Here is a 57,671-nt window from a genome sequence, read left to right as displayed (position 1 = left end):
GCCCTGCAGCCATCTCGCTCAGCGTGCTGACCATCTGCTTCTGGCTCTCCGTCAGGTCGCTGATGTTCGTGTGCGGATACATCACCGCCACGATTGCCCGCGCAGCCAGCTCCCCGCCCGCGGCACCCGCCGCGCCCGCTGAGGCGCTGTTGCCGGACATCTGCGCCAGCACCGCACCCGCCACCGCGTGCGCCATGGTGTTGGCCAGCAGGTTGGTATTTTCCGTGCCGTCAGCATTGTAAGTTGTCGTGGCTTTTTTAATCGCGTTAGCGATGTACGGCGACATTGCGCCGCCCGCTGCGGCCCCGAGGTTACTGGCGCTCAGCCCGCCCAGCGCGCCTGCCACGGCGGTCGCCACCATCGACCAGGTGCCGCCCGTGCCCCACTGCTCCGCCACCGCTTTATAACCAGGATCGCTCTGCACGCGCGCATTGAGCTCATCCTGAGGAAGGCTGGCATAGTCAGGATGCGCTTTCAGCAGGCGGTCAGCGGTCTCTTTCGCCGCCGTATCCAGTTGCCAGGTTTTCACGTCGTTGACGACCCTTCCTGCCAGCTCCTGTACGCCCTGCGCAAACGCCATCCGGTTGTCGACTTTCTCCCTGTCGAAAATTTTGTCGATGCGGCCGTTGGCGTTTTCGGTGTCGTGGCTCAGCCCCGCAACGTCCTGAGCCTGGTGCTGAGCGTCGCGTACCGTAATCGTGCCATCCGCCACCGCTGAATGCGTGGTGCCGGAGGCGCTGCCGCTCATGTTCACCAGAGTCGGCAGCGCGCCGCCGCCGAACTGCTGGCCCGCAGCAGCATGGCCGTCATATCCGCCGCTGATGCCCACAGATGCGCTGCTGGCGCTGTAAGAGGCGTGATTATCAATGCTGTCCCAGCCCAGCGTGCCGGTGGACAGGCGGTTATTTGCCGCATCCGCCGTGGAGGCTATTACCGCGCCGTTCAGCTGCGTATGGTTGCCGGTATAGATGTCATAACCACCGTCGCCCGCAAACAGCCCGCTCTGGTCGCCGACGCTGGCATATTCGCTGTTCACCTTGCTCGTGCTGACGCTCAGCCCCGCCGAGCCGTTCATCGTGCCCCAGGTGAAGCTGAAGCCGCCGCTGGCGCTCTGCTGTTTGCTGTGGTAGTTATCGGTGTCCTGCAGGCTGGTCAGCGTGAGGTTGTTGCCCGCGTTAACGCTGATGCTGTCACCCAGCGCCTGCGCGCCGGAGAGCAGCGTGTCGTTGCCGCTGCTGAGCGTCAGGGTATCTTTCGCATTGACGCGGCTGTTGACCCAGGTCGTACTGTTGCCGTTCTCCGCGCCGCTGGCCACATACCCGCTGGCCTGCACGCCGATGCCGGTTTCCTTGCCAATGGCGACGTGAACTCCGGCGCTCCAGCCGGAGGATTTGTTGCTGCTCTGCTGTTCGGAATTGTTGCTGGCGGCAACCAGATTAAGGTCGTGCGCGGCGGCCAGCGTGACGTTATTCCCGGTGATACCGCTGCCTGCCAGCGTCAGATCGCCGCTGGTGCCGTTCGCGCCGGTGGCGACCACTGCTACGCTACCGCCCCCGCTGAGCGAACTGCCGCTGACGGTATTGCTGCTGTATGCCGATGAGGATTTGCTTTTGCTGGCGCCGACGCTGAGTGCGATTTTTATACCGGCCTCATCCAAATTACCTTTAGCCAGCGCCGTGGCGGACTGCCTGGCCGCACCTGACATCGCCCAGCCGCTTTCCAGCATTTTCACCGCGCCCAGCGCCTTCAGACGATCGTCGCCCGCCTGGCTGGCCCCTTTCGCCTGCGAACCCAGGCTCAGCAGCGCATCGGTAATCGGGCTGGTAAGCTGAAGCGTCAGACCGCTCTGCTTCTGCTCATAACGCTGACGGCGGGTCAGCGTGTCGTTGCCCGGATCAATAGTAACCGATCCGCCCACCAGGCTGATATCCTGCTTTGCAATCACGTCTGAACCAGCCACATGCGCATCATGTCCGGCAAGCAGAGTGACATTTCCCCCGGTGCTGCCTATCGTGCTGGCGCTCTGACTCTGAGTGGTGCCATCCTGCTTCAGCTGCTGTTTTGAAGAGGCGCTGCCAAAGGTGACGCCAATGCCGCCGCCGCTGAACATGCCGCTCTTTTTGGTTTCACTCAGACGGTAGCTGGTCTGGTTTTCCGTTGCCGCCGCGATGGTAAGGTCATTGCCCGCTTTCAGGCCAACATCGCTTTCGCCAACCACAGAGGAACCTTTTACCGTCAGGTCATTGCCCGCGATGATCGAAACGCGATCGCCGCTCAGCTGTGAGGCTTTTTCGACGGTTGAGCTATCTTCTTTAATAGTGTGGGTGGTCTTCTTGCTGAACAGACCCTTTTTGGTTTTTGTTTCTTCCCGATAGGCATAATCACTTTCTGTCGCCGCAGTGATATTCACATCGTGTCCGGCCTGAGCTGAAAGATCCTTTTTGGCAGTGATGGTGCTGGCTTCGCTGTTAAGATCATGGCCGGCAATCAGTTGAGTATTTCCACCGCTGACAATTTCCGTGCCCTGCTGGCGTACAGCATCGTTGATTTCCACTTTCTTACCGGCTTTATAGCTGTTGCCGGAGCGGGTTTCTGCGGCCAGCAGATTAAGATCGCGTCCTGCCTGTAGAGCTATATCATTTTCCGCTGCCATGCCTGCTGCATCGCTGTTCAGATCGCGACCTGCTTTCAGTAGCAAATCGTTGCCGCTGGTTAACGTGGTGCGGTCCAGTCCGCTCGCATGCGATTCACTTTTGCCCTTCTGGCTGTTCTGAGTCGTGGACGCACTGTTCAGGTTGATATCATTACCTGCACCAAGCGTGGCGTTACCCCCTGCGCTGACGGCACTGGCCGTAACGTCCAGGTCATTGCCCGCCTGCATGGCGAGATTGCCGCCTGCGGAAATCTGGCTGCCTTGCGTAGTGGTTGTGAGCGTGGCGGTTGCCTCTTTCTTTTGCCAGCCGTTTTTGAAGCCCGACTGGGCGCCGCCTTCCACCTGCTGGTTGCCAGCAATGGCAATATCATGCCAGGCATCCATCAGCAGGTTATTTCCGGCGCTTAGCGTGGCGGCGGTAACGTTAATATCATTGCCTGCTTTCAGGCTCAGCGAATCTGAAGCGGTGATGGCAGCAGTTGCTCCGTTCAACGTTTCGCTGAATGAGAGATTCATGCCCTTGCTGTTGTGGGCATCAAGCTGCCACTGTTGAGAAGTCGTCAGGTTATTGATATCTCCGTTAACGCTTTCCAGCGCCACGGTTTTCCCGCTAATCGTTGAGCTGACGTTATTGATATCATTCAGCGCGCTCAGCTGCAGGTCGCCGCCCGCCTGGATAAGACCCGCACTGAGATTACTGAGGGAGTTCTGGCTGTCGACCTTCAGCGCATTCTGAGCACTTATCGTACTGCCGTTATTGATGACGTTGCCGCCATTGAGCGTAACGTTATTACCGGCAATCACGCTGCCCTCATGCAGATCGGCATCTTTCGCCGAGAGGTAAACCTTTGGCACCATCACCATCTCGCCGTTTACCGTGGCCGCCTCCCACCAGATAATGCTCTTATCCAGTGAGGCAACCTGATCGGCACTGAGTGACACGCCAAACTGCAGCCCCAACGATTTTTGCGTGGCTGCAGCGTTATCCATCAGATAACGCATCTGATTTAAATCTGACCCAAGACCGTTGATATAGCGATTGCCCGTTTCGCTAAGTACAGCATTACTGACATAGCGCGTATCGAAGGCGGCATCGCCCAGAAAACGGTAGTCATACTCTGGCTTCAGGCTGAGGCGATCGAGCAGATAAGATGAGCCGAGAAAGGCATTTTCATCGGTATAGAGCGTGCGGGTTTCCTGCGGGGCAGCAGCAGGATGGATGCCCAGCAGGGCATTGAGATCGCCGAACAGGTTGGGGTCCAGATTACCCAGGCCGTCAAGCTTGGGGTTTACGGCGATAAGATAAGGACTTTTACTGTCTGTGGTTGCTACAAAGTAGCCATTCGTACCAGAGGGCAAAGGGTAGGCGCTGAGATCAACGGGGCTTGCCTGAGGAGTCTGCAACCCGGACGCACCCTGACTGTTGGCGCGAATATCGGCGAGCGAGGTATTTTCCCCCAGATCCGCACTCTCTTTTCCTGTTAATGAATGGCCGGTCAGCGCTGTTTGTGGCGATGCTGCGGCTTCCAGTCCAGCGGCGCTGTTTACCTGGCGCAAAGCATCCTGCAATTGGTCGTGCCACTGCGGTGTGTTGACAGCAGCATAATCTGAAGCAGATAACTGCTGGCGCTGAAGCGCGCCCGACTGGCTGACTGATTTCAGGCCGTTTACCGTTGGCGCGGCAAGGGTATTGCCGTTCCATCCGGCATTGGCCGTGGTGTTGCTGTTGCTGATATCACCGCTGAAGCTGGCGCTTACATTGCCGCCCGCCTGAATCACGGCGCGGTAGAGTTCACCAGGAGTAAAGGTATTTTCATGGCCAACAAGCGTGTAAGTAAATTCGCTACCCTTTGTGGCGTTACGCGTTCTCTCTTCACCAATAGTACCTGTGGCTAAGGCACCCTGATATTGATAAACCAGAACATCGTTCTGTGTGCCAGCCTGCCAGGATTGGTTGTTTAACTGGTTACCGGAAAGCGTAATATTGCCTTTTGCGAGAACGTCACTGGCCTGGTTCTCCAGACTCCCCGCCTGGACTGTCATGTTACGTCCGGATGAGATACGACCGGCCCCGCCGTTACTGACAACGTCTACCGTGGAACTTGAAAGCGCAAATCTCTGAGTAGCGGCTTCTTCTGTGGGGGCGTAATAATCCTTAACTGTTGTATGGCTCGAACATCCGCCATCGGCTCCAGCACAACCACCACCACTCTCAGTCGTCTTTCTCACCGTGTAATAACCATAATCCCCTACAGCCAGATCCCAGATGGTGATTTTCATCGTGGTATCGCCCACGCCAGCGCGGGCCGGTGCGGAAGTACTGCTTTCCGTAACGTGTAAACCGTCACGGGTATTTAACAAATGCCCGGTATTAACCGTAATATCACCCTGCTGCGTCTCAATGGTGCCGGAAGTATTAACCACCTCACCATTCGCGTTGCCCGCCGCGTCCCGCTGAAGCGTAAGGTTGTTGCCAGCGAGAATATCGCCCCGCTTATTCTGAATACTGTTTGCATAAAGGAAGAGATTATTCGCCGCATAGAGCAGCGCTGTGTTCACCAGGCTGCCTGGAGTGCTAATCGTCAGGCTTCCACGCGTGCCCGTAAAGCCATTAAGCGTGACGTCACTGCGGCTGGTCAGCGTCAGGTTGCCGCCGCCCTGCAGGCTGCCATTGCCATTCATGATGATGCCGCTGCCGCTCAGGTTGCTGTCACCACTGCCGCTGGTCAGCTGGCCATTGTTGGTCAGCAAGCCACTCGCGCTAACCGTCAGCGCCTGCCCCTGCATGGTGCCCTGGTTTTCCAGCGCGCCATTGCTGCTGACGCTCAGACGGTTGCCGGCAGCAAGTATTCCTTTAGCGGTAAAGGCGTTAATGATTTTCAGCGTTGCATCGCCCAGGGCCACGACCTGGCCGAGCTGATCGAATCCGTTACTGTTTACTATCAGCGTGCCGCCGCTAAAGAGTTTACCGGCTGCCTGCTGGTTAACTTGTGACGCTGTCACGTTTAGCTGCTGCGTTCCCAGCAACGTGCCGTTGTTGGTGAGCTGCTGATAATTGACTGCAAGATTTGCCCCCTGCGCGCTTCCCTGATTGTTAAGGGTAGAGCCGCTGAGGGTGGCCTGTTGATCTGCCAACAGCGTGCCACTGTTTGCCGCGTTTGCCGCATTCAAAATGAGCCGCGTCGCCTGGAACCAGCCGCTGTTTGTCAGCTGTGGCGTGTTGAGCGTCAGCTCGCCGCCAGAGAGCAGCTTACCGCTATTACTGGCAAGGCCGGTGGCTTTAATGGTGCTGGTCGCGCCGCTCTGAATCAGCCCGTAGTTATAGAGTTCCGGCGTGGTTAACGTCAGCGCTTTCTGGCTGACAAGCGTGCCGGAGGCATTATTGGTCATGCGCCCGCTGAGCGTCATAAGCAGGTTATTATCCCCCTGCATACGACCGCTGTTATTCACCGCTCCGCTGGTCAGGGTCACTTCCTGGCCCTGAACGTTGCCGGAGTTGGTCACCGAGGCGGCCTCAAGCGTAAGCTTCCCTGCCGAAAGCAGCGTTTTATTCTGCTGCTGCGTAAACCCGCCATCAAGTTTTACCGTCAGGGAGTCAACACCGCTAATGTCACCGTTATTATTGAGTGCGGAACCCGTCAGCTTCAGCGATTTCGCAATCCACTGCCCCTGATTGGTCAGCGCCAGCGCCTGGAGCGCTGCCGCGCCATTGGCGGTGATTTTACTGCCTGCGTTCGAAGTGAGTTTATCAGTGAGGTTCAGTTGCAGTCCGTCGGCACTCTGAATTGAGCCGTTGTTGATCAGTTGCCCGGCTTCCAGCAGGATCTGCTGTCCCTGCCAGCTGCCGTTATTGGTTACCGTGCCACCCTTAACTGTCAGCGTGCCCTGGGTCAGCATCGTTCCTGCGCTGCTGTTTACCAGCTCACGCGCCGGAGCAGCCAGGGCCATTCTGATCATACTTCCTGCCATCTGCGGCAGTGCGGCCAGCGTCAGCGCCTGTAACCCAATCAGGCTGCCCTGATTGATCACATTTGCCTGGCTCAGCGTCACTGTTTTTCCCTGTATGGCTCCGCTGTTGGTTAACTTACCTCCAGTCAGCGTCATCGCCTGACTGCTGAGCAGCGAGCCGCTGTTGGTCAGAGTCTGAGCGCCGATCAGCACCTCGCCCTGACTTAACAGATCGCCGGTATTACGCAGCTCTCCGCTCACGCTGGCCGTAAGCTCACCGCTGCCCAAAACAGATCCCTGCTGCTGCCAGCTATCCGCAGTGATTTCCGCCCTCTCTCCCTGTAGCGTACCGGAAGTGGTGAGTTGTCCGGCATTAAGCGTTAATGCGCCGCCAGAGAGCGCCTTACCCGCTGTGCCGACAGTGAGGCTCTCCGCCTGCACCGCCAGCGAGTCACTCCCCTGCCACAACCCGCTGTTGTTCAGCGTACCGCCCTGCAACGTCAGGCCGCTGGCCATGATTTTACCGCTGTTCAGCAAGGTTGGGGCAGAAAGGTCAGCCGCTCCCTGACTCAGCAGAGTCCCGTTGTTGTTCAGTTCACTGCTGGCGCCGCCATTCAGGGAACGGATGCCGGTGATTGCGCCCCGGTTAGCCAGAGTGGTCAGTTCAAAACCAAGGCGGTCGCCCTGCCAGCTGCCGTCATTGCTGGCGCTGCCGCCGGTCACGGTCAGCTCCCCTCCGCTCAGGAGTTGTCCGCCCAACTGATTACTGAGCTGCTGGAAGTGGGCTGTCAGTGACTCATCGCCCTGGAGCAGGCCACTATTTATTAACTCGTCACCGCTTACCTTAAGCTGGTTTGCCGCAACGGTGCCGCGGTTATTCACTTTGCGCGCGTTGATATCCACCTGCTGCTGCGCCAGGAGTTGTGCGTCAGAGCCGTTGGTAAGCGTGTCACTAAGATGGGTAAGGATAGTGTCAGCCTGCACCCGTCCGTTGTTGGTGAACTGACTGCCGGTGATATTCAGCGCATCATTAACCTGTAGCAGCCCGTCATTATTTATCTGCTCCAGCATCAGGTTTAAGGTGCCGCCGCCAAGCAGTTTTCCATCAGCCTGGTTAGTGAGAGAAGTGGTGTTCAGCGTCAGCTCGCTGTTGCCCTGTAAAAGGCCGCCATTGGTTAACAGCGGTGCGCTCAGGTTCAGACGATCGGCCGCAAGGGTGCCCTGATTAAGAATTTCGCTGGCCTGCAGCGTCAGCCCCTGCTCGCTCAGCAGGCTGCCGCTGTTACCGACACTCCCGCTAACCTGCGCCTTAAGTTGTGAAGCGGCGCGTGTACTGCCATCGTTCTGCCAGTTTTGAGCAGTCAACGTTAGCCGATCGGCCTGTAGGGTTCCCAGATTAGTCAGCGTTGTGCCGTTAAGGGTCAGCGCACCAGCGCTGAGTAACTGACCTGTGGCCTGATTACGCAAATTTTTGCCGTCAAGCGCCAGCGAGTCGTTACCCTGGATCAGGCCACTGTTGATTAAATCGCCCTGCAGCGTTAGCACCTGCGCAATCAGCCAGCCCTGGTTATCAGTGGTGTCGCTCTGTAGCTGAATGCCCTGCTGGCCGAGGATCTTGCCCGAGTTAGTCAGGCTGTTTGCGCTTAAATCCGCCTCTTTTTCACTCAGCGCGTTACCGCTGTTTTGCCAGCTCTCTGACTTCAGCGTCAGCTGCTGCCCCTGTAATAACCCCTGATTGTTCAGCGTTTTCGCCTGCAACGCCAGTTGCCCGCCACTGAGCAAAGTCCCGGCATTAGTCACATTCTCGCCGCTGACGAGAACTGCCCCGCTGCCCTGAAGCAGACCGCTATTGTTCACGCCGGCAGCGGTAATCTCCAGCGCGCTGGCCACTACCTGCCCATTATTCGTGAGCTGTTGCAGATTCAGTTGCATGCCCGTATCAGAGAGCAGCAGGCCATCCTGCTGATTAATCAGGCTGCTGTTACTGGCAGTGAGGCTGGCGGCGCTGATTTCACCGGAGTTAACCAGACTATTTCCGCTGAAGGCGAGCGCAGCGTCACTGGTTATCAAGCCGCTGTTATGCAGATCGGGCAGATTAAGGGCAAAATCATGGGCAGAAGTGAGGATGCCCTGGCTCTGGTTTGTGAGCTGATTGCTGCTGATTGTCAGCAGGCCGTTCCCCTGAATCAGTCCATTGTTCTCAATCTGAGTGCTGTTCAGCGTCAACTCCGGAGCTGAGAGCGTGCCCTGGTTTACCAGCTTGTTGCTGGCTGTCACCAGCGACTCTTTCGCGGTTATTGCGCCGCCCGCCCGGTTATCCAGCGAATCAGCGGTGATTTTCGTACTGCCCTGGCTGCTCAGCGTACCGCTTTGTTGTAAAAGATCGGTGTTGATTTCAGTGAGTGCGCCCCCCAGCATTTCACCACTGTTAGCCAGCGTGTGGGTGGTTACGCTCAGGCTGTCGCCTACCAGTTGGCCCTTATTGATCACGGCATCAGCATTAATATGCTGAGCCGCTTTTGCTACCAGCGCACCGCTGTTCTGCGCCTGCTGCGCCTTTAATAAAAGGCCTTTGCCAGCCGTAAGCTGACCGGCGTTATCAATCTGTTTTTGCGCTGTCAGCTGGATATCGCCCGCGGCATTACCGGCACTGGTTTTATCAACCAGCAGATCGCCGCCGTTGAGCTGGATATTTTTCCCCGCAGTCAGCTTACCGTTGCTCACAGCCAGCTTACCGTTACCCGTCAGGCTGATAGTCTCATCACTGACCACTGTGCCTGCCGCCAGCGTGATATCCTGCGCGGCATTCAGCGCTACCTGACCGGTAGCTTTATTATCCCCATTAAGGACGATGCTCTGCCCGCTGACCTCAAGCGCACCGCTACTGAGGCTTTTGTTCAGCGTGATTTTTCCGCTGGCATCAAGAGAAATATCGCCCTGACGCGCATTCAGATCGCCAAGGTTTACCCCAACACCCTTTTCGCTGGAGACTAACCGGATACGGTTGGCATACATTCCCCCAAGCGCGCCAGTATCTACCGCAACACGTGGCGCCGCGCCTTCTCCCGCAATGGCTTGAGAAGTGCCGTCTACCGCTACACGGTTAGCCCCGGCGATCACCTTTAAATCACGGGCATGGATAGCGGCATTGACCTCGGTTGCCCTGGAGATAATTGACAACGCATCCGACTGACTGGCGTCAATTCCCTGCCCTTCAACCGTTATCGTCCCCCTGGTTACTTCCAGCGACTGCAAATTGCCTTTTGCGTCGAGCTGCGGCTTACCAGTGGTTAAGGTTACGTTGGGTGTGTTGATAAAACCGCAGCCGTTACAGGTTATTCCATAAGGGTTAGCAACGATAACGTTGGCACCTTTCCCCGCCACTTCGGTATATCCCTGAAGCTGTGAACGACTGCCGCCGGTGACTTCGTTGATAATCCCTTTTGCTTCCTGCCCCGCCTTCAGGTTGGCGTTGTTTTGAATCAATCCCCCGAGCTGCGTTTTCGTCAGCTGACCGGTGGCATTATTCAAAATTACCCCTTCTTTGCCGACGTTATACTCTTTGAACTGATTATGGGAAATGCCGGCTCCGTTTGGCGTAGCGATATTGATAACCGGTACCCCATTCGCTGCTTTATCCAGTTTGGTTCCGGCTGTAACGGGCGTCATGGTAGCGGAAAGCGCCGGCAACAGCGGCTGCCAGGCAATCAGCGCACAGACCAGATAGCTCAGCAGACGTTGGGAAGTGCGCAGTGGATGAAGTCGATTTTCCATAATCATTGCCTTTTAAAAGAGCAGAGAAATGCGGTAATAAGCGGAGAGACGATCGGGCCCAAGCCAGTCGGGATATTTCACCGGCAGGCCTAAGGTGAGTTGTGTGGCGAAGTAACTGTTACCTGAGGTGAGGCCTACGGCACTACCCCATAAAGTGCCCGAAGATTCACGATCGTAGCGGTCGCTCTCCAGCCATCCGCCATCGAGCGCCAGCAAACCATTAATCTGACCCAGCAGAGGCAGCGTGAATAACGCGTAATTAAGCTCATTACGTAAATAGCCGCCGTTATCGCCGGAGAGGTACTGTTCTTTAAAACCCCGAACCGAGCTTTCGCCGCCAATGGTCAGGCGTTCGCTGCCATACAGCCGGTCGGGTGACCACTGACCATAGGCGCTGCTCAGCCACCAGAGGTTCTGGGTGAGCGGGCGCTGGAAGCTGCTGCTCAGGCTCCATTTGCGGAAATCAGCTTTGGGCAGATCGTCGCTTTTACCACTATCGCTCTCCGCATCCAGCCAGGAGACGCCATGGCTGAACATCGGGTTAAAAGTGGCAACGCCTCCGGCCATTTTCTGCGTATGGTTAAGGCCGAACTGGAGGCTGGTCAGTTTACGGCTGCTGCTCTCAAGAAGCGTATCGTTCAGCCAGTTGCGGCTGATTCGGTGATCTATTCCGACTACTAACGCCGTTTTACTCTGGCCGTTACGAAAGGCGACCCAGGAAGCGGTGGCACGATGGATCTGACTGTCGCCATGAGAGAGCCAGCTAAAATTGTTATTCTCAAAGCGGTTGCGATAGTCGCTCCAGCTATAGTTGTAATTCATCAGCCAGTAGCCATAAGGCACACTGACTCCTGATTGCAGATTGCGTGCATTGCGGGAAGAGGAGAAGGCGCTGCTGCGTCCGCCGCTGATAAACCACTGGTCGACAATCCCCAGCAGATTGTTAGCGGTTAAAGAAGCGGCCACCTGTCCCACGCCGGTGCTTTTCTGACCACTATTATCAAAAGAAAGGGCAGCCGTCAGGGGGAATTCCGGCGTCGCTGTGAGATTAACAATTGAAAATCCAGGGGTATCACCCGGCAGGATTTCAATCTGAACCGGCGTGGTACGGAGACGGTTAATTTGCTCCATCCCCTGCTCTATATCACGCAGGTTAAGGATACCGCCTTCAAGTCGTGGGAAAGCCATTTTCAACTGAGTTGAAGAACCTTTATCCAGCCGTATTTGCTGTAAGCGTCCTTCCAGTACGGAGAGCGTTAAAATGCCGCTGTTTATATCCTGTTCAGGAATAAAAGCCCGGCTGGTAATGTACCCGCGGGAGAGATACCAGTCAGATATATCGCGTGTTAATTTTTCAATCTGAGCAATATTTACACACTGGCCCAGCAAGGGCGCAGTGACTCTTTTTTTCTCTGTTGCTGAAAGTAACGAGGCGTTATTAATAACGATCTTTTTGATAAGGAAACAGGGACCCGCACTCTGGTCATGGGTAACCTTATCTGAGATTTCTGGCTGCACACTGCGCTGCAGTTCGTCGCGCTGAAGCTGATTGCTCTGTAACATATTCTGCTGCTGTATTTGCAGCTGATCGCGATCGGCCGGGCTAAGCGGCGCTGCACCGGCAGCCGTTATATACACGGCAAAAAGCCACGACCACTGTTTCCCTACACGGTAATTAATCATCATGATAAGCGCGCTAATCTGTAAATAATCCGTAAGGATCTTATGTGAAAGTGTTATCAATAAACAATCATAAAACATCCATTAAATAAGAAAAAATGATATATATTCTGTAATTTAGCTTAAGTGATTCGATTATCTGCGGCTAATGCAAATGCTCTTTAATTCACGCGAATTTAAGTGAAACAAATTAAAAAAGTGTGCTTAATTTCAGCTGATATATCGCCGTTTAAAAAGTAGGGTGAGAGGGTTCCGTGAACGGTTCTCTTAATGTATCCACTGCAAACATTGTTGAATACCATAATGACCATTCCCCCCGGACTTTGGCGGCCATCAGCGAGTTCTGGCAGTAAAGAAGCGGAACAGAATAAACAGAAACAGGCGCAGCAGAAGATAACAAGTAGCATGCAGGATTAATTAAAAGCGTTTCGGTCGGGATGGATGAGGATAAATGATGTGAAAAAGGGAGCCGATCTTCAGCACAATGAGCTCCCCTGCACGTCAAAATGCTATTTGATATCCATCGCTGCTTTCAGGGTATAGAACAGGTCGGTCTGGTCGGTCAGGCCTACGACATTGGCGGCGTGAGGGCCGTAAGCCGCAACGCGAAGCTGTGTACCCGTATGCTCCTGCGATTCTCCCTCTGAGTTGCCGTAGCTGATGGTCATCAGGCCGCCCTCTCGGGTGTTCAGCGTTTGGGTCAGACCCGGCGCTTTGCTGTCGTTAGCGATAATCTGACTGGAGTGCGCGTGGTCTGCGGTCACAATTACCAGCGTGTTTCCCTCTTTACGGGCAAATTCCAGCGCCTTCTGCACCGCCTCATCCAGATCGACCGTTTCTCCGATCTGTCCGCATGGGTTGGCTGCGTGATCCTGTTTATCAATTGAAGCTCCTTCTACCTGCAGGAAGAAGCCGTGCTCATTTTTGCTCAGCAGCTCAATCGCCTTATCGGTCATCTGTGCCAGCGTTGGCGTGGAAGCGGGACGCTCATTATTCACTTCACAGGTCACCGGTTTGCCCTCAACGTTGCCGTGATAAGTGGCTTTTGGCCCTTTCCAGCGCACAGGCATATTCCCCTGCGCAAACAGGCCCAATACCGGTTTCTGCTGGCTGGCTTCAGTCACCCCGGTCATGCCCTCCAGGTCATTCACCCACTGATAACCGCGCAGCTTGGCCTGCTCTTCCAGGGTTTTTCCCTGCCATTCACCCGCTTTTGCCGTTTCGCTGAACGTTTTGCCGCCACCGCCCAGCGTAACGTCTGCTCTGGTATTCAGCAGCTGCTCGGCGATGGAGCCTTTCCCCCCTTTCTCAAGCGCATTGGCGGCACAAAGCTCACTGGTCTTTTCTGGTCCGTAGCACTTGCGCGAGGTGACGTGGGCGATTTGCGCGGCTGGCGTGGCGTCTTCAAGCTCTGCTGTTGAAACGTTGCCGGTGCCTTTTCCTGCTGCTTTCGCCATTTCCATCAGGGTTGGGTGATCCTTGCCGTTAACGTCCACGCCAATCGCGCCGTTGTAAGACTTCACGCCGGTGCTCCAGGCGGTAGCCGAAGCGGCAGAGTCGGTAACGTAGTCAGGCTTGTGCGTCTTCTTATCCAGCGAGTAGTGCGTGTACTGGCCCGTTAACGGCAGCGCATCAATCCCCTTAAAGAAACCGCCTGCCCCTTCGGCATAGTTACGTGCCGCAGTGATTTCTGAATCTCCCATGCCATCCCCAATCAGCAGGATAACGTTTTTAGCCGTGTTGCTGTTCAGAGAAGCTTTTAACGCTTCAGTCTGGTCACCTGTAAGGCGGCGTGCCCCACCAGGCTGCGTGATATCACCCTGCGCGGCGCGGCTGTAGGCCGCAACATCTGCCCAGGCGGTGGAGGAGATAACCGTAGCGATAAGAGAGAGAGTGAACAGACTTTTATATTTCATTAACTCGATGCTCCATGATGAAGTTTTGCCAAAGATTTCAGGGAGCCAGTTTGCGACACAACCATGATAGTTTTGTGTCAGAGGCATTTCTGTATGATGACAAGGGCTTGCCGCACGCTTTTCTGCCAGCACCGCCTTTAAGCCGATAGAATAAAAGAAAAATATGCTTGACCGGGCGCCTTCTACTCCCTATAGTAGCGCCCCGTCGCCCCCTGGGACGGCGCAGTAAAACAATACGGTGAGGTGTCCGAGTGGCTGAAGGAGCACGCCTGGAAAGTGTGTATACGGCAACGTATCGAGGGTTCGAACCCCTCTCTCACCGCCATATTTAAAGAGAAAGTCTGAGCGAAAGTTCAGACTTTTTTTTTGCATGCTACACCGGAGAGAGGGGTGAGAAGCCTCGACAGGGTTCGACAAAACGGCAGGAGAGCCGTTTTGCACAGCTCTGCTGCCTGAAAGGCGAGGCACATGGAGGTGCCTCGTGATCCCCCTCTCTCACCGCCATATTTAAAGAGAAAGTCTGAGCGAAAGTTCAGACTTTATTTAAAGAGAAAGTCTGAGCGAAAGTTCAGGCTTTATTTAAAGAGAAAGTCTGAGCGAAAGTAGAGACTTGCATAAAAAAAGCCCGGATTTTCATCCGGGCCTGGTCAGTTTTTTTACGGTTAGCCGTAAGCAAGCAGCGTTCGCTGGCAGAGCTGTGAACGGACGCAATCTTCTTTACCGAAACGCACCACGCTTACCATGTCATCATCCTCAAAACGCGCCAGGGCATCGCTGAGGCCTGACTGAACATGCGATGGCAAATCACACTGGGTGATATCGCCATTGACAATCACGGTGACGTTTTCCCCAAGGCGAGTCAGGAACATCTTCATCTGGGCGGCGGTGACGTTTTGCGCCTCATCAAGGATCACCACGGCATTTTCAAAGGTTCGTCCACGCATATAAGCGAAGGGAGCAATCTCCACCTTGCCGATTTCGGGACGCAGACAGTACTGCATAAAGGAAGAACCGAGACGTTTAACCAGAACGTCATACACTGGCCGGAAATAAGGGGCGAACTTCTCGGAGATATCTCCGGGCAGGAAGCCCAGATCCTCATCCGCCTGAAGCACCGGACGCGTAACAATAATCCTGTCAACATCCTTATGAATCAGGGCTTCAGCCGCTTTCGCTGCGCTGATCCAGGTTTTACCGCAGCCCGCTTCGCCCGTGGCGAAGATCAGCTGTTTGCTCTCTATGGCTTTGAGATAGTGCGCCTGAGCTTCATTTCGGGCTTCAATGGGCGTGTAGTCGCGCGAATCACGCGCCATCCCTATTGAATCCAGCCCACCCATCTGCACCAGCGAGGTGACCGATTCTTCTTCACGCTGACGATGACTGCGTGAATCGCTACGAAGCACACGTTTTGCTTCACGACGAGCTTTGATCACTGCTTTCTGTCTTCCCATAGTGACACCTTACAGTTGGTTTCATTTCCCGCATCTGAAATCGATGCGATTACGTGAACGCTTTAGAGGTTTCGGTGGCTTCCTTTTAAGCCTTGTCTGGCCAGAGATTAGGCGCATAGCCTGGCATAAGCGCAGCTGTGCACCGGTCGGGATTTATCGTAAGTTGGCCGTTAGAATAGAAAACTGAGAAAGTTGTTGGGGAAGAATCGCCCTCGCATAAAGCAGCGAAACTTTTTTTGTCGTACTGATGTCCGTTAAAGGACTTTACCATTCGCGATCTCCGTAGTGAATCTGACAACACTTCTTTCTACCGCTGTTAATAAAGTGCTACAAACCTCAGTTCGAAAGCAACATCTATTTTACGTCAAGCGTAGCAATCTCAGAATTTATTGCCAGCAGGTGGCGGAAAATTAAAAATTTTTTAAGCCTGTTCAGCGGGTTAGGAATTTTTTAATCATTAATCTGATTCGGAAAAGCGTGAGGAGAGCAGGGAACACAGGCAGGCGGCTATATTGATTAAAAAATAACCTTCCACCTCAGGGAGAGGCAGAAGGCGCAGACGTTAACGATCAGGCTTCAAGTAAAGACTGGCCGAGATAATGCTTATCGTCAGGAACGCCGGGCAAAACAAAGAAATAGCCTCCGCCAACCGGCTTAATGTATTCCTCAAGCGCCTCACCGTTCAGTCTTTTTTGCACGCTGAGAAAACCTTTTTCTAAATCATGCTGATAACAGATAAATAACAGGCCCATTTCAAGCTGACCGGCATTAGAGACGCCCAGCGAATAACTATAGCCACGCCGCAACATTAAATTGCTCTGCGTTTCCAATGTTCGCGGATTGGCCAGACGAATATGCGCATCCAGCGGCGTGACGTTGCCGTCGGGGTCGCTGGCATAATCAGGCACATCATGCTCATTTTGCATGCCTAACGGCGCGCCGCTCTTTTTTACCCGGCCAAAAATGGTCTCCTGTTCCCGTAACGGCGTCCGGTCCCAGAACTCAACATGGAACTGAATGATTCTGGCGGCCTGATAGCTGCCTCCCACGGCCCACGCGGGTTCCCCCTGCCCTTGCGTCACCCACAAAATAGAGTCCATCAGGGGTTGATTGGTCGTGTCCGGATTCGCCGTTCCGTCCTTAAAGCCTAACAGGTTGATCGGCGTCTCTTTCCCCTTACTGCGCGCAGCATGGTCCGAGATAAAACCCTCACGACGCCAGCGCACGCTGAGTAAATCTGGGGAATGTTTGATGATATCCCGCAGAGCATGGATCACCGTGTCGTTGGTATTGGCGCAGATTTGCAGCAGCAGGTCGCCATGACAGAGCCTGGCATCTAACGAATCGTTAGGGAAGCGGGTCATTGCCTGCAGTTTGTGCGGCTTATGCGGCTGAAGGCCATAGCGCTCATCAAACAGCGAATGGCCCACAGAGACCGTTATCGTCAGGTTATCGGGGTAGATCTCCTCCCCAAGAATGCCGGAATCCATTGGCGGTAAACGAGGATTGCTGACCAGTGGCGCTTTACCGCCCTGAGTAAGGAAGGCAATACGATCGTTCAACAGCCTGAATAAACGCACCAAATCCGCTTTATCCGTTGCCAGCACGTCAAAGGCCACAATCATCATCGCGGCCTGTTGCGGAGTGGTAATGCCTGCCTGATGCAGGCCATAAAACGGTTGGGCCTCCTGCCGGGCAGTTGGCGATAACGCCCCCGGCGAGAAGGATTTGTCGTCGGGGGCGGCATGAGCCGGACAGCCGCCAGTCACTGCAAGGGCACCGCTGAGGATGCCCATGCCTTTTAATAAACGACGGCGCGACGGCATGGCCGCGTCGTCAACAGGTTGCCTTGCCATCTACAGTTAATCCAGTCCCAGTGTTCCACGTAGTTTAGAAAGATCTTCAGCCAGCGTTGTGATCGGGCCTTTCATCGCGTTGCGGTCAGCATCAGTCAGCAAGTCGTAGGATTTATAACCCTCTTTAGTGCGGTATTTTGCCAAGATACTGTCTACTTTTTTGAAGTTGGCATCGATCTTCGCCAGCAACGGCGCATCGGCCTTCTGCAACATCGGACGCAGCAGCTCCACAATTTTCTGTGCACCATCAACGTTTGCCTGGAAATCCCACAGATCGGTACGGCTGTAACGATCTTCTTCACCCGAGATTTTGCTTGAGGCCACTTCTTCAATCAGACCGGCAGCGCCGCCTACCACTTTACCCGGCGGGAAGGCGAGTCCGGCGATGCGTTTTTGCAGATCCAGCACGTCAGTGTTCAGCTGCGCTGCATAGGTTTCCATGCCTTTGGTGCTGTTATCGCCCCAAAGCGCTTTCTCAAGCCGGTGGAATCCGGTGAATTTAGGATCTTCCGCTTTCTTCTCGTAATCATCTTCACGGGCATCAATGCTGCCGTCCAGATCTGAGAACAGCTCAGCGATCGGTTCAATACGCTCGTAGTGGCGGCGGGTTGGCGCATAGAGCGCTTTCGCTTTCTCAATGTCCCCTGCCTTTACCGCATCAGTAAACGCTTTAGTGCTGGCGACCAGCTCCGCGACTTCCTGAGTAACATACGCTTTATAGTCAGCGACAGGTCCGGCTAACTGCATGATATCTGGCTTACCGTCCGACGGGGCACTGGCACCTTTCACAATCAGCTTGCCTTTCGGGTTGCTCAGCAGGCCGCAGGTAAGGTCATATTCCCCCGCTTCCAGATTAGCGGTCAGTTTCTGCGTGAAGCCAGGCGCGATATTTTCACGCTCTTCCACCACCATCACGCCTTTCAGAATTTCCCATTCCAGCCCTTTCTGGCTGTTGTTCTGAATAATAAACTGAGTTTTACCGGCATTAACGGTGACCGTCATCGGGTCACACTGACGGTCATTAACGCTGATTTTAACCTGAGGAATATCTGCAGCCATTGCCGTGGCTGAGCCAGTCAGCAGGGTAACGAGCGCGGCCAGCGCATGCCGGCGAAAACGAAGAGTCATAAGTAAATATCCCTGTAAAAGTTAACGTGCCCGTAGTCAGGCACGGACAAAAGCTTAACGCGTGGTGTGGAATGCAGCAGCCTGAGAACGCACCGGCATATAGAACAGCAGCAGTGCGGGAACCAAATAGATAAACCAGACCGCGACTTCGCTGACGCTTGGCGACTCCTGATAGCCCAGCATGCTTTCCAGCAGCGTGCCGATCAGCGTACTGGTTGAGAGCGTGTTACTGAGATCAAAGGCGATCGACTGGAAATGATTCCACAATCCCGCCTCATGAAAAGCACGGATAGCGCCCCCCGCCAGACCAGCGGCCACCAGCAGAATAAACAGGCTGGTCCACTTAAAGAAGGTAGCCAGATTCAGGCGCACGCCGCCCCAGTAGATCAGCATCCCCAAAACCACGGCAGTAGCCAGGCCAAGAATGGCCCCAATCGGCGGCGCGATCCCCACATCCTGCTGGAAAGCGGCCAGCAGAAAGAAGACCGACTCCAGCCCTTCACGCGCTACGGCCAGGAACACCATCATAATCAGCGCCCAGCCGCTGCTTTTCCCCTTCTGCAATGCATTGTCTACCGCCTCTTCCAGCTGAGCCTTGACGTTACGGGAGACCTTACGCATCCAGAACACCATATAAGTCAGGATGAACACGGCAATAACCGCCACGATCCCTTCAAACAGCTCCTGCTCTTTTTGCGGAAATTCACCGGTGGTTTCGTTGATAAAATAGCCCACGCCCAGGCACAGGGTAGCGGCAACAAACACGCCAACCCACATGGCGCCAAACCACTCACTGCGCTGGGTCCGCTTCAGGTAACTGGCAATCAGGCTGACTATCAGCGCGGCTTCCAGCCCTTCACGTAACATGATGAGAAACGGGACGAACATCTTCAGGACCTCAAAGAATTAAGCCATTCAGCCAGGGTAAAGAAACGTAAATCAAAACGATATCGATTATCATTATCGGCAAGAAAAACACAAGAGCAGGCGCGACTATTTTCACATTCTGCGAGCAGGGCTGTGCTGGTTGGGTGAATAAAAAAGCGCGGTTCAGTTAGGGCCAGAAAACGGTTGGGTCTGTGCCAGGCAAAATGCGTCGTCAGAAGGATAAAAAGCCGAGAATAAAAATTTTCAGCGGTGCCAGGTTGCGGCGGCGCGCGGCAGGAAATTTACTTGCGCCAGAAATGGCGGCGCGCGGCAGAAAATTCACTTGCGCCAGAAATGGCGGCGCGTGGCAAAAATTTACTTGCGCCAGAAATGGCGGCGCGCGGCAGAAATTTCATCAACAGGCTGGGCCGCATCAGCTCCCAGCAAACAGTGATCGGGCGGCAGAGCGTCGCCCGATCAACTCGCGATTAATCTGCGTTATATTCCGCTTCAGCCGCATCGAAACGCTGTTGCGCAGCAGCAGAAGGCTCACGGCCCATCAGGCTGACAATCAAAATCGCCAGGCTGGCAAACAGGAAGCCAGGGATGATTTCATACAGATCCAGCCAGCCGTACTGCTTCCAGATAAGCACGGTTGCCGCACCGACAATCATACCAATCAGTGCGCCGTTGCGGGTCATGCGTTTCCAGATCAGCGAGAACAGCACAACCGGGCCAAAAGCGGCACCAAAGCCTGCCCATGCATAGCTGACCAGACCCAGCACGCGGTTATCGGGGTTGGCTGCCAGGGCAATGGCGATGACTGCCACCAGCAGCACCATCAGACGTCCTACCCATACCAGCTCGCGCTGAGAGGCATTTTTACGCAGGAAGTTTTTATATAAATCTTCCGTCAGCGCGCTGGAACAGACCAGCAGCTGGCAGCTAAGAGTCGACATCACCGCCGCCAGAATGGCTGACAGGAGAATTCCGGCAATCCACGGATTGAACAGAATGCGGGCCAGTTCGATAAAGATACGCTCGCCGTTTTCCGAGACGCCGGAAGCCTGATCAGGATGATTCTGGAAGTATGCGATGCCAAAGAAGCCGACGCCTACCGCACCCAACAGGCAGAGGATCATCCAGGCCATACCGATACGGCGGGCAGAACGGATGGAGCGATGAGAGTCTGCCGCCATAAAGCGCGCCAGAATGTGTGGCTGCCCGAAATAGCCCAGTCCCCAACCCAGCAGAGAGATAATCGCCACGAAGTTAAGGTTTTTAAGCATATCGATATTTTCAATGCTTTTCGCCTGGATCACCTGCAGCGAGTCGCTGAGTCCACCTACGGCAAAAATCACTATCACCGGCGTCAGGATCAGCGCAAAGAACATCAGCCCGGCCTGTACGGTATCGGTCCAGCTTACTGCCAGGAAGCCACCCACAAAGGTATAGAGGATGGTTGCAGCGGCCCCGGCCCACAGCGCTGTTTCATAACTCATGCCGAAGGTGCTTTCAAACAGACGAGCGCCCGCAACGATGCCGGAGGCGCAGTAGATAGTGAAGAACACCAAAATGACCAGAGCGGAGATAACACGCAGCATTTTACTATTATCTTCAAACCGACTGGAGAAGTAGTCCGGCAAGGTCAGCGCATTATCATGGTGTTCTGTCTGCACGCGCAGGCGGCCCGCGACAATTTTCCAGTTAAGATAAGCACCGATGGTCAGGCCAATGGCGATCCAGCTTTCTGAAATCCCGGAAAGGAAGATAGCGCCCGGCAACCCCATCAGCAGCCAGCCACTCATATCGGAAGCACCGGCAGAGAGCGCAGTCACCACGCTGCCCAGGCTGCGTCCACCCAGAATATAGTCATCAAAGTTTTTCGTAGACCGGTATGCAATTAAACCTATCAGCACCATGCCGAGGATATAGACGCAAAAGGTCACCATCATTGGTGTACTTACAGTCATTCAGGTTCTCCACTTATTATTGTTAATGCGCACCGCCAGCGCTTACCGGGACGCACCGCTGGAACGTCGCGACGCCCCTGCTGGCTTAGCGCGGGGTATCCTGCCGTAAACCGCTTTTTCGCACAAACGATTTAACACAGTAGTTACAGCAATTTCACCCTTCATCACAGGTCTTGGTTTAACAGGTTGCACTGGATCACATTTCAACCGGTTGCACCAGGCGGTTACCCCGCGCAAAGCCCCATTTTTTCCTGCCTGTTTAATTCTGGCCGGATTCTTGCAGCAATATCCATGCCGCTTTTCATTACGCGGTTTTAAACTCTGCAAACCAGGTCACATTTAACACGGTTGCACAAAGTTGCAACTTAAGTGATATTGCTTGCCAACATCGACATTCTTTTTTTGCAAGGAGTTCTCAGGCATGGGCACAACCACCATGGGCGTGAAGCTGGATGAAGCCACGCGTGAGCGTATCAAACTGGCCGCAGGCCAGATTGACCGCACCCCACACTGGCTGATCAAGCAGGCTATCTTTAACTATCTTGAGCAGCTGGAAAAAGGCGATGCCCTGCCTGAATTCCCGTTACAGGCGCTGCCGCAGGAAGGGGAAGAAACCTTGCCAGAGGAGCAGCTTCAGCCATTTCTGCAGTTTGCTGAGCACATTCTTCCCCAGTCCGTTGCCCGTGCGGCGATAACCTCCGCCTGGCGCCGTCCGGAGACCGAATCGGTGCCGATGATGCTGGAGCAGGCGCGTTTACCCGCTCCACTTGCCCAGCAGACTTACCGTCTTGCCCATCAGCTGGCCAGCAAGCTCAGGCACCAGAAAGGTGCAACCGGACGCGCCGGCATGGTGCAAAGCCTGCTGCAGGAGTTCTCTCTCTCTTCGCAGGAGGGGGTGGCGCTGATGTGCCTGGCCGAAGCCTTATTGCGTATTCCGGATAAACCTACCCGCGACGCGCTGATCCGCGACAAAATCAGCAACGGTAACTGGCAGTCTCACCTGGGACGCAGCCCTTCCCTGTTTGTAAACGCCGCGACCTGGGGCCTGCTGTTTACCGGCCGCCTGGTTTCCACCCATAACGAAGCGAACCTTTCCCGTTCGCTGAACCGCATTATCGGTAAAAGCGGCGAACCGCTGATCCGCAAAGGCGTTGATATGGCGATGCGCCTGATGGGGGAACAGTTTGTTACCGGTGAAACAATCTCTGAAGCGCTGGCGAATGCCCGTAAGCTGGAAGAGAAAGGTTTCCGCTACTCTTATGACATGCTGGGTGAAGCCGCGCTGACCGCACAGGATGCGAAAGCCTACCTGCTCTCTTATCAGCAGGCGATCCACGCTATCGGTAAAGCCTCTAACGGACGCGGTATTTATGAAGGTCCGGGCATCTCCATTAAACTCTCTGCCCTGCATCCACGTTACAGTCGCGCGCAATATGAACGCGTGATGAACGAGCTTTATCCGATCCTGAAATCGTTAACGCTGCTTGCGCGCTCTTACGACATCGGCATCAATATTGATGCGGAAGAGGCGGACCGTCTGGAACTGTCGCTGGATCTGCTGGAGAAACTCTGCTTTGAGCCGGAGCTGGAAGGCTGGAACGGCATCGGCTTTGTGATTCAGGCTTATATGAAGCGCTGCCCGGCAGTGATTGATGCGCTGGTGGATCTGGCACAGCGTAGCCGCCGCCGCCTGATGATCCGCCTGGTGAAGGGGGCCTACTGGGACAGCGAAATCAAACGCGCTCAGATGGAAGGTCTGGAAGGCTACCCGGTTTATACCCGTAAGGTCTATACCGATATCTCTTATCTGGCCTGCGCGCGCAAACTTCTTGCGGTGCCCAATCTGATTTATCCGCAGTTCGCCACCCATAACGCCCACACGCTGGCCGCTATCTATCAGCTGGCGGGTAATAACTACTATCCAGGCCAGTATGAGTTCCAGTGTCTTCACGGCATGGGTGAACCGCTGTATGAGCAGGTCGTAGGTAAAGTGGCTGACGGTAAATTAAACCGCCCATGCCGTATTTACGCGCCGGTGGGGACGCATGAAACGCTGCTGGCTTACCTGGTTCGTCGTCTGCTGGAAAACGGCGCGAATACCTCATTCGTGAACCGTATTGCCGATAACACCCTGGCGATTGAAGATCTGGTGGCCGATCCGGTGGAAGAAGTGGAGAAAATGGCGCGCGTTGAAGGGGCCGTTGGCTTACCGCATCCTAAAATTCCTCTGCCGCGCGAGCTTTATGGCAAAAAACGTCAGAACTCTGCGGGATTGGATCTGGCTAACGAACATCGTCTGGCCTCTCTCTCCAGCGCCCTGTTGAACAGTGCCATTCAGCCCTGGCAGGCTGGCCCGATGATTGACGGTAAGCCGGAAGCCGGTGAAGCACTGCCGGTGATCAACCCGGCTGAGCCGACAGATATTGTGGGCTATGTTCGCCACGCCACGGAAGCCGATGTCTCAACCGCGCTTGATGCCGCCGTCAGTGCCGGCCCCATCTGGTTCGCCACTCCGCCAGAAGAGCGCGCCGCCATTCTGGACCGCGCCGCCGTACTGATGGAGGGACAGATGCAGCGGCTGCTGGGCATTCTGGTTCGCGAAGCGGGTAAAACCTTCAGCAATGCGATCTCTGAAGTGCGTGAAGCGGTTGATTTCCTGCATTACTACGCGGGCCAGGTACGCGATGACTTTGATAACGAAACGCACCGCCCGCTTGGCCCGGTGGTCTGTATCAGTCCGTGGAACTTCCCGCTGGCCATCTTTACCGGCCAGATTGCCGCCGCGCTGGCCGCAGGCAACAGCGTGCTGGCTAAACCAGCCGAGCAGACGCCGCTGATCGCCGCCGAAGCGGTAGCGCTTCTTCACGAAGCTGGCGTGCCGGTTGGCGCGTTGCAGCTGTTGCCGGGCCTGGGTGAAACTGTTGGCGCGCAGCTGACTGGCGATCCGCGCGTGCGTGGCGTGATGTTCACTGGTTCTACCGCTGTCGCCACCCTTTTGCAGCGTAACCTTGCCGGTCGTCTTGATCCCCAGGGTCGTCCTACCCCGCTGATTGCCGAAACCGGCGGGATGAACGCAATGATCGTTGACTCTTCGGCACTGACCGAGCAGGTGGTGATTGATATTGTCGCCTCGGCGTTTGACAGCGCCGGGCAGCGCTGCTCTGCCCTGCGTCTGCTCTGCGTACAGGAAGATGTGGCTGACCACACGCTGAAAATGCTGCGTGGCGCAATGGCTGAATGTCGTATGGGCAACCCTGAGCGTCTCTCAACGGATATTGGCCCGGTTATCGATGCGGAAGCCAAAGAGAATATCGAACGTCATATCCAGGCGATGCGCACTAAAGGCATGACCGTTTACCAGGCAGCCTGGACCAACCCGGAAGAGAGTAAAGAGTGGCAAAGCGGCACCTTTATTCAGCCGACGCTGATTGAGCTGGGCAGCGTCAGCGACCTCGATAAAGAGATCTTTGGTCCGGTGCTGCACGTGGTGCGCTACAAGCGTAACACCCTGCCGCAGGTTATTGAGCAGATCAACGCCTCCGGCTATGGCCTGACATTGGGCGTGCATACCCGCATCGACGAAACCATTCTTCAGGTTACTAACAATGCACGTGTAGGTAACCTCTACGTCAACCGTAATATGGTCGGCGCGGTGGTGGGCGTGCAGCCGTTTGGTGGCGAAGGTCTCTCTGGCACCGGCCCGAAAGCGGGCGGACCGCTCTATCTCTACCGTCTGCTGTCACATCGTCCGGATGGCGCGCTGCGCGTGACGCTGGATCGTCAGGATGGCGTGCAGCCGGTTGATGCCGCGCTGCGCCCAGGGCTGCTGGCACCACATCAGGCGTTAACGGAATGGGTGAGAAACAAGCCGGAGCTGGCGGCACTCTGCGCACGCTTTGCCGAGCTGGGCCAGGGCGGCACCGTCCGTCTGTTACCAGGTCCAACGGGCGAACGCAACACCTTTGCCCTGCTGCCAAGAGAACGCGTGCTCTGCCTGGCGGATAACGAAGAAGATGCGCTGGTTCAGCTTGCTGCGGTTACCGCCGTAGGCAGTGAAGCGGTCTGGCAGGCTGATGAGTTGCATCGCACCCTGCTGAGGAAACTGCCTGCTGAGGTGCAGCAGCGTATTCATTTGAGTCCGCAGCCTCTGGCCAATGCTGAAGCGTTTGACGCGGTGATTTATCATGGCGATGCCGATCAGCTTCGTGAAGTATGCGAGACGGTGGCGACACGCGAAGGCGCGATTGTCTCGGTACAGGGCTTTGCCCGTGGCGAAACCAACCTGCTGCTGGAACGTCTGCTGATTGAACGTTCGCTCAGCGTGAACACTGCGGCGGCAGGCGGTAACGCCAGCCTGATGACCATCGGCTAATCACTCTGTAGCGATAAAAAACGGGGCGAAATTCGCCCCGTTTTTATTACCGCCAACTCAAGGTTGCACGTTCAGTTTCATGCGCAGCAGCTTAGGATAGATAAACAGATTTTTCCCCACGCCACGGTTCAGCAACGTCCAGATCCCTACCGAGCAGCCTGCACAGAGCGCCACCATCGCAATCGGGAAGCCCACCGCCCAGAGCAGGGAAAAGGCTTTGCTGGCAAACAGATTGTGGCTGACGGCGAACAGAATGGCTGACATCCCGAAGAACTCAATAAAGATGCGATGCAGCACATAGATCTGCAGCGTGTTTTTGCCGATCCAGTTCAGCCAGCGCATGCTGAAGTAGTGGTTCAACGTTCTGAAGAGCGCAATGCAGCAGAGAATGGCGATCACACACAGGAACAGGCTTTCATGCATTCCCATCATTACATGCACAACGGTCAACGCACCCAGTATCGCCCAGGGCACCAGATTACTACGATGCCATTCACTCCACCGCATCATGGTGCTGCTGTAGAAGGCGCCAAACAGGAAGAAGAGGAAGTACTGTGACAGACTCTCCGGCCCCCACCCTGGGATAGCCTTGACCACTGCTGCATAGTTCAGCGCTATCGCCACCAGCAGCATCAGGCCTTTCTGCTTGTGGAACAGCTTGGCAAACAGGAAGAACAGGCCCAGGGCATAGAGATACCAGGAAGAGCTCATTGCCAGCAGCATCAGCTTTATAAACTGCAGCGGCGTAGCAGCCCAGGCGGCATTAACGTTATCAGAGAGGTGATCCCCCATGATTTCGCCAGAGACGCCGTTAATCATCAGCCACTGGATCACTCCCCATAAAAAATAGAGATAGAAGAGATTTGTGACGCGGCTGGTGAACACCTGTTTCCAGGGGCGGTTAACGATAGCGTTGGCTGCCAGCAGACCGGACACAAAGAAAAAGGCCGGCATTCGCAGCGGAGAGAGATAGTTATTAAAAGCGACCCATAATTTCGCCGGGAAAAATCCGGCGGTTAAATGGGTTATCATTTCAGCATAGCCTGGTAGTACAACGTGATATAAAACCACTAACAAAATGCAGGTGCCTTTCAGGCTGTTCACCCAGGCGATTTCTTTCTTATTGCTATTATTCATTCTATTACTCCAGCTGTTATCGTCATATTTTATAAAAGCGTGGCAGCAACGTATCCTGGTGCTGAGGGTAACTTTATTATTATGTGGTACAGGTAGATCGGTGGTGCATAAAAGCTCAGGGCCGATATTATCGGCCCCGAGTAAAGAGTGTCAGCTATTGGCAATATCCGGCACCGGCCGCGGTTTCCTCAGTAAACGGGGATAGAGGAACAGCGCCCGACCAGGGCCACGATTAAGCAGCGACCAGACCAGCAACGACACAACAGTGCAGGTGGTGACGGCAACCACAGGTAGCGTCAACGCCCAAATCAGTGAGAATGCAGTATTGTCAAACAGGCTGTATTTCACCGCCAGCGTCAGTACGCTCAGGCCCAGCAGTTCGATGAAAATGCGGTGCAGCACATAAATCTGCAAGGTGTTGCGGCCAATCCAGTTAAGCCAGGCCATATTAAAGCGCGTGTTCAGCGCCCGGCACAGGACAATGCCAAACACAATGGAGAGCATGCAGTAGAACGGATTTTTGTACAGGCCCAGCGCATGATGAGCCAGCCCAGCAAGCGCAAAGGCACCCAGAATTAACGCATTTCTGCGGGTCATAAAGCTCAGCTCAACCAGATAATGGCTGAAGAAGGCGCCCAGCAGGAAGTAGACGAAGTTTTGCGCCACGCTGGCTGGCCCCCAACCTGGTATCAGGCTGAACTGCGTGGCGTAGTTGACCAGCAGAGCCGCGACTATCAGTACCATTTTCTGGCGGTGGAAAAGTTTCGCCACTACAAAATAGCCCGCCAGCGCGTAGAGATACCACAGGCTGGTCATTGAGAGTACCAACAGCTTGATAAACTCAACGGGAGACTCTGCATAGGCAGCATTCTTAGCGGTTGAGAGCTTTTCTCCAATCAGGTTGGCAGAAATATTATAAATGCTCACCCACTGGATCACCCCCCAGAGAATATAGAGGTAGAGAATATTGCTGAATTTTTTAGTAAAAACCTCTCCCCACGATTTCTTATTAATGGCGCTGATTGCCAGCAAACCCGAAACAAAAAAGAATGCCGGCATTCTCAGAGGAGAAAGGTATTTATTAAAAGCGACCCACATTTCCGCTGGCAGCAGGCCGGCAGAGAGATACTGGAGAGAAGGCATAAAGGTGGTGATGATGGTGTGGTGCAGCACCACCAGTAATATACAGCCGCCCTTTAGGGTATTAATCCAAAGGACTTCATTTTTTCCGGTACCGGTAGCGGCCATAGCACTTAATCCAAATTAACAAAAAACTTAACGAATTATTTACTTTTGTCTACGGGAAAACTATGAGGTAACTCCTAATTGGCTTTTTAGCAAAAGGTTTTCAATGTGGTGAAAAGGCTAAAGAGAGGATTCTCAGCAGGATGCGCGGGAAGGTGCCTGTGGATATTTAAGATTATCCTTAATTAATTTGCGTTAAGTACTGAAAGAAATAACTCGCCGGTTAATCCGGCGAGGTAAATTAATGATTAAGAAACTTTTCCAGAAACTGACGAGTGCGGGGATGCTGCGGCTGGGTGAAGAGCGTTTTGGCCTCGCCCTGCTCCACAATCCGTCCTTGATCCATAAAGATCGCCCTGTCTGCCACGTCACGGGCAAAGCTCATCTCGTGCGTGACGATCACCATCGTGCGCTTTTCCTGGGCCAGCGAGCGGATGGTGTTCAATACCTCCCCCACCAGTTCAGGATCGAGCGCAGAGGTAGGTTCATCAAACAGGATCACTTCAGGCCGCATAGCCAGCGCACGGGCGATAGCCACACGCTGCTGCTGGCCGCCGGAGAGCTTGCGGGGATAGCTCTCCTCTTTACCCTGCAACCCGACTTTTTCCAGCAGCTCACGGGCGCGGGCGACAGCTTCTGCCTTCGGCTCACGCTTGACGATGGTTGGCCCCTCAATGATGTTTTCCATCACCGAGCGATGCGGAAACAGATTGAAGCTCTGGAACACAAACCCCACCTGCTGACGGAGACGGCGCACCTGCTCTTTCTGTTTATGCATGCCCAGCGCGGCATCAATTTTAATATCCCCCACCTGAATAGTGCCGCTGTCCGGGACCTCCAGCAGATTAATGCTGCGCAGTAACGTGGTTTTCCCCGATCCGCTCGGGCCGATAATCGCCACCACTTCGCCCGACCTGACTTCAAGATCGATGCCATGCAGTACCGTCTGCCCGTTAAACTGTTTCACCAGCTTGCTGACTTCAATCGCGCTCATGTTGGCTCCCGAATCTGTTTATGCCGGTGGCTGAATGCGCACTCATTTTGACTCCTTGTCCTGACGGTTAACGCGATCTTCCAGCCTGCTTTGCAGCATGGAGAGCAGCGTTGCCATTACCCAGTAGATCAGGGAGGCAGCCAGATACATGGTGAACACCTCCAGCGTACGGGAGGTAATAAGCTGAGCCTGACGAAACAGCTCCGGCACCTGAATGGTGGCGGCCAGCGAGGTATCTTTTACCAGGCTGATAAAGCTGTTACCCAGCGGCGGCAAAGCCGTACGGGCAGCCTGCGGTAAAACGACCCTGCGCAGAGTTTGCCAGCGCGTCATGCCGATGCTGGCTGCGGCTTCCCACTGTCCGCGCTCAATAGCGGCGATAGCACCGCGCAGGGATTCAGAGGCATAAGCCGCAGTGTTCAGCGAAAGACCAATCATGGCGGAGGGAATCGGGTCCAGCTCAATGCCAAACTGTGGCAGGCCGTAGTAGATCATAAACAGTTGCGCGATCAGCGGCGTACCGCGAAAAATTGAGACGTAGCAGCGTGACAGCCATGAAACCGGCCAGAAATGCGACAGGCGCATCATGGCCAGAAGAAAACCGAGCAGCAGGCCGAAGAACATCCCGCCGATGCTCAGCTGAAGCGTAAAGAGCGCACCCTTTAATAAAAAAGGTGCTGAATCAAGCACCAGTTGAAGGCTTTCCTGCATTATTTAGTTACGTCCGCGCCAAACCATTTTTCAGAGAGTTTAGCCATCGTGCCATCTTTCTGCATCTCTGCAATGGCTTTATTGATGGCGTCCAGCAGTTGGGCATTACCTTTACGCAGTGCCACGCCAGATTCCTGACGTGAGAATGCCGGACCAGCCGCTGCCAGCGTATCGCCGGTTTTTTTAACCAGATCCAGCGCCGCCAGACGGTCAACCAGAATTGCATCAATACGGCCTACGCGCAGATCCTGATATTTAGTTGGATCATCATCATAAGTGCGGATATCCACATCTTTCACATTCGCACGCACCCACTGCTCGTAGTTGGTGCCCAGACCAACGCCCACTTTTTTACCTTTCAGATCGTCTGCTTTGGTGATGCTTGCCGCATTCTCTTTTTTGGTTAACGCCTGAATACCGGAAATGGTGTAGGGCGTGGAGAAGTCATACTTTTTCTTGCGCTCGTCAGAAATGGTGACCTGGTTAATCACTACATCGATGCGTTTGGAGTCCAGCGAGGCGAGCATGCCGTCCCATTTGGTAGGTTTCAGGCTGGCCTTTACGCCAAGATGCTGTGCCAGCGAATTGGCAAAATCGACTTCAAAACCGGCCAGCTTGCCGTTTTCATCCTGAAAACTGAAGGGCGGATAGGTGCCTTCCAGGCCAACCAGCAGCGAGCCGCGCTCTTTTACTTTATTAAGCAGGTTTTCATCTGCCGCAAAAGCGTTGAGCGAAAAGCCAGCCACCAGCGCCAGCGACATAGCGCCTATCGCCAGACGGCGACGTACCAGAGAGAAATTCATAAGGACTCCACTGTGTTATGAGTTTATCAGCGCCATGCCCACCGCTGGCATTAAAAGTAAGCGGTGCCGTGACGCCAAAGCAAACGGTTATCTTTGACCGGAAAAATGTATTCGAGCCGCTTCGTTAAAGCCAGCGGCATCACCAAATTTTTGGATCCACCTTATACCGAAGGGTGATAAGCAAACAGCGCGGGCGCCCCGCCGGTATGCACAAAAACGATCGGCCCTTCGCGGCGGAAACGATTCTGAGTGATGCCGTCAAGCAAACCAGCCATCGCTTTGCCAGTATAGACCGGGTCCAGGAAAATCCCTTCCAGGCGGGCCAGCAGCTTAATGGCTTCCATCCCCTCCTCATTGGGTATGCCATACTGGGGAGCGAAATAGTCATCCCAAAGCGTGATGGGCGCAGAGGCGGTAAGCTCCAGCGATGCGGCGAGCTGCTGCTGGATCGCCACTACTTTCGGGCGCTGCTCGTCAGCTTTACGTGAGACGGTGACGCCAACCAGTTCAGTCTCTGGCATCAGCACTTCCAGGCCAACGGCCAGACCCGCATGGGTGCCGGCACTGCCCGATGCGACCACGACAGCAGCAAAGTCGACCACGCCTTCGCTTTGGTGCGCTATCTCCTGCGCGCACTCCACGTAGCCCAGCGCACCCAGGGCATTCGAACCGCCGACCGGCACGATGTAGGGACGGAACCCCTGCGCTTCCAGGCGGGTTGCCTGCTCTTCAAGCTGGGCGTTCGGGTCATGCAGTGCATCCACCATGATCGCTTCGGTATCCATCAGCTCCAGCATCAGACGGTTGCCGTTGGCAAGGTAGTTTGCCGATGTCGTGGCAATAGGGTTTTCCAGCAGCGCAACGCACTTCAGCCCGAGTTTAGCGGCCACCGCTGCCGTCTGGCGCACGTGGTTGGATTGAATGGCACCAGCCGTCAGCAGCACGTCGGCACCCTGACGCAGCGCATCCGCCGCAAGGAACTCCAGTTTTCTCAGCTTATTGCCGCCGAGCGCAACCGGGGTGAAGTCATCACGTTTGATAAAGATGTCGCGGCCAAGATAATCAGAGAGGCGCGGCAGATGCTCCAGCGGCGTGGGTGACCCCAACAGCTCAAGCCTGGGAAAGGAAGATAAAAGATGTAAGGACAATGTAGCCTCCGCAGATAGCGCTAACAGTTATCCTTACAGTTTTACAGAAGAAAGCAAAAAGGTAACGTAAAAGAGCGTGCGCTCGTCACCCTAAGTGCGCTGCCAGCCTAAAAACTGGTCATATTTGCGCAAAGCGATACGGTAGTTGTTGTTACCGGCATCCGGTAAGTCATTTTCCAGGCATTCATGCCAGCTATTGCCCCGCAATTTTTCAGCAGGGAAATTACGCGCCGACAGCATATCGTCCAGGCGGCGCAGGCGAACAACATATTCGCGAATAGTGCTGTGGCTCATCTCGGTCTGCTCAAACAGATACTGTTTGAACGCCATAATATCGAAGTAATTCGGATGCGTATTGCAGAAGATGTCGCTACAGAAGCGGCAAAGCGCCGTCAGTTCATTCTGAAGTTTTAACCAGACCTGATCGTCGATCAGCTGGTCCATCCGGGCTATGGCCTCTTTGTTGATTATCTGACCGCGAAACACCAGTGCCATACGGTCCAGTACCTTGCCACAATGTGAACAGTTACTCTGGCTGTGTTTGTAGTCTTTCAAATAACGACTTAACGGCCTCATTTTTATTTTGGATCCCATCTGAGAGTCCCCGGTTGGTGTTGAGAGTGCAAAACTGACTCCGTCAGCGCGCTCCCGTTAACCGGGCGCGCAGGCGTTTTATCGCCTGACTGTGCAGTTGGCTAACGCGGGATTCCCCCACCTCCAGCACTGCGCCAATCTCTTTCAGATTCAGCTCTTCCTGGTAATAGAGCGTCAGCACCATTTTTTCGCGGTCGGGCAAAGCCTCGATCGCTTCAATGACGCGCTCGCGCAGATTTCCTTCCATCAGTTGGTGAAGAGGGTTGGCCTCTTCATGGCCTTCCGTTACCAGTTCTGCGCTGTCGCCGTGTTCTTCCCGGAATTCGTCATAGGAGAACAGCTGGCTGTTATTGGTATCCAGCAGGATCTGCCGGTACTCCTCTAGTGAAACGTCCAGCGACGTCGCCACTTCCTGTTCGGTAGCCGATCGCCCAAGCGACTGTTCTACCTTGTGCATGGCTCCGGCCACCTCACGTGCGTTACGACGCACGCTACGAGGCGCCCAGTCGCGGCTGCGTAGCTCATCCAGCATCGCTCCCCGAATGCGCTGTACGGCGTAGGTGGTAAAGGCTGTGCCCTGTAGCGCGTCGTAGCGCTCCACGGCGTTTAACAGCCCAATGCCTCCTGCCTGCAGCAAGTCATCCAATTCAACGCTGGCTGGCAATCGAACCTGCAGGCGCAATGCTTCATGGCGCACCAGCGGTACATATCGCTGCCATAGCGAGTTTTTGTCCATCACCCCATCGGCGGTATAGAGATCGTTCACTCTGACTACCCTGCGTTAGTTAAGTTATCGGCATGATTATCCGTTTCTGTAGGGGAGATTGATTGGGGGAATAGCGGTAATAAAGGCGGGTTATTTCATTTTTGTGTAAAAAGGCGGCATGAAGCTACTGCCGCCCCGCCACCTGCTAACGTAATTGCAGAAGTTTCTCGCGCGTGGCAGCCGGGACCTTATCCCAGAGCAGGCAGGATTGACCGTCAATCTCATGATAAGACTCACTTAATCTGACCTCATCCTGCAGGCCATGACGGAATGTCACTCTGCCACTTGCCCCATCAATGGTCAGTAACCGGTTGGTGAACAGTCGGTGTAAATCACTGCGCAAAAAAAGGCCGTTATCGACGCTGTTGTCTGTCAAAAAACCATCTTCATTTTCCAACATATTGATATGACAGGCTTCCACCCACGGAAACGGTGTCTGTTCCAATACGCGAGTCCCGGTAATCACGCAGGCGCCATAGCGCGCTTTCACCGCAGCGGCAAACTCCGCCTGACTGGCACGCTGCCAGACGCTGGCTTTGACCTGCCTGCCCACTTGTGTTCCGGCGATAACACCCGCAGGCGTAGTGAGCAAAGGCGTGGTCAGCACCACCAGAAACTGAATACGGCGTGAAAGGGTAAAGCAGGGATGCGCCTGGGTATCAAACAGCTGCCAGTAGTTATCCTCTCCCTCTTTGCGCATCAGCGAGAGTTTATAGCCCCGGCTGGCCAGCAGGTTCTGGGCCGCAGCCGACGCCGGGTCCAGCATGGCGTAGACGTGACTCTCCCCCATCACCTTCCAGCGGTTTTCCAGCTTTGCTGCTGCGGTGCGGCGGAAATAGAAGAAGGGAAGCTGCTGCCTGAGGTAATACTCCATCCGTCGCAGGTAGTTTTTGCGCTCGTTATCATTAGAGATAAACAGCAAATCCTCCAGCGGACTGTTGGTTTCTTCATTAGCAAAAACGGCACGGATCACCAGGTTGCGATAGCTGGTTGAGGGGCTGAGCAGCGCACGGGCCGTTAGCTCCTTCTCTTCAGGATATTTCAACGCGTAGCGTTGGGCTATCTCTTCAAAGCTCAGCATGTCGCCCGGGATAAAATCAACGTTGAAGCGCATAGACACTCCAGAGATAAAAAACCCCGCGGGCGCGGGGTTTTAAGGAAGTTTTTATCAGAGCACTAAGGGGATTAGCCCTGCAGCAGAGACAGAACCTGCTGTGGTACGGAGTTAGCTTTAGACAACACGGAGTTACCAGCCTGCTGAATAATCTGTGCTTTAGACAGGTTAGACACTTCTGTTGCGTAGTCAGCATCCTGGATACGTGACTGAGCTTCAGACAGGTTAGTGGTGGTGTTGTTCAGGTTAGTTACCGCTGAATCCAGACGGTTCTGTACCGCACCCAGGCTTGAACGGAAGGTATCAACCTGTGCAATCGCTTTGTCCAGCAGTGCCAACGGGTCAGCAGTAGCTGTACCGGTGAACTGGTCTGCAGTATCAATGTTACCAACATCTTCACCAGTAGAGTCAGTACCTGCCGCGCCGCCATCTGCAATTGCAGCTGCAGTTAAAGCAAAGTTTTTACCCTGAACAGTCGCAAAACCTACAGCTGCGCCGCTAGCATCTGCACCAACTTTAACGAAAGAGTCAGTCAGAGTGCCGCTGCCGTTGGTATCAGTATAAGCAACAGTCGCTTTGTTCAGAGAAACGTCACCAGTAGTATCGTCAACAGATACTGCATAGTTGTCGCTGCCAGAAGAAACAACATAAGTACCTGTAGCTGCACCAGCTGAATCCTGGACGTTTTTCAGTGACAGAGTGCTTGCATCAACTTTCAGAGCAGTAGCTACTGCTGACAGGTCAACTTTCTGCAGCGATCCGCTTGCGCCAACCTGAGTAATAGGTTCGCTGGTTTTCAGTGCATTTTTGTCCACACCGAAACCGCTCAGACCCAGAGTAGAAGAGTCAATTTTCTGCAGGTTGATAGAGATAGTCTGACCATCGTTAGCGCCAACCTGAATTTTCATGGCGCCATCTTTCGCCAGCACGTTCACGCCGTTGAACTGAGTCTGACCAGATACGCGGTCAATTTCGTCCAGACGGGATTTGATTTCGTCCTGGATTGAAGAGAGGTCAGAATCAGAGTTGGTCCCGTTCTGAGACTGTACAGTCAGTTCACGAACACGCTGTAAGTTGTTGTTGATTTCTGACAGTGCGCCTTCAGTAGTCTGTGCAACAGAGATACCGTCGTTAGCGTTACGGGCAGCCTGAGTCAGACCTTTAATGTTAGAGGTGAAGCGGTTGGCAATTGCCTGACCAGCAGCATCGTCTTTCGCGCTGTTGATACGCAGACCAGATGACAGACGCTCAATAGAAGTAGAGAGAGCAGACTGGTTTTTGTTGATGTTGTTCTGAGTGATCAGCGAGAGGCTGTTGGTATTAATTACTTGTGCCATGATAAAGTTTCCTATTAAAATCAAATCTTGTTAAGGGAGTGGGGCTTGTTTGCCACCCGGCTTCATCGCCGTCAAACTTATTATCGTCAGCCCTTAACTAACCTTTAGAATTTTTTTAGTCTCAGACTCAATTTTTTCTTCCAGCACCTTACTCGTCGAAATACCCCTCTCTATTACCGCTATTCGCTTCATTACTTCCGTTTAAAAAATCGTAAACTTTGCCTTGCAGTAGCCGATAACCACGGTATTGACTCTCCGTGTTGACTCTATAAAGGAAACATTATGGCCAGCATTACTTCGTTGGGTATCGGCTCAGGCCTCGATCTCGCTTCTATTCTGGACAGCCTGCAAACGTCAGAGAAAGCAGCCTTAACGCCTATCTCTACACAGCAGTCCTCTTATACAGCTAAGTTAAGCGCATACGGTACGCTGAAAAGCGCGCTGACTACGTTCCAGACGGCTAACACCACGCTGAATAATGCAGACCTGTTTAGCTCGACTAAGACCACCAGCAGCTCTACCGCTTTTAGCGCGACCACAGCGGCCGGTGCCGTAGCGGGTAAATATACGGTTAGCGTCACTCAGCTGGCAGCCGCGCAAACGCTGACTTCTGCCGTGCAGAGCAGCAACACCACCGCCCTGGCCAGCTCAGACAGTACTATTACTATTCAGCAGGGGAACGGTAAAGATCCGGTTACCGTATCCGTTTCCGCAGCCAACTCTTCATTAACGGGTATTCGCGACGCCATCAATAAGTCCGATGCCGGCGTCACCGCCAGTATTATTAAAGTCAGTGATGGCAGCTATCGCCTGTCGATGACCGCTGATGAAACGGGCACCGATAACGCAATGACGTTAAGCGTGACCGGCGACAGCGCCCTGCAGAGCATGCTCAACTATGACGGCAGCTCAGCCAGCAACATGACGCAGAGCGTAGAAGCGAAAAATGCCCTGTTAACCGTGAATAACGTAGCGATTGAGAACAGCAGCAACACTATCAGTGATGCGCTGGAAGGAATTACGCTTAATCTTAGTGACGTCACTACCGGCAATCAGTCGCTGACCATCACCAAAGATACCTCTAAGGCTTCAAGCGCGGTGAGTGCCTGGGTAGATGCCTACAACACCCTGCAGGATTCATTCTCCAGCCTGACAAAATATACTGCTGTAGATGCCGGAACCGATGCACAGGATACCAGCAATGGCGCCCTGCTCGGTGACAGTACCCTGCGGACTATTCAGTCGCAGCTGAAAAGCATGCTGACCAACGCCCAGAGTTCATCAACTTACAAAACGCTGGCACAGATTGGCGTCACTACCGATCCCACTACAGGTCAGCTGGAGCTGGATGACGATAAACTCTCTGCGGCGCTGACTGCCGATCCGGACGGCGTGAAAGAGATGATCGTTGGCGATGGCAAGACCACAGGTGTAGCTACCACTATCGCCACCAATATTACCAGCTGGCTCTCCAGCACCGGTATCCTGCAGGCGGCCACCGACGGCGTCAGTAAGACCCTGAATAATCTTACCCAGCAATACAATGACGCCAGCACGCGTATTGATAACACTATTGCCCGGTATAAAACCCAGTTTACCGCTTTAGACGTGATGATCAGCAAGCTCAACAGCACCAGTAGCTATCTGACCAGCCAGTTCGAAACGTCAAGCAGTTCTTCAAGCACTAAATAAAAGGAGACAAAATGTATAGCGCAAGCGGCACCAAAGCCTATGCAAAAATCGGGGTGGAAAGCGCAGTAATGAGCGCCACGCCGGATCAACTGGTTACGCTGTTGTTTGACGGGGCGCTCAGCGCCCTGGTTCGCGCCCGGTTATTTTTGCTGGATGGCAACATTGGTGGCAAAGGAGAGTCGCTCTCCAAAGCCATCAATATTATCGAGAATGGACTGAAGCAGGGACTGGAAGAGCACAGCGGCGACGAGCTGGCTGATAATCTTGCCGGGCTTTATCGCTATATGGTTCATCGCCTGATAAAAGCCAATTTGCATAATGACGCAGAAGCGATTCTGGAAGTCGAAACGTTGCTGCGCAACATCGCCGACGCCTGGAAAGAAGTTTCTGGAACCACCGCTCTTCAGGACGCCGTTTAAATGAATATTGCTCCGCAACTGCTTACGATTTACCAACAGTTATTGGTCCTCAGCCAGTCGATGTTACGCCTGGCAAGCGAGGGTAAATGGGATGAATTGATTGAAATGGAAGTCGATTACGTCAGTGCGGTTGAAATTCTGGCGGAAAGCACCAGGCATTCCCCAGTCCCTAAGCAGACGCAGGATCAGCTGCAACCTGTCCTGCGTCATATCCTGAACAACGAAGCTGAAGTGAAAAGCCTGTTACAGTCGCGGATGAGCGAGCTTTCTTCGCTGATTGGCCAGGCTACACGCCAGAAATCCGTGAATAAAGCGTACAGCGGAATGCAAGGCGTTATCCTGTTTCCTCAGGGATCACCAGGCGTTTAAAAGATCCTTTCCAGTATGAATTTGACTCACACCAGCCGGCGGGCAGAGCGCTAAAAAATATTTTAGCTTCTGACCCGCGCTTTTCTCCAGGCCTGCTCCATACTTCATTTCCCAGCCAGATGAACCCGGAGCAAGGACATGCCTCATCCCACCCTGTTGCAATTTTTCCACTGGTATTATCCCGACGGCAGTAAATTGTGGCCCGAAGTCGCCGACCGTGCAGAGAAGCTGGCGGAGATGGGCATCACCGATGTCTGGCTGCCTCCCGCTTATAAAGGCGAATCGGGCGGCTATTCGGTAGGCTACGACAGCTACGATCTGTTTGACCTGGGCGAGTTCGATCAGAAAGGTTCCCGTGCCACCAAATATGGCGACAAAGAGCAGCTTATCGCCGCCGTAAAAGCACTGCGGGCGCATCATGTTGGCGTGATCATGGACGTGGTGCTTAACCATAAAATGGGCGCTGATGAAAAGGAGCAGGTGCTGGTTAATCGGGTCAATCCTGATAACCGTGACGAAATAGAGCCGGAAGCTTTTCAGGCCGAGGCCTGGACCCGATTCACCTTTCCCGCACGCGCCGGGCACTATTCCGACTTCGTCTGGGATTATAAATGCTTCAGCGGCGTCGATCATATTGAAAACCCCAGTGATAATGGCGTGTTTAAAATCGTCAATGATTACACCGGCGAAGGCTGGAACGATCAGGTTGATGATGAGTTGGGTAATTTTGATTATCTGATGGGCGCTAACATCGATTTTCGCAACCGTGCCGTGACGGAAGAGCTTAAGTACTGGGCGCGCTGGATGATGCAGCAGATCCCCTGTACCGGTTTTCGTCTGGATGCGGTCAAACATATCCCTGCCTGGTTCTATAAAGAGTGGATTGAACATATTCAGGAAGTGGCTGAAGAGCCGCTTTTTATCGTAGCGGAATACTGGTCGCATGAGGTTGATAAGCTTCAGCACTATATTGACCAGGTTGAGGGTAAAACCATGCTGTTTGACGCCCCGTTGCAGATGAACTTCCACAATGCCTCACGCCAGGGCGCAAACTATGATCTCAGCCAGCTGTTCAGCAATACGCTGGTGGAGAAGGACCCCTGGCATGCGGTGACGATTGTGGCTAACCATGACACGCAACCGCTGCAATCGCTGGAAGCCCCCGTCGAACCCTGGTTTAAACCGCTGGCCTATGCGCTGATCCTGCTACGCGAGGAAGGCGTACCGGCGATCTTCTATCCGGATCTCTTTGGTGCCAGCTATGAGGATGAAGGCGATGATGGTGAAAACCATAAAATCGACATGCCGGCGATCCCGGAACTGGAAGCGCTGATCCGCGCCCGACAGATCTATGCCCATGGCGTACAAACGCTGTGGTTCGATCATCCAAACTGCATCGCTTTTGCCCGCAGTGGTACAGAGGAAAATCGGGGCTGCGTGGTGATTATGTCGAATGGTGATGAAGGAGAGAAGATGTTGCCGACAGGCGAGGCGCTGGCAGGAAAAACCTGGCGGGATTATCTGGGAAATCAAACCGGGACAGTAACCGCAGACGATCGGGGAATGGCGCTGTTCCGCTGCAATGCCGGAAGCGTAAGCGTCTGGGTAGTGACGGATTAAAGATCTGCAGGGTTGCCGGTGCCGAGATCATCAGCCCGAAGTTGCCGTCATTACGTGCGGAACCCTGTTGTCAGCCTGATAATCTGGCGATAAAGAGTGCGAGAACAGGCCGTGCGAAGTCAGCCGCACGGCTTTTTCGTTATCAGGATTTGGCGTTTTTCATCATCATTTTATGATGTTTTTTGCCACTCACATCCGTGGATGTCTGGGGCTGCTCCTGCGCAGGCGCTACCTGATTCTGTGCCTCCAGCGCAGCCTGACATTCCGCTGTTGGGTTTTGCACTTTCTGTAGCCTCAGCTTGTCGTAGTGCAGCTCCATTCCCTCCAGTTCCAGCGGCATCACCCGAACCTGGTTATTCACATTAACCCAGTCGCCTTTGAACAGCGTTACTTTACCAGGTTTGGCAATGATACGCTGCCACTGACGGCAATCGAGCGTGTCGCCCTCTGCTGTAATAATCAGGCTGGCGATCGCTTCCTTGCTGACTAACCCTTTTTGCGGTCCCATTGTCTGCCAGTTACCGACCAGGCTGGCTGGAGGAGGCGTTTTCACCGCGCTCTGGTAGTTGGGAATGTCCGCACAGCCAGCCAGCGCGACGGTCGCCAGAGTCATTATCATCCACTTTTTCATTTTCATTTCCTGAGTCTGCAGTCAGGCGCTACGTTATAATTTCTCCTTAATTACCGCAAGCTGCATCACGTTCTCCCGCTCAGTTAATGCCCACCCCTCCACCCTGGCATTCCCCCGCTCCCGGCGGGCGTGTAAACTACGCCAATTACCGACAGCGGGACAGAGTGATGAAGAGTATTGAAGAGTATTACGCCACGGCACGGGATCTTTTTTTGGAAGCTCACCCTGAGATTAAAAGCGGCATTGCGCAATTAACTGCGGAAAATGCCGCCTCGCTGGGGATGTCGCTCTCTCAGTTACAGACTATGCAGGCTGACCGGGCTTATGCTGCTTTCACCCGTGAAAAGAAACTGGATGGCATGCTCTTCGCCATCCAGCTGGCTGAACCCGATAAAACCGTAGCGAATGAAGCTATCGAAGCTTATCTGCGTCAGCACGCTACGGCACTCGGCATGAGCTGGGAAGAATTTTGTATTAAGAACGAGCTTTAAACTCACCCTGTAGCTGGTCTGCTTTCGGACCAGCTTTTTTTCAACAGCTGTTCTGGCACCCGTCCCCTCCTCTTCCTGCCCTTGCTCAGAATGCTCTCAAAGGCCTGATAACAGCATATTATCGTTCGATAAAAGAAACTGATTACGATATATATGCTGGCACCACTCTTTGACATTACAGCAACATCGTAAGCGTTAATAAACTTTGGCAGTGATTGAAATAAACAGGCCTTAGCGATATTCTGAACGGCACCTCCGCAAAATTAAGAAAATTCTTAAAAGATTGCTTTGCCGCCGCTTCTCACGTATGTTGTGCGCGCGGTTTGACGGTGAAAACCTGCACATCAAGCCCGCACACGGACGTTACACGGCAGTTACCGCGCGGTTTCTCTTCGCCGGACTCCTGTAAGAACCTTGAGTCATGAATATGCAACTGAATAAATATAAGTTTGACCAGGTTATATTCCTGTTCCTTCTGGCATTGTGTTTAGCGGCCCTGGGCCTGCAGTGTCGGAGCTACCAGGCGCTTTCTCTTTTCTGGCCCTGCAATGCGCTGCTTTTAGGCCTGCTTATTCGTTTCCCCCGTTTTGATACGCTCTCCAGCCTGCCAGCTATCTATTTCGGTATGGTCTGCGCGGACGTTTTATTCGGCACTCCTTTTAATGTTTCGCTGGGCTTAGATGCAGCGAATATTGCTTTTATTGTGACAGGTCGGGCTGTTCTGCTCTCTCCTCTTCTTACCCGCCCCTACCCACGTCGGCTGCAGGCTTTGATCAGGGTTTTCCCTGCATCAATTATTGGTGCCGCCGTCTGTGCCGCGGTGGGATCGTTCGCCAGCCAGCGCTATTTTCATGATGACCTGCTAAAGGGTTGGATTTCCTGGTTTTGTGAGCAGGTTTCCACCTCAATTCTGTTGCTGCCGCTGGTGATTACCTTACTGCGCAAAGATGAGCTTGCACAGTTTATGACCGACTTGCGTGAAAGCAGCCTGATGCCGCTGCTCTCGCTTCTGTTTTCCACGGTGGCAGGGATCTACGTTGGCGGCGGCGGCAGCCTGATTTTCCCGCTGCCTGCATTAATGTGGTGTGCGGTGAGCTATCCGATCTTTTTCACCTGCCTGCTCACCTTATTCACCGGGATCGCAGAAATTACCCTGGTCGCCAGCAACGTGCTGAATATTCAGGGTTCAGATGATTTCTTTCGCATAGACAGTCTGGCTTCAGCAAGGCTGGGCGTGGCGGCGATGACCATCAGCCCGTTGATTGTAGCGCTGAGTACCACCGCCAATAAAAAGCTGGTCGCCAGAATTACCCAACGCGCAGACTATGACTTTTTGACGGGCGCCCTTACCCGCAGTGGGCTTTCCTCACGCCTGGCCACGCTGGCAACCCGGCGTAACAAGCAAAACAGCTTTTACGGTGCAGCTTTTGTAATTGATATCGATCGGTTCAAAAGCATCAACGACACCTATGGACACGCTGCCGGAGATATTGTGCTGGCGAAAACCGTTGAGTGTATCCGGCAGTCGCTGCAGCAGACGGCGATTATCAGCAGGATGGGAGGGGAAGAGTTTCTGGTACTTATTGAGGGGATTTCTCAGCCGAGAGCTTACCTGCTGGCAGATCGTCTGCGCCAGAGCATTGAGCGCAACGCCATTGTGCTGAACACTATCAATCTGAATGTGACGGTAAGCATCGGCATCAGCACGCTGAATATCACCGATCCATCCAGTCTGGATGAGTCAATTAAACATGCAGATGAACAGCTCTACATCGCCAAAAGCAGCGGCCGCAATCGGGTCAGTCCCGAGTTTGTACTGTGACTTTTTAAATTTCAGAGAACAAAAAAACCCGCCATGGCGGGTTATCCTGAACTTGCTCAGCCTGTCAGGCTTCGTTTTCGATGCGGTTCACTTCAATTTCCATGTCCTGAATATTTTTATCCAGTTCATCCAGTAAACCGCCCTGCTTAGTCAGCAGATCGTTGATCCTCTCCGCAAACTCAGGATGCTTATACTCGCCCTGATCAAAAGCGAGCCAGTGTGCTGAAAGTGTTTCCACGTTGGATTGTGCATAGTGGCGCATTTCTTTTAACTGAGAAGTTACATCACGTACGTGGTCGGTCGGCGTTTTGTGTTCTTCGTTATCACTCATGCAATTATCCTTCTTGGTTAAAAAAGCACTCACAAATTCTGACCCTCAGGACTGGCGGAAGTTCATTAACACTTTTTTAACCAGACGGCGACAAGATAAAAAAGGCCGCCATCATTGGCGGCCAGGATGCCTTAATAGTAGGCAATTTTACGATCTGTTCCGTTAATATTGACGGTAATGTATCCCGCAGCCGTCGTCGTGGTGGGTGCGGTAGCCGCAGTGGTGGCCACGGTTAAGACCCCTTTCTCATTTGCGCCGATCCCTGCCAGTCCATTATGCAGGCTCATCCTTGCATTCGGCGACGTGTTACCGATGGTGCTGGTATCGGTGACTTCGCTAAGATCCGCTGTAAAGAGGGCACATACACCGGCATCGAACCGAGTGGGGCCGTTTGACTTCAGGTTGAACATCGTGTCACCGCTGCCCGCTTTCAGCTTGACCCAGATTTCAGCGTAGGTAACGCCAATCCTGTTTAACTTCACGTCCAGTACGGCTGGCGAACCTTTGTGCTGGATATCCGCGTAGATAGCGGTCGCGCATCGCGAAATATTCAGCCAGGTCAGACAGGAAGAAACGGCAGTGACCGGATTGCCAGCCGTGCCGGAAAGCACGGCATTGCTGACTTTGCTGATCATCTCCACCACCCACTGCTGATTATCTGTTGGCAGGTGTACCTTGCCCAGCCTGTACCATTTGTCCGTTGCTGAAGTATTGGTCACCCTGTAGCCGGAGTACCAACCCACTTTCATTGATCCGGTCATGTTGGTACCAAAGTTCTCATCACGACGCCAGCCATATTCATAACCGGACAACCAGCGCTCACTTGTGGCATCCAGTGTGACTTTGGCACCCGCCTGCAGGTTAAGCTGACGGATCAGCACGCGGCCGTTGCTCATATTCAGTGGATTTTCGCAATCCTCCAGACTCAGCGCATCGACAATCCATTGTCCCTCACTGAGATCTCCCGGGAAGCGGGTGTGCTCCATCCAGACATTGTGCAACACCCCTTGCGTCACACGCGGCATGTAGAGCGTGGCATCGCCATAGCCCGTCTGGAAATTGGCGTTGGTGATCTCAACCGCCGTTGAGTGATCCCAGACGCCAGTAGTCGTACCGGACCAGCCAATCTCGATGACACGGCCGAAAGTAGTAAGGGTATAAATTTGCTCAAACTTAGTATCAAGCGTATCCAGCAGTTTGATTACCGTACCGCCGTTATTCTGCGCACGGAAGCTGTTGACCAAGACTGATTCTCCCGCCACGATGGTGTTTTCAAAGAACGGCTGCTGGTTAGAACACATCGCCGCCTTAATGATACCCTTGTTAGCAGTAATATCTGCCGATGCCTGGCCATTCCAGCAGATTCCCTTAAGCGCCGTGCGTCGCGCCTTGACCTTGAACACCGGTGATGTGGATTTGTTGGAGATAATGGTCGTCCGGGGCATTCCCCCGTGCGGGTTATGAGCGCCAAAGATATAGAAGAACGGCATCTCAGTGCCGGAGTAATCAATCGGGTTGATAAGGAATTTGCCCGCAGGAAAACGCACGCCAAGGCTTTTAGCGTTGTTGTTAAAAGACTGCGCCCATTCCATCATCAGCTTAAACGCCCCACTGTCATCGGTCGTGCCGTCGCCCTTCGCACCAAAATGATAGATAGTGAGTTCATCCGGATCGTTAATCACGCGTTTCCAGTAAAACCCCTTGCCTGCGGCCATCGTCCCCGAATCGTCCTTAACGGCCGTGGTGCTGACAAAGCCGACAAATTCACCGCCACCATGGAAACTAGAATCCTTATCATAATAGCGTTTCAATGAAGCCATATCGCCTGATTTAGTTGGCGCGGTAGTTCTCAGTTCAGCAAATGAATTAACTTCAATCATAATAACCTCCGGGGCAATATGCGGTAGCAAATCGCCTGAATGAATTAAATAAATAAGAAGAAAAAGATAATAAAGAAAAAGTAATTAAAGCTCCCTGACTACCACCACCTATTCCTTAACAAGTGATGCCCTACTTTTTTTTGGTTGCGCAGACTTTATTCCACATATCATTGTGAATATTAATTTCTTTGATGGTTCTGATATCCATAACCTGCCAGTCCTGACCATATGTCCGGATAGGGTAAAATAGTGTGCAGGAGGAGTCGGATACCATTTGAGGATTATTGCGGGTTGTTATATGACGAGTCGCGCAGCTTGTTACGAGCGTCATCATCATTAAGCACATTATTGCTTTCCTGGACATTCTTCACCGCCTTAATATCCTGAGCCTGTTTATTGGCCACTATGGCAATACGGTCACTCTCTTCCTGTGCTGCCGCAACGTCAGAGCGGGCTTTTTGCTGCACTTTGCCGATTTTTTTACCACCAAACCAGCTGGCAACCAGCGCCACCAGCACCACGCCAATCCCGGCGAGAATATGCCAGCTGCCGCTGAACAGAGCGAAAAATGTACTCATGCTTTATTCTCCTTCATGACCTTAGCTTTCGCGTTCAGGGATTTCTGACGGACAAATTGCGCAATGACTGCCATCGCAACCAGGAAAGAAGCGATTAGCCCAAGGTAGTGTTGGGGGATAACCGTCTTAACGTCGCCTGGCAAAGAGGTCCAGGCACTCATTGCCGAGTCCGGGAATGATTGCACCCAGGCCCCCACGAATGACCCTATAGAAGCAAGCCACAGAGACCAGGTCTTAAAGAGTAACTTTGCATGCGCAACCAACTCGATTTTACCGTGTCTGGTTATCCACCAGACGGCAAAAGCCACCACCAGAACCAGCATGATGAAAAGAATAAATTTCATATAACCCCCTTATAGGCATCATAATTCCCACTGCGCATCACCTGCGCGTGGCGTTTTGCCCGCTGTGGTGTTTGTCTGGCCCAAAGGCTGCTCAGCATGCCTTCCGCCGCGCCTTCAAAATTGCCGACAGAGATCATCACCAGGGTATTTTTAAAAGCGGCCAGCCCATCCACCCCTAACTGATAAGCCATGCTATAAAGCACGTCAGCCCGAGCCGGATTACATTGCTTTAACGCAGCTACCAGGGTTGGGCGGCTGCTCATCTGCGCTTTTTTTTCATCTACCATTCTTTGCATCCAGATATCTCCCACGTTTCTTGGTACGGTAAATTGATAATTAGCTAACGGGGCATCTTTGGGTCCTATCACTATTCCGCAAGCCACCGTTGGGTACCCTTCCGTGTCGATATAGGGTCGTTCTTTATACCCCTCTTCATAAGCCAGTATTTGAATAACTTTACTCATACTTCACCTCCTTAATTACCTTTATGCAGACGCATAAATTCTTCAGGAATGAATTCCCTGGTGTGCAAAGTGCTTCAGTTGGGTAAATTAAACTGCGTTTCTAACACACTAGAACGGTAATTGCGTACGCAACCACTTTTTTTGAAAATAATTTATCTCTCGCACTCAAGGGTAATTTCAAGGGCCGATAATACGCCTTCGACAAAGCCTTCCGCCGTCTGTAATTGTTTGCGGATAGTGCCATCGGCACAGTGGCGTCGGCGGGCAATAGAGCGTAATGAGATCCGGTAGTGATAATGGGCGACCAGGAGGGAATGTTCTTCAGGATGATTAATTTTCAGGCGGCTGATACAGCTATCGAGGATCATACCATCGTTGTCGCTGCAGGAGGGCCGCGAAGCGGGAGCTGAAGTGATCAGGCCACGGAACCCCGCAGCAATGTGGGAATAGCCCACCCCGCTCCGCTCTGTAGCCGCCCAGCCACCCCATCTTTCCAGTAATAGTTTGATATCACGCATGTTAACTCCCTCATTATCCGGAGAGGAGAGACCCTCTCTGTTGAGCCTGTTTCATCCCCAAGTTCTCCATTCCCGGCAAGCTGCCTGAATTATGGAGAGGTGGAGTCCTGACACGCTGTAACGATGTCAGGTGCAATGCTTTGCCAGCGGTTAGGCTGGGCGGCCAGGTTGTCAAAGAGCAGCGGGTTTCAATACCCTGCATGAAGCGCTGAAAATCCCTTTACGTATCGAACTGGCTTAATTAATAGCAATAGCTATTGAAGCTGTCAATAGCAAAGCGTGTTTGACGAAAAATACGCTTAGCTATAAATTCTGGTGTATGAAACCGAATACACTCGCCTACCGATTGAACATGGCTATGTCCATGATGGGAATTACTCAGGGTGCTTTAGCAAAAGCCTCCGGCGTATCGCAACCTACTATCTGGCGTCTGACCAAAGGGGAAGCAGAAGGCTCCCGCAAATTGGTGGATATTGCCAGAGCTCTTGACGTCAACGTGCAGTGGCTTGCCAGCGGCGAGGGAGAGATGCGTGGCACTACGGCAATTAGCGCCATTGACAAAGTAAAGAGTGGTACTACTATCTCCGTTTGGGGCGCCGAAGGTAAAACAGGGGAGATCGTCTCTGCACCTAACGGCGTAAAGGCGAAAAAGAGCTGGCGTGCCTATATTCTTGACCGCAACAGTGGCTGTTCAGAAGCCACGGCAGGCAGCATTATCATCATTGATACCGACGTACCACCTGAATCTGGAGATTTGGTGATAGCGAAGGTGAATTCCCGTTACTCCGTCTACCGCTATCTTGAAGGCCCCTCTAATGGTTTTTTGACCGTCGATGACCCCAGACTCCCCGCTGTGGAGCTTTCTGAAGAGTCGGAACTTATCGGCGTAGCAATCTTTCTGATCCGTGATTTAAGGCGGTAAGTACTCACATCCTGCCCGTGCAGGATGGTTTCCTTGTAATGCCCTCCGGATACTCTGTGCAGAACAGATATCATCAGTTTACCCTCGCGAAAATCCACCCTCTGAGACAGTTAATCAACGCAAAACCTTTTGCGCATTCACTCAACTGAATAGATTAGTAAAGCTTTCGATAAAATCGCCAGAATAAAGCGTAAAAAAAGCGATAAAAAAACAATTAAACCTTATAAAACAACGATATATATTGATAACCTGAGTTATTTACACAATAGCTATTGATATTAATAATAACTATAGCTATCGTTTTTAGCAGGGATACATTTCCGCCGTTTATACGTTTTGAGGCAACTCAAGGAGTTACTGGACTCACTACATTTTTAAGCTGTCTGGAGGTCTAATGGTGTTGATAATCTGGAAACCTTGTCGGCCACAGGGAACCTGTAAAAGCCGTTACAAAGCGCGACGGGCAGCGGTAGTTGCCCAGCGTCAGGAGGATCAAAAATTGGCGAGGAGGATCGTCAAAGAGCTGACTGGCTGCGGATCGGGAGTGATGAAAACGATGGGTGAGGATTGAGAGAGAATGGAGTCAGGGGAAAAGACTACCTGATTGCAGCGTTAATCACTGTATAAAAAAACAGCATACTTTTCGACTGCTGCAATCAAGCGGTTTGCAAGGGATGGCTTTAGCTGGCGAAGGATCTGTAGCTGACCTTCATACCGGCCCTGCAAAAGATACAGTTAGCGCCATGGGGATTTTTTGGCGTGATGTTATGGGGAGAGAAACGATACTGACATCCATGACATGACGGACATTTGAATTTAATATTTGGAATAGGAACCTTCAATTTTTTTGTATTATGAGTCTCCACACTATCACTTGAGAAAGCTTTTGTCAGTTTTATCTCGGCCTACAGACCTGATAAATACAAGATAAAAGCACATGCCCCCTTAAAAAGTGATAACGGAAACAATTTAATAAACTTTCAGTAAGTTAGCTTCTGGATGGCGACTAAGCTTGAGATATCTCAGCAAGCAAGGAAAACGCCATGCACATCACCCCCTCGATGATCAAAAAAGCCCATCTCACCGCTTCAGTTGCCTGGATTATTCTGGCCATCCCCTCCGTCATCTGGTGGAAGAGCAGCGTGCTCTGGGTCATTATCATCAGCATCTATGCCAATATCGTCGGTCATCTTTCTGGGTACACCGCAGCGAGAGCAGACGAAGCGGCAGAACAGGATGAAAAAGAGAAGCAGGATAAAGACCAGAGCTGAGCGATACTGGCTTGTGGGTTGCCCTTATCTCTCCCTGTCAGATAGCAGAATGCCCGCTTAAACCCACTTTATGCCCTATATTTTATAAGAGAGACAGAGAGTAATATTGTCAGAAAATAGAGTATGCCGTTGAACTTTCACGGAGTTTTGTGGAAATCCCCGGTTCGTCAGCTATGCTTTTGGTTGTTGCTACTTTTTAAACCAAAGGGAAAGACGATGAAAAAATATCTGGGCGGTTTACTGATGTTACTCACTCTCACCACTTTAACTGGTTGCATGCATGACAGCAGCGCAGTGGGGAGCGATGGTCGTCCACACGCGCCAAGCGGTCAGTCAGTGCCTGGTGGCACTCAGGGTTCCGGCCCGGTAGGCCAGCCTCAGTCCTGATAAACTGCCTTAGCCAGGCAAAGAAGATGCCGGCCATCTGGTCGGTATTTTTTTGCCCCGCCTCACCCACAGTAAAGCTCTCCCTGCCTGCAGTCACGTTGAGCAAATCAATAAGCTTAACGGGATAAAGAAGAAAAATGCCCTGCCACTACACCATCTGATGAAACTCGCACAATAACTTCTCTTTAAATCACAGAGATAATGCTAAACCTGCATATTCATAATGTCAGTATAAGCACTGACCAGCTTGTTACGCACCTGGATACCCATCTGCATTGATACCGATGATTTCTGCAGATCGACCATCACATCATTCAGGTTAATTCCTGGTTTACCCAGTTCAAAATCCTGCGCCTGCGTCCGCGCTTCGGTCTGCGTATCGCTGATCTTGTTCAGCGCGGCCTTCAGCTCACCGGCAAAATCGGCGTGGCTTGAAGCATCAGTGCTTCTGCCACTGGCCTGAATTGCTGCGGTTTGCAGCTGTTGCATCACACTCTCAATACCCTGAATTGCCATCTTTTGCCCCGGAAGTTAAACGGTAGAAATTTTGTTGTGAGAAAACTTACCACAATGTCAATGAGACAAAGCCGCTAAATAAGAGCAAAAATCATGGCTTATCCAGCCATCGAATTTCCTGTTTAAGAAAATAATGGCAGCCATTAGAAGTGAAAAATTTATAGCAAGCCGCATCAGGGAGTCAGTTTTGTTACGACACTACACGAAACAGTCCGGTCAACTGTCAGGCAGGAAAGAGTCATGAATGCAACTGTCACGCAGGATCAACCAGAGAAGAAAGGTCTGAACGACCTCTTCGCTCGCTTACGCGCTAATCCTCGCATCCCCATTATTATTGCGGCGGCGGCGGCTATCGCCATCGTTATAGCTATGGTGCTCTGGGCTAAGCAGCCAGAATACCGCGTGCTCTATAACAACCTGAGCGATGAAGATGGCGGTGCCATCATTACTCAACTTACCCAAATGAATATCCCTTATCAGTTTGATGATAAGGGAGGCGCATTAATGGTACCGGCGGCGAAAGTGCATGAGCTGCGCCTGCGTCTTGCCCAGCAGGGGCTGCCTAAAGGCGGCGCCGTGGGCTTTGAACTGCTGGACCAGGAGAAGTTCGGTATCAGTCAGTTCAGCGAACAGGTTAACTATCAGCGCGCGCTGGAGGGCGAACTGGCCCGTACCATCGAAACGCTTGGGCCGGTTAAAAACGTTCGCGTGCATCTGGCGATGCCAAAACCTTCGCTGTTTGTGCGTGAGCAGAAATCGCCAACGGCCTCCGTCACCTTAAATCTGCAGCCTGGCCGCGCGCTGGACCAGGGACAGATTAGCGCTATCGTGCATATGGTCTCCAGCAGCGTGGCTGGCCTGCCACCGGGTAACGTGACCGTTGTTGACCAGGCTGGTCACCTGCTTACCCAGTCCGATAACGCTGGCCGCGATCTGAATGATGCTCAGCTCAAATACGCCACCGATGTCGAAAACCGTTTCCAGCAGCGTATCGAAGCGATCCTGAACCCGATTGTCGGCAACGGCAACGTGCATGCGCAGGTCACCGCGCAGATCGACTTTAATGCTCGTGAACAAACTGACGAGAAATATCAGCCGAACAGCAATCCGGCAAACCAGGCCGTTCGCTCGCGCCAGACCAGCGACAGCGAACAGCTTGGCGGCCAGAATCAGGGCGGCGTACCGGGTGCGCTCTCTAATCAGCCTGCTCCGGCTAACACCGCCCCTATTACCAATCCGCCAGCTAATCAGAATGGCCAGAACGGTAATGCCGCTAACAATGCAGCGGCGAATCAGGGTTCGACCACCAGCACAGCCAGCAAGTCAGGTCCTTCCAGCACAAGGAATGACAACACCACAAACTACGAAGTGGATCGCACCATCCTTCATACCAAAATGAATGTGGGTGAAGTGCAGCGTCTCTCTGTAGCGGTGGTGGTGAACTATAAAGCAGACGCAGCCGGCAAACCGATTGCCCTGACGGATGCTCAACTGAAACAGATTGAAAACCTGACCCGTGAAGCGATGGGCTACTCGGACAAACGTGGCGACAGCCTGAACGTTGTTAACTCACCGTTTACCGAAGCAGCTGATAACAGTGGCGACCTGCCATTCTGGCAGCAGCCGTCCTTTATCGACCAGATGTTTGAACTGGGACGCTGGTTGCTGGTGCTGATTGTGGCCTTCATCCTCTACCGCAAGCTGGTTCGTCCACAGCTTATGCGTAAAGCAGAGCAGGAGAAGGCTGCCGTTGAAGCCGCGGCGCTCGCTAAGCAGACGCTTGCAGAGTCAGAAGGTGATGCGGTCTCCGTAAGCCTGTCGAAAGACGAACTGGATCAGGAACGTAAGTCGCAGCACCGCATGGGTGCAGAGGTTATGAGTCAGCGTATTCGCGAGATGTCAGAAAATGACCCGCGTGTGGTGGCTCTGGTTATTCGCCAGTGGATGAAGGACGAGCTATGAGTCTCACCGGTACAGAAAAAAGCGCCATCCTGATGATGACGATTGGCGAAGACCGCGCTGCCGAGGTGTTTAAACACCTCGACACCCGCGAGGTTCAGCACCTGAGTTCGGCTATTTCCAATATGCATCAGGTTTCGCATAAGCAGCTAACCGAAGTGCTGCGAGAATTTGAGGTGGATGCCGAGCAGTATGCTGCCCTGAGCCTGAACTCTAACGATTACCTGCGCTCCGTGCTGGTAAAAGCGTTGGGCGAAGAGCGCGCCTCTACCCTGCTGGAAGACATTCTCGAAACCCGGGAAACCACCAGCGGGATGGATACCCTCAACTTTATGGAGCCGATGGCGGCTGCCGATTTGATCCGCGACGAACACCCGCAGATTATCGCCACCATCCTTGTACACCTCAAACGTGCGCAGGCTGCCGACATTGTTGCTCAGTTCGACGAGCGCCTGCGTCACGACGTTATGCTGCGTATTGCCACCTTTGGCGGCGTGCAGCCAGCCGCGCTGGCAGAACTGACGGAAGTCCTGAATGGCCTGCTCGACGGTCAGAACCTCAAGCGTGCCAAGATGGGCGGCGTGAGAACCGCAGCGGAGATCATCAACCTGATGAAAACGCAGCAGGAAGAAGCGGTTATCGAAGCGGTTCGCGAGTTCGACGGCGAGCTGGCCCAGAAAATCATCGACGAGATGTTCCTGTTCGAAAACCTGGTGGAAGTGGACGACCGCAGCATCCAGCGCCTGTTGCAGGAAGTGGAGTCCGAGTCCCTGCTGATCGCCCTGAAAGGGTCCGAGCAGCCGCTTCGCGAGAAGTTCCTCAAGAACATGTCCTCCCGTGCAGCCGATATTCTGCGCGACGACCTGGCAAACCGTGGCCCAATGCGCATGTCTGCGGTGGAGAGCGAGCAGAAAGCGATCCTGCTTATCGTCCGTCGCCTGGCAGAGTCCGGCGAGATGGTGATTGGCGGCGGCGAGGAGCAGTATGTCTGATAAATCTTCTCTGCCCTGGCAGCGCTGGCAGCCCAACGATCTTGGTCAGCTGAATAAACCGCTGGTCGAAGAGTTGGTACCGCCTGAGCAGCCGGAAGAGCCGTTCAATCAGCAGCAGTTCGAACTTGAGCAGTTGCAGCATCAGGTTCGCAATGAAGCCCAGGGTCTGGGCTATGCCGAAGGGCAGCAGAAAGGCTTTGCCGAAGGTCAGAAAGCGGGTTACGACGCCGGCTTTCAGCAGGGCCTGGCGGAAGCGCAGCAGCAGCAGGCGCCTTTACAGGCGCGTATGCAGCAGCTGGTTTCCGAATTCAACCATACGCTGGAAGCACTGGACAGCGTGATTGCTGCGCGCCTGATGCAGCTGGCGCTGGAAGCGGCCCGTCAGGTGATTGGCCAGGCACCGCACGTGGATGGTACCGCCCTGCTGCGTCAGATCCAGGGCATGATCCAGCAGGAACCGATGTTAAGCGGCAAACCTACGCTGCGCGTGCATCCGGACGATCTGCAGCGCGTTGAGCAAACGCTTGGCGCGACGCTCAGCCTGCACGGCTGGCGTCTGATGGCTGACAGCACCATCCATCCTGGCGGTTGCAAAGTCAGCGCGGAAGATGGCGACCTGGATGCCAGCCTCGCTACGCGCTGGCACGAACTCTGCCGTCTTGCAGCACCTGGGGAGCTTAAATGACGACTCGTCTTTCACGCTGGTTAGGCTCACTTGACGCCTTCGAGCAGCGTTTATCGCAGCTGCCGGAAGTACGACGTTATGGCCGTTTAACGCGTGCCACGGGCCTGGTACTTGAAGCTACAGGTCTGCAATTACCGCTGGGTGCAACCTGCGTTATCGAACGCTCCGATGGCAAAACCGTCTCGGAAGTGGAAAGCGAAGTGGTTGGCTTTAACGGTCAGAAACTCTTTTTAATGCCGCTGGAAGAGGTCGAAGGCATTCTGCCTGGCGCGCGCGTTTATGCCCGCGTCAACGGCGAGCACAGCGGCAAGCAGCTGATGCTGGGGCCGGAACTGCTGGGTCGCGTGCTGGATGGCAGCGGTCGTCCGCTGGATGGTCTGCCTTCACCTGAGACCGGCTACCGCGCCCCGCTGATCACCCCGCCGTTCAACCCCTTACAGCGTACGCCAATCACTGAAGTACTGGATACCGGCGTACGTGCCATCAACGCCCTGCTTACCGTAGGACGTGGACAGCGTATGGGTCTGTTTGCCGGTTCCGGCGTGGGGAAAAGCGTGCTGCTGGGAATGATGGCACGCTACACCAAAGCTGATGTGATTGTGGTCGGGCTGATTGGTGAGCGTGGCCGTGAAGTAAAAGACTTTATCGAGAACATTCTCGGCACCGAAGGGCGTGCCCGCGCGGTAGTTATCGCCGCGCCAGCAGATGTCTCTCCTTTATTACGTATGCAGGGTGCCGCTTACGCCACGCGTATTGCTGAAGATTTCCGCGATCGCGGTCAGCACGTGCTGCTGATTATGGATTCCCTGACCCGCTATGCGATGGCGCAGCGTGAGATCGCGCTGGCCATCGGAGAGCCTCCGGCAACTAAAGGCTATCCCCCTTCCGTATTTGCCAAGCTCCCGGCGCTGGTCGAGCGTGCGGGTAACGGCATTGATGGCGGCGGATCGATTACCGCCTTCTATACCGTTCTGACCGAAGGCGACGATCAGCAGGATCCTATAGCCGACTCGGCGCGTGCGATCCTTGATGGTCACATTGTGCTTTCGCGCCGTCTGGCGGAGTCCGGCCACTATCCGGCTATTGATGTTGAAGCCTCTATCAGCCGCGTAATGGCACATCTGATTGACGATACGCACTACGCTCGCGTCCGTCAGTTCAAGCAGTTGCTCTCCAGCTACCAGCGCAACCGCGATCTGGTCAGCGTGGGCGCTTACGCTGCAGGCAGCGATCCGATGCTGGATAAAGCGATCAAACTCTATCCGGAGCTGGAAGCCTTCCTGCAACAGGGCATGTTTGAACGCAGCACCTTTGACGATGCCTGCCTGCATTTGCAGGCCATCTTTGGCTAACGGTTCTCCTGAGCGGAGAAGCCCGACCCTGGCGGAGGCAGTATGGCAAAACAAGCATCACCTATAGAAACCTTATGTGGCCTGGCGCAGAAAGATCTCGATAAGGCTGCCATTCAGTTAGGCGACGTCCGACGCGCCCAGAAGCAGGCTGACGAGCAGTTAGCCATGCTGCTGAACTATCAGGATGACTACCGTAAAACGCTGAATGACACCATGACCAATGGCATAGCCAGCACCCGCTGGCATAACTATCACCAGTTTATTGAAACGCTGGAGAGAGCCATCGACCAGCATCGACAGCAGCTCAACCACTGGAATGGCCGTCTGGATACCGCCCTGCGACTGTGGCGGGAGAAACAGCAGCGGCTGCATGCTTATGAAACGCTTCAGGCTCGCGCCGTGGCTAACGAATTATTAGTGGAAAACCGTCTCGATCAGAAACGGATGGATGAATTTGCCCAACGGGCATCATTGAGGAAAGGTGAATGATCACTTTGCCAATTGCGACGAACGCGACCAGGGTTAGCTCTGCCAACGCCACAACTGCATCCGCTGCTGCTGATGTGGGTATGGAAACCACCACGGCTGCGGGCGAAACCCCGGCCAAAGGCGAAGGTGGTAACCAGGGCTTTCTTACGCTGCTGGGAAACAAGCTTCTGTCGCTGGCTCAACAAAGCGAAACGGGTCAGGCTTCTACAGCGGCCGCCACTGCGGCTACCGACGATGCCGATGCGGCTCAGTCGCCAAAAGCAAAACTGAGTGCGCTGATGGCAGCTTTAGACAAGCCGGAAACGCTCAGCGCCCTGCTTCAGCCGGGTAAAAGCGATAAAGCACTGAAGACGGAAGAGACTACAAGCGAAGATAACCAGACGGCTGCCCCTACGTTGAATACCAGCGATATGCAGACGCTGCAGGCTCTGTTTGCCATGCTGCCGCCCGCCGCTGCTCAGCAGCCTGCTGCCCTGACAAAAAATGCAGAATCACTGACGGATGAGCCTGCTATCAAGGGCACAAAGCAATCCACGCTCTCTTCCCTGCTCTCTGCGGCTGAAACTACAGAGAGTGACAGCGATAAAACCAGCGGCAAAGCAGAGAGCCTGACTGCCACAGTGGGTAAAGAGTCGCCAAAAGCTACAGCGGATACGCCAACTTTAACCGCCGCGTTCCAGCAGGCGCTCAATAACAGCGGTAAAAGTGCAGACAAAGAAAATTCAAGTTCTGTACCAGCTGCGACGATAACCAATAATGTTATCAGCGCGGCCTCTTCCCTTGTCACACCGACCACCACTTCTCTGGTGACGGCACCGGCAAGCGCGCAGCTCAGCTCTCAGCTGGGCAGCCAGGAGTGGCAGCAGGCGTTAGGTCAACAAATCCTGATGTTCAGCAAAAATGGTCAGCAAACGGCGGAACTGCATTTGCATCCTCAGGATCTGGGCAGCATTCAGATCAGTCTGAAGCTGGACAATGACCAGGCGCAGCTGAGTATGGTGTCGAACCACAGTCAGGTTCGTGCGGCGTTAGAAGCCGCGCTGCCGCAGCTTCGTACTGCACTGGCGGAAAACGGCATCAGCCTTGGTCAGAGTAACGTCAGTAGCGATGCTTTCCAGCAGGGCCAGAGTTTCAGCGGTCAGCAGGAACAGCAACGTAATAACCACAGTGGCAACACATTTAGTCTTGCATCGGAAAATGACAGTGATGTAACCCCAATTGCCGTTCCTGCCGCGCTGCAGGCGCGTGCAGCCGGTTCCAGTGCTGTTGATATTTTCGCCTGACGGTGACAAACGCATAAGCTAGTGGCAAAACTCGCGTCTTTTCTCCCTATTGTTTAGCGCAAGACGCGGGATAATCTGCCCATATCACCGTGGGATAGCGGATTAAGTGGTACCGCACCTCGAAAATAATCACAGGAAGTTATAGCTCATATGACTGATAAGAAAGCCAAAAGCGGCAAACGTAAGCTCCTGATACCCTTGTTACTGCTGGTAACACTGGTTGCTTGCAGCGTGGCGGGCTATACAGTCTGGCGCATGATGAAGTCTCCCGCTGACACCGCTCATGCTGAAAAGCCTGCAGAGCCTGTTGCGCCGGTCTTTTTCGCGCTGGATACCTTTACCGTAAACCTGATTAATCCGGATAACGATCCCGATCGCGTGCTCTACGTTGGCTTTACGCTGCGTCTGCCTGATGAGGATACGCGTCGCCGGATGACCGATTATCTGCCGGAAGTGCGTAGCCGCTTACTGCTGCTGCTCTCCCGTCAGGACGCTTCTGCTCTGAACAATGAGCAGGGCAAGCAGGAACTGGTCAAACAAATTAAAACCGTACTGGCTCCGCCGCTGGTACAAGGTCAACCTCAGCAGGTCGTGAGCGATGTTCTGTTCACTGCCTTTATCCTGAGGTAGAGCAGACATGGGCGACAGCATCCTCTCACAAGCAGAAATTGACGCGCTGCTCAATGGCGACAGCGACAGTGCGGCTGAAGAAACATCCAGCGTTAAAGGCGAAAGCGATATTCGTCCTTATGATCCCAATACCCAGCGTCGCATGGTTCGCGAACGTCTGCAGGCGCTGGAGATTATTAACGAACGTTTTGCCCGCTCTTACCGTATGGCGCTGTTTAATCTGCTGCGCCGCAGCCCGGATATCACGGTTGGGGCGATTAAAATTCAGCCCTACCATGAGTTTGCGCGTAACTTACCGGTGCCGACAAACCTGAACCTGATTCATCTGAAACCGCTGCGCGGCACCGCGCTGGTGGTGTTCTCACCGAGTCTGGTATTTATCGCCGTTGATAACCTGTTTGGCGGTGATGGTCGTTTTCCGACTAAGGTTGAAGGGCGTGAGTTTACCGCGACCGAGCAGCGAGTGATCCGCCGTATGCTGAAACTGGCCCTGGAAGGGTACAGCGAAGCGTGGAAGCCGATTTATCCGCTTGACGTAGAGTATGTTCGCTCTGAAATG

At 53.6% G+C, this 57,671-nt stretch carries 46 protein-coding genes and 1 tRNA gene (2 of these 47 cut by a window edge); 21 read left to right on the top strand and 26 right to left on the bottom strand.

Features of this window, described 5'->3' with window-relative positions; all coding sequences use genetic code 11:
• The 3 genes from SD961_RS12790 to phoA form a co-directional block, all read right to left on the bottom strand.
• Positions 1-10,375, bottom strand: the 5' portion of a protein-coding gene (locus SD961_RS12790; protein WP_318790735.1) for a hemagglutinin repeat-containing protein. The gene continues 863 nt to the left of window position 1, outside the view; only the first 10,375 of its 11,238 coding nucleotides appear in the window; its start codon is at positions 10,373-10,375; the stop codon falls past the left edge of the window.
• A gap of 12 nt (positions 10,376-10,387) precedes the next feature.
• Positions 10,388-12,061: a ShlB/FhaC/HecB family hemolysin secretion/activation protein gene (locus SD961_RS12785; protein WP_412916679.1), complete on the bottom strand. Its 1,674-nt coding sequence runs from the start codon at positions 12,059-12,061 to the stop codon at positions 10,388-10,390.
• A gap of 503 nt (positions 12,062-12,564) precedes the next feature.
• On the bottom strand, positions 12,565-13,971 hold the full coding sequence (gene phoA, locus SD961_RS12780; RefSeq protein ID WP_318790734.1) for an alkaline phosphatase: 1,407 nt from the start codon (positions 13,969-13,971) through the stop codon (positions 12,565-12,567).
• A gap of 237 nt (positions 13,972-14,208) precedes the next feature.
• On the opposite strand from phoA, the gene SD961_RS12775 reads away from it, so the two are divergent.
• Positions 14,209-14,296: transfer RNA gene (locus SD961_RS12775), tRNA-Ser, on the top strand.
• Between the two features lie 337 nt (positions 14,297-14,633).
• Here the strand turns inward: SD961_RS12775 and phoH are convergent.
• The 4 genes from phoH to efeU form a co-directional block, all read right to left on the bottom strand.
• On the bottom strand, positions 14,634-15,422 hold the full coding sequence (gene phoH / locus SD961_RS12770) for a phosphate starvation-inducible protein PhoH (RefSeq protein ID WP_318790733.1): 789 nt from the start codon (positions 15,420-15,422) through the stop codon (positions 14,634-14,636).
• Between the two features lie 569 nt (positions 15,423-15,991).
• Entirely contained in the window at positions 15,992-17,278 is a 1,287-nt protein-coding gene (efeB, locus tag SD961_RS12765; RefSeq protein ID WP_318790732.1) for an iron uptake transporter deferrochelatase/peroxidase subunit, read from the bottom strand.
• Positions 17,279-17,284: 6 nt separating this feature from the next.
• Positions 17,285-18,406: an iron uptake system protein EfeO gene (gene efeO / locus SD961_RS12760; RefSeq protein ID WP_318790731.1), complete on the bottom strand. Its 1,122-nt coding sequence runs from the start codon at positions 18,404-18,406 to the stop codon at positions 17,285-17,287.
• A gap of 54 nt (positions 18,407-18,460) precedes the next feature.
• Positions 18,461-19,294, bottom strand: coding sequence for an iron uptake transporter permease EfeU (gene efeU, locus SD961_RS12755; protein ID WP_318790730.1), 834 nt, complete (start codon positions 19,292-19,294; stop codon positions 18,461-18,463).
• 285 nt (positions 19,295-19,579) lie between these two features.
• Here efeU and SD961_RS12750 point away from each other — a divergent pair, with 285 nt between their 5' ends.
• Complete coding sequence (locus tag SD961_RS12750; RefSeq protein WP_318790729.1) at positions 19,580-19,765, top strand: hypothetical protein; 186 nt, start codon at positions 19,580-19,582, stop codon at positions 19,763-19,765.
• Here the strand turns inward: SD961_RS12750 and putP are convergent.
• Complete coding sequence (putP, locus tag SD961_RS12745; protein WP_318790728.1) at positions 19,762-21,246, bottom strand: sodium/proline symporter PutP; 1,485 nt, start codon at positions 21,244-21,246, stop codon at positions 19,762-19,764. The genes SD961_RS12750 and putP overlap by 4 nt on opposite strands.
• 421 nt (positions 21,247-21,667) lie before the next feature.
• Here putP and putA point away from each other — a divergent pair, with 421 nt between their 5' ends.
• The gene (putA, locus tag SD961_RS12740) at positions 21,668-25,618 is read left to right on the top strand and encodes a trifunctional transcriptional regulator/proline dehydrogenase/L-glutamate gamma-semialdehyde dehydrogenase (RefSeq protein ID WP_318790727.1); all 3,951 of its coding nucleotides are present in this window, start codon (positions 21,668-21,670) and stop codon (positions 25,616-25,618) included.
• Positions 25,619-25,675: 57 nt separating this feature from the next.
• Here putA and SD961_RS12735 read toward each other — a convergent pair whose 3' ends face one another.
• The 10 genes from SD961_RS12735 to SD961_RS12690 all read right to left on the bottom strand — a co-directional run bounded on the left by SD961_RS12735 (position 25,676) and on the right by SD961_RS12690 (position 35,467).
• Positions 25,676-26,755, bottom strand: a complete 1,080-nt coding sequence (locus SD961_RS12735; RefSeq protein WP_318790726.1) for an acyltransferase family protein — start codon at positions 26,753-26,755, stop codon at positions 25,676-25,678.
• 150 nt (positions 26,756-26,905) lie between these two features.
• Positions 26,906-28,003 carry an acyltransferase family protein gene (locus SD961_RS12730; RefSeq protein ID WP_318790725.1) on the bottom strand — a complete coding sequence of 366 codons (1,098 nt, stop codon included), beginning with the start codon at positions 28,001-28,003 and terminating at the stop codon, positions 26,906-26,908.
• Between the two features lie 238 nt (positions 28,004-28,241).
• The gene (tcyN, locus tag SD961_RS12725) at positions 28,242-28,994 is read right to left on the bottom strand and encodes an L-cystine ABC transporter ATP-binding protein TcyN (protein ID WP_318790724.1); all 753 of its coding nucleotides are present in this window, start codon (positions 28,992-28,994) and stop codon (positions 28,242-28,244) included.
• A 42-nt stretch (positions 28,995-29,036) separates the two neighbouring features.
• Complete coding sequence (tcyL, locus tag SD961_RS12720; RefSeq protein ID WP_318790723.1) at positions 29,037-29,705, bottom strand: cystine ABC transporter permease; 669 nt, start codon at positions 29,703-29,705, stop codon at positions 29,037-29,039.
• Complete coding sequence (gene tcyJ, locus SD961_RS12715) at positions 29,705-30,508, bottom strand: cystine ABC transporter substrate-binding protein (protein WP_318790722.1); 804 nt, start codon at positions 30,506-30,508, stop codon at positions 29,705-29,707. The genes tcyL and tcyJ overlap by 1 nt, the downstream gene beginning before the upstream one ends.
• 161 nt (positions 30,509-30,669) lie before the next feature.
• Positions 30,670-31,656 (bottom strand): D-cysteine desulfhydrase, encoded by a 987-nt coding sequence (locus SD961_RS12710; RefSeq protein WP_318790721.1) that lies wholly within the window; start codon positions 31,654-31,656, stop codon positions 30,670-30,672.
• Between the two features lie 90 nt (positions 31,657-31,746).
• The gene (gene fliZ, locus SD961_RS12705; RefSeq protein WP_318790720.1) at positions 31,747-32,250 is read right to left on the bottom strand and encodes a flagella biosynthesis regulatory protein FliZ; all 504 of its coding nucleotides are present in this window, start codon (positions 32,248-32,250) and stop codon (positions 31,747-31,749) included.
• A gap of 43 nt (positions 32,251-32,293) precedes the next feature.
• Entirely contained in the window at positions 32,294-33,016 is a 723-nt protein-coding gene (locus SD961_RS12700) for an RNA polymerase sigma factor FliA (RefSeq protein WP_318790719.1), read from the bottom strand.
• A gap of 145 nt (positions 33,017-33,161) precedes the next feature.
• Positions 33,162-34,130 carry an HNH endonuclease signature motif containing protein gene (locus SD961_RS12695; RefSeq protein WP_318790718.1) on the bottom strand — a complete coding sequence of 323 codons (969 nt, stop codon included), beginning with the start codon at positions 34,128-34,130 and terminating at the stop codon, positions 33,162-33,164.
• 71 nt (positions 34,131-34,201) lie between these two features.
• Entirely contained in the window at positions 34,202-35,467 is a 1,266-nt protein-coding gene (locus tag SD961_RS12690) for a FliC/FljB family flagellin (RefSeq protein WP_318790717.1), read from the bottom strand.
• A 282-nt stretch (positions 35,468-35,749) separates the two neighbouring features.
• Between SD961_RS12690 and fliD the strand changes: the two genes are divergently transcribed.
• The 4 genes from fliD (at position 35,750) to amyA (ending at position 39,567) form a co-directional block, all read left to right on the top strand.
• Complete coding sequence (gene fliD, locus SD961_RS12685; RefSeq protein WP_318790716.1) at positions 35,750-37,159, top strand: flagellar filament capping protein FliD; 1,410 nt, start codon at positions 35,750-35,752, stop codon at positions 37,157-37,159.
• Positions 37,160-37,170: 11 nt separating this feature from the next.
• On the top strand, positions 37,171-37,578 hold the full coding sequence (fliS, locus tag SD961_RS12680) for a flagellar export chaperone FliS (protein ID WP_318790715.1): 408 nt from the start codon (positions 37,171-37,173) through the stop codon (positions 37,576-37,578).
• Positions 37,579-37,947 carry a flagella biosynthesis regulatory protein FliT gene (gene fliT, locus SD961_RS12675; RefSeq protein ID WP_318790714.1) on the top strand — a complete coding sequence of 123 codons (369 nt, stop codon included), beginning with the start codon at positions 37,579-37,581 and terminating at the stop codon, positions 37,945-37,947. It begins immediately after the preceding gene.
• Positions 37,948-38,085: 138 nt separating this feature from the next.
• Positions 38,086-39,567, top strand: coding sequence for an alpha-amylase (gene amyA / locus SD961_RS12670; protein ID WP_318790713.1), 1,482 nt, complete (start codon positions 38,086-38,088; stop codon positions 39,565-39,567).
• A 142-nt stretch (positions 39,568-39,709) separates the two neighbouring features.
• On the opposite strand, the gene yedD is transcribed toward amyA, so the two are convergent.
• Positions 39,710-40,198: a lipoprotein YedD gene (gene yedD / locus SD961_RS12665; RefSeq protein ID WP_318790712.1), complete on the bottom strand. Its 489-nt coding sequence runs from the start codon at positions 40,196-40,198 to the stop codon at positions 39,710-39,712.
• Between the two features lie 167 nt (positions 40,199-40,365).
• Here yedD and SD961_RS12660 point away from each other — a divergent pair, with 167 nt between their 5' ends.
• Both SD961_RS12660 and SD961_RS12655 read left to right on the top strand, forming a co-directional pair.
• Positions 40,366-40,689 (top strand): DUF6388 family protein, encoded by a 324-nt coding sequence (locus SD961_RS12660; RefSeq protein WP_318790711.1) that lies wholly within the window; start codon positions 40,366-40,368, stop codon positions 40,687-40,689.
• A 421-nt stretch (positions 40,690-41,110) separates the two neighbouring features.
• Positions 41,111-42,511 carry a diguanylate cyclase domain-containing protein gene (locus tag SD961_RS12655; RefSeq protein WP_318790710.1) on the top strand — a complete coding sequence of 467 codons (1,401 nt, stop codon included), beginning with the start codon at positions 41,111-41,113 and terminating at the stop codon, positions 42,509-42,511.
• Positions 42,512-42,575: 64 nt separating this feature from the next.
• On the opposite strand, the gene SD961_RS12650 is transcribed toward SD961_RS12655, so the two are convergent.
• From SD961_RS12650 to SD961_RS12625, 6 genes are all read right to left on the bottom strand, one after another.
• On the bottom strand, positions 42,576-42,842 hold the full coding sequence (locus tag SD961_RS12650) for a hypothetical protein (protein ID WP_318790709.1): 267 nt from the start codon (positions 42,840-42,842) through the stop codon (positions 42,576-42,578).
• Between the two features lie 131 nt (positions 42,843-42,973).
• Entirely contained in the window at positions 42,974-44,722 is a 1,749-nt protein-coding gene (locus tag SD961_RS12645) for a glycosyl hydrolase family 28-related protein (protein WP_318790708.1), read from the bottom strand.
• A gap of 281 nt (positions 44,723-45,003) precedes the next feature.
• Entirely contained in the window at positions 45,004-45,300 is a 297-nt protein-coding gene (locus SD961_RS12640) for a hypothetical protein (RefSeq protein ID WP_318790707.1), read from the bottom strand.
• Entirely contained in the window at positions 45,297-45,644 is a 348-nt protein-coding gene (locus SD961_RS12635) for a hypothetical protein (RefSeq protein WP_318790706.1), read from the bottom strand. Before SD961_RS12635 ends, SD961_RS12640 begins: the two co-directional genes overlap by 4 nt.
• Positions 45,641-46,108 (bottom strand): glycoside hydrolase family protein, encoded by a 468-nt coding sequence (locus SD961_RS12630; RefSeq protein WP_318790705.1) that lies wholly within the window; start codon positions 46,106-46,108, stop codon positions 45,641-45,643. Before SD961_RS12630 ends, SD961_RS12635 begins: the two co-directional genes overlap by 4 nt.
• A 152-nt stretch (positions 46,109-46,260) precedes the next feature.
• A complete protein-coding gene (locus SD961_RS12625) occupies positions 46,261-46,626 on the bottom strand; it encodes an antiterminator Q family protein (RefSeq protein ID WP_318790704.1) in 366 nt (121 codons plus the stop codon).
• Between the two features lie 352 nt (positions 46,627-46,978).
• Here SD961_RS12625 and SD961_RS12620 point away from each other — a divergent pair, with 352 nt between their 5' ends.
• The 4 genes from SD961_RS12620 (at position 46,979) to SD961_RS12605 (ending at position 49,206) form a co-directional block, all read left to right on the top strand.
• Entirely contained in the window at positions 46,979-47,548 is a 570-nt protein-coding gene (locus tag SD961_RS12620; protein WP_318790703.1) for a LexA family transcriptional regulator, read from the top strand.
• A 394-nt stretch (positions 47,549-47,942) separates the two neighbouring features.
• Positions 47,943-48,119 carry a hypothetical protein gene (locus tag SD961_RS12615; protein WP_318790702.1) on the top strand — a complete coding sequence of 59 codons (177 nt, stop codon included), beginning with the start codon at positions 47,943-47,945 and terminating at the stop codon, positions 48,117-48,119.
• A gap of 472 nt (positions 48,120-48,591) precedes the next feature.
• A complete protein-coding gene (locus tag SD961_RS12610; RefSeq protein WP_318790701.1) occupies positions 48,592-48,819 on the top strand; it encodes a hypothetical protein in 228 nt (75 codons plus the stop codon).
• A 216-nt stretch (positions 48,820-49,035) separates the two neighbouring features.
• Complete coding sequence (locus tag SD961_RS12605; RefSeq protein WP_318790700.1) at positions 49,036-49,206, top strand: hypothetical protein; 171 nt, start codon at positions 49,036-49,038, stop codon at positions 49,204-49,206.
• Positions 49,207-49,410: 204 nt separating this feature from the next.
• Here SD961_RS12605 and fliE read toward each other — a convergent pair whose 3' ends face one another.
• Positions 49,411-49,722, bottom strand: a complete 312-nt coding sequence (gene fliE / locus SD961_RS12600; RefSeq protein WP_318790699.1) for a flagellar hook-basal body complex protein FliE — start codon at positions 49,720-49,722, stop codon at positions 49,411-49,413.
• A gap of 240 nt (positions 49,723-49,962) precedes the next feature.
• Here fliE and fliF point away from each other — a divergent pair, with 240 nt between their 5' ends.
• The 8 genes from fliF to fliM all read left to right on the top strand — a co-directional run.
• Entirely contained in the window at positions 49,963-51,684 is a 1,722-nt protein-coding gene (gene fliF, locus SD961_RS12595) for a flagellar basal-body MS-ring/collar protein FliF (RefSeq protein WP_318790698.1), read from the top strand.
• On the top strand, positions 51,681-52,673 hold the full coding sequence (fliG, locus tag SD961_RS12590) for a flagellar motor switch protein FliG (protein ID WP_318790697.1): 993 nt from the start codon (positions 51,681-51,683) through the stop codon (positions 52,671-52,673). Before fliF ends, fliG begins: the two co-directional genes overlap by 4 nt.
• Complete coding sequence (gene fliH, locus SD961_RS12585) at positions 52,666-53,358, top strand: flagellar assembly protein FliH (protein ID WP_318790696.1); 693 nt, start codon at positions 52,666-52,668, stop codon at positions 53,356-53,358. Before fliG ends, fliH begins: the two co-directional genes overlap by 8 nt.
• Positions 53,355-54,710 carry a flagellar protein export ATPase FliI gene (gene fliI, locus SD961_RS12580; RefSeq protein ID WP_318790695.1) on the top strand — a complete coding sequence of 452 codons (1,356 nt, stop codon included), beginning with the start codon at positions 53,355-53,357 and terminating at the stop codon, positions 54,708-54,710. Before fliH ends, fliI begins: the two co-directional genes overlap by 4 nt.
• A 42-nt stretch (positions 54,711-54,752) precedes the next feature.
• Positions 54,753-55,199: a flagellar export protein FliJ gene (gene fliJ, locus SD961_RS12575; RefSeq protein WP_318790694.1), complete on the top strand. Its 447-nt coding sequence runs from the start codon at positions 54,753-54,755 to the stop codon at positions 55,197-55,199.
• Positions 55,196-56,482 carry a flagellar hook-length control protein FliK gene (locus tag SD961_RS12570; RefSeq protein WP_318790693.1) on the top strand — a complete coding sequence of 429 codons (1,287 nt, stop codon included), beginning with the start codon at positions 55,196-55,198 and terminating at the stop codon, positions 56,480-56,482. Before fliJ ends, SD961_RS12570 begins: the two co-directional genes overlap by 4 nt.
• 150 nt (positions 56,483-56,632) lie before the next feature.
• Positions 56,633-57,112, top strand: coding sequence for a flagellar basal body-associated protein FliL (fliL, locus tag SD961_RS12565; RefSeq protein ID WP_318790692.1), 480 nt, complete (start codon positions 56,633-56,635; stop codon positions 57,110-57,112).
• Positions 57,113-57,119: 7 nt separating this feature from the next.
• On the top strand, positions 57,120-57,671 hold the 5' portion of the coding sequence (gene fliM / locus SD961_RS12560) for a flagellar motor switch protein FliM (protein ID WP_318790691.1). The gene runs 456 nt beyond the window's last position; 552 of the gene's 1,008 nt are visible here — the first part of the coding sequence; the start codon lies at positions 57,120-57,122; its stop codon lies beyond the right edge, outside the window.

Source organism: Erwinia sp. MMLR14_017 (genome assembly GCF_033657285.1).
GTDB lineage: Bacteria > Pseudomonadota > Gammaproteobacteria > Enterobacterales > Enterobacteriaceae > Erwinia.
This window is presented reverse-complemented; position numbering and strand designations above follow the sequence as displayed.

Bases quoted from the DNA above. Each gene is read 5' to 3' on its own strand.
- SD961_RS12785 (WP_412916679.1), bottom strand. From the start codon at position 12,061: ATGATGATTAATTACCGTGTAGGGAAACAGTGGTCGTGGCTTTTTGCC.
- phoA (WP_318790734.1), bottom strand. From the start codon at position 13,971: ATGAAATATAAAAGTCTGTTCACTCTCTCTCTTATCGCTACGGTTATC.
- phoH (WP_318790733.1), bottom strand. From the start codon at position 15,422: ATGGGAAGACAGAAAGCAGTGATCAAAGCTCGTCGTGAAGCAAAACGT.
- efeB (WP_318790732.1), bottom strand. From the start codon at position 17,278: ATGGCAAGGCAACCTGTTGACGACGCGGCCATGCCGTCGCGCCGTCGT.
- efeO (WP_318790731.1), bottom strand. From the start codon at position 18,406: ATGACTCTTCGTTTTCGCCGGCATGCGCTGGCCGCGCTCGTTACCCTG.
- efeU (WP_318790730.1), bottom strand. From the start codon at position 19,294: ATGTTCGTCCCGTTTCTCATCATGTTACGTGAAGGGCTGGAAGCCGCG.
- putP (WP_318790728.1), bottom strand. From the start codon at position 21,246: ATGACTGTAAGTACACCAATGATGGTGACCTTTTGCGTCTATATCCTC.
- putA (WP_318790727.1), top strand. From the start codon at position 21,668: ATGGGCACAACCACCATGGGCGTGAAGCTGGATGAAGCCACGCGTGAG.
- SD961_RS12735 (WP_318790726.1), bottom strand. From the start codon at position 26,755: ATGAATAATAGCAATAAGAAAGAAATCGCCTGGGTGAACAGCCTGAAA.
- SD961_RS12730 (WP_318790725.1), bottom strand. From the start codon at position 28,003: ATGGCCGCTACCGGTACCGGAAAAAATGAAGTCCTTTGGATTAATACC.
- tcyN (WP_318790724.1), bottom strand. From the start codon at position 28,994: ATGAGCGCGATTGAAGTCAGCAAGCTGGTGAAACAGTTTAACGGGCAG.
- tcyL (WP_318790723.1), bottom strand. From the start codon at position 29,705: ATGCAGGAAAGCCTTCAACTGGTGCTTGATTCAGCACCTTTTTTATTA.
- tcyJ (WP_318790722.1), bottom strand. From the start codon at position 30,508: ATGAATTTCTCTCTGGTACGTCGCCGTCTGGCGATAGGCGCTATGTCG.
- fliZ (WP_318790720.1), bottom strand. From the start codon at position 32,250: ATGGGATCCAAAATAAAAATGAGGCCGTTAAGTCGTTATTTGAAAGAC.
- SD961_RS12695 (WP_318790718.1), bottom strand. From the start codon at position 34,130: ATGCGCTTCAACGTTGATTTTATCCCGGGCGACATGCTGAGCTTTGAA.
- SD961_RS12690 (WP_318790717.1), bottom strand. From the start codon at position 35,467: ATGGCACAAGTAATTAATACCAACAGCCTCTCGCTGATCACTCAGAAC.
- fliD (WP_318790716.1), top strand. From the start codon at position 35,750: ATGGCCAGCATTACTTCGTTGGGTATCGGCTCAGGCCTCGATCTCGCT.
- fliS (WP_318790715.1), top strand. From the start codon at position 37,171: ATGTATAGCGCAAGCGGCACCAAAGCCTATGCAAAAATCGGGGTGGAA.
- fliT (WP_318790714.1), top strand. From the start codon at position 37,579: ATGAATATTGCTCCGCAACTGCTTACGATTTACCAACAGTTATTGGTC.
- amyA (WP_318790713.1), top strand. From the start codon at position 38,086: ATGCCTCATCCCACCCTGTTGCAATTTTTCCACTGGTATTATCCCGAC.
- yedD (WP_318790712.1), bottom strand. From the start codon at position 40,198: ATGAAAAAGTGGATGATAATGACTCTGGCGACCGTCGCGCTGGCTGGC.
- SD961_RS12660 (WP_318790711.1), top strand. From the start codon at position 40,366: ATGAAGAGTATTGAAGAGTATTACGCCACGGCACGGGATCTTTTTTTG.
- SD961_RS12655 (WP_318790710.1), top strand. From the start codon at position 41,111: ATGAATATGCAACTGAATAAATATAAGTTTGACCAGGTTATATTCCTG.
- SD961_RS12650 (WP_318790709.1), bottom strand. From the start codon at position 42,842: ATGAGTGATAACGAAGAACACAAAACGCCGACCGACCACGTACGTGAT.
- SD961_RS12645 (WP_318790708.1), bottom strand. From the start codon at position 44,722: ATGATTGAAGTTAATTCATTTGCTGAACTGAGAACTACCGCGCCAACT.
- SD961_RS12640 (WP_318790707.1), bottom strand. From the start codon at position 45,300: ATGAGTACATTTTTCGCTCTGTTCAGCGGCAGCTGGCATATTCTCGCC.
- SD961_RS12635 (WP_318790706.1), bottom strand. From the start codon at position 45,644: ATGAAATTTATTCTTTTCATCATGCTGGTTCTGGTGGTGGCTTTTGCC.
- SD961_RS12630 (WP_318790705.1), bottom strand. From the start codon at position 46,108: ATGAGTAAAGTTATTCAAATACTGGCTTATGAAGAGGGGTATAAAGAA.
- SD961_RS12625 (WP_318790704.1), bottom strand. From the start codon at position 46,626: ATGCGTGATATCAAACTATTACTGGAAAGATGGGGTGGCTGGGCGGCT.
- SD961_RS12620 (WP_318790703.1), top strand. From the start codon at position 46,979: ATGGCTATGTCCATGATGGGAATTACTCAGGGTGCTTTAGCAAAAGCC.
- SD961_RS12615 (WP_318790702.1), top strand. From the start codon at position 47,943: ATGGTGTTGATAATCTGGAAACCTTGTCGGCCACAGGGAACCTGTAAA.
- SD961_RS12610 (WP_318790701.1), top strand. From the start codon at position 48,592: ATGCACATCACCCCCTCGATGATCAAAAAAGCCCATCTCACCGCTTCA.
- SD961_RS12605 (WP_318790700.1), top strand. From the start codon at position 49,036: ATGAAAAAATATCTGGGCGGTTTACTGATGTTACTCACTCTCACCACT.
- fliE (WP_318790699.1), bottom strand. From the start codon at position 49,722: ATGGCAATTCAGGGTATTGAGAGTGTGATGCAACAGCTGCAAACCGCA.
- fliF (WP_318790698.1), top strand. From the start codon at position 49,963: ATGAATGCAACTGTCACGCAGGATCAACCAGAGAAGAAAGGTCTGAAC.
- fliG (WP_318790697.1), top strand. From the start codon at position 51,681: ATGAGTCTCACCGGTACAGAAAAAAGCGCCATCCTGATGATGACGATT.
- fliH (WP_318790696.1), top strand. From the start codon at position 52,666: ATGTCTGATAAATCTTCTCTGCCCTGGCAGCGCTGGCAGCCCAACGAT.
- fliI (WP_318790695.1), top strand. From the start codon at position 53,355: ATGACGACTCGTCTTTCACGCTGGTTAGGCTCACTTGACGCCTTCGAG.
- fliJ (WP_318790694.1), top strand. From the start codon at position 54,753: ATGGCAAAACAAGCATCACCTATAGAAACCTTATGTGGCCTGGCGCAG.
- SD961_RS12570 (WP_318790693.1), top strand. From the start codon at position 55,196: ATGATCACTTTGCCAATTGCGACGAACGCGACCAGGGTTAGCTCTGCC.
- fliL (WP_318790692.1), top strand. From the start codon at position 56,633: ATGACTGATAAGAAAGCCAAAAGCGGCAAACGTAAGCTCCTGATACCC.